This window comes from Streptacidiphilus anmyonensis, assembly GCF_000787855.1.
Classification (GTDB): Bacteria; Actinomycetota; Actinomycetes; order Streptomycetales; family Streptomycetaceae; genus Streptacidiphilus; species Streptacidiphilus anmyonensis.
In genome coordinates, this window is sequence record NZ_BBPQ01000037.1 from 1 (window position 1) to 53596 (window position 53596).

50 protein-coding genes, 1 other RNA gene and 1 pseudogene are annotated in these 53596 nt (G+C 72.5%); 22 read left to right on the forward strand and 30 right to left on the reverse strand.

The genetic code is table 11. From position 1 onward, the window contains the following. Window positions 1-410: 410 nt before the first annotated feature. Window positions 411-1673: a tyrosine--tRNA ligase gene (gene tyrS, locus TR50_RS26435; protein ID WP_042427072.1), complete on the reverse strand. Its 1263-nt coding sequence runs from the start codon at window positions 1671-1673 to the stop codon at window positions 411-413. A 330-nt stretch (window positions 1674-2003) separates the two neighbouring features. On the opposite strand from tyrS, the gene TR50_RS26440 reads away from it, so the two are divergent. Next, a complete protein-coding gene (locus TR50_RS26440; RefSeq protein ID WP_152648650.1) occupies window positions 2004-2810 on the forward strand; it encodes an SHOCT domain-containing protein in 807 nt (268 codons plus the stop codon). A gap of 26 nt (window positions 2811-2836) precedes the next feature. On the opposite strand, the gene TR50_RS26445 is transcribed toward TR50_RS26440, so the two are convergent. After that, window positions 2837-3514 (reverse strand): DNA-3-methyladenine glycosylase, encoded by a 678-nt coding sequence (locus TR50_RS26445; RefSeq protein WP_042427078.1) that lies wholly within the window; start codon window positions 3512-3514, stop codon window positions 2837-2839. 56 nt (window positions 3515-3570) lie between these two features. Here TR50_RS26445 and TR50_RS26450 point away from each other — a divergent pair, with 56 nt between their 5' ends. Both TR50_RS26450 and TR50_RS26455 read left to right on the forward strand, forming a co-directional pair. Then, complete coding sequence (locus tag TR50_RS26450; protein WP_042427081.1) at window positions 3571-4101, forward strand: YbhB/YbcL family Raf kinase inhibitor-like protein; 531 nt, start codon at window positions 3571-3573, stop codon at window positions 4099-4101. A 201-nt stretch (window positions 4102-4302) separates the two neighbouring features. Beyond that, window positions 4303-4857, forward strand: a complete 555-nt coding sequence (locus tag TR50_RS26455; RefSeq protein WP_042427084.1) for an HNH endonuclease — start codon at window positions 4303-4305, stop codon at window positions 4855-4857. A gap of 65 nt (window positions 4858-4922) precedes the next feature. On the opposite strand, the gene TR50_RS26460 is transcribed toward TR50_RS26455, so the two are convergent. The 5 genes from TR50_RS26460 to TR50_RS26480 form a co-directional block, all read right to left on the reverse strand. Then, entirely contained in the window at window positions 4923-6944 is a 2022-nt protein-coding gene (locus tag TR50_RS26460; RefSeq protein ID WP_042427087.1) for an outer membrane protein assembly factor BamB family protein, read from the reverse strand. A 44-nt stretch (window positions 6945-6988) separates the two neighbouring features. After that, on the reverse strand, window positions 6989-7288 hold the full coding sequence (locus TR50_RS26465) for a 4a-hydroxytetrahydrobiopterin dehydratase (RefSeq protein WP_042427090.1): 300 nt from the start codon (window positions 7286-7288) through the stop codon (window positions 6989-6991). A gap of 36 nt (window positions 7289-7324) precedes the next feature. After that, window positions 7325-8302, reverse strand: a complete 978-nt coding sequence (locus tag TR50_RS26470; protein ID WP_152648651.1) for an SPFH domain-containing protein — start codon at window positions 8300-8302, stop codon at window positions 7325-7327. Between the two features lie 112 nt (window positions 8303-8414). Beyond that, entirely contained in the window at window positions 8415-8846 is a 432-nt protein-coding gene (locus TR50_RS26475; protein WP_084701009.1) for an NfeD family protein, read from the reverse strand. Window positions 8847-8922: 76 nt separating this feature from the next. Continuing rightward, window positions 8923-9717, reverse strand: a complete 795-nt coding sequence (locus TR50_RS26480; protein WP_042427095.1) for an ABC transporter ATP-binding protein — start codon at window positions 9715-9717, stop codon at window positions 8923-8925. A gap of 107 nt (window positions 9718-9824) precedes the next feature. Between TR50_RS26480 and TR50_RS26485 the strand changes: the two genes are divergently transcribed. Beyond that, window positions 9825-10625 carry an Rv1486c family protein gene (locus TR50_RS26485; protein ID WP_042427098.1) on the forward strand — a complete coding sequence of 267 codons (801 nt, stop codon included), beginning with the start codon at window positions 9825-9827 and terminating at the stop codon, window positions 10623-10625. 12 nt (window positions 10626-10637) lie between these two features. On the opposite strand, the gene TR50_RS26490 is transcribed toward TR50_RS26485, so the two are convergent. Then, window positions 10638-11285 (reverse strand): response regulator, encoded by a 648-nt coding sequence (locus tag TR50_RS26490; RefSeq protein ID WP_042427101.1) that lies wholly within the window; start codon window positions 11283-11285, stop codon window positions 10638-10640. After that, on the reverse strand, window positions 11278-12480 hold the full coding sequence (locus TR50_RS26495; protein WP_042427104.1) for a GAF domain-containing sensor histidine kinase: 1203 nt from the start codon (window positions 12478-12480) through the stop codon (window positions 11278-11280). Before TR50_RS26495 ends, TR50_RS26490 begins: the two co-directional genes overlap by 8 nt. 205 nt (window positions 12481-12685) lie before the next feature. Here TR50_RS26495 and TR50_RS26500 point away from each other — a divergent pair, with 205 nt between their 5' ends. Then, entirely contained in the window at window positions 12686-13471 is a 786-nt protein-coding gene (locus TR50_RS26500) for an SDR family oxidoreductase (RefSeq protein ID WP_042427107.1), read from the forward strand. Window positions 13472-13557: 86 nt separating this feature from the next. Further along, window positions 13558-14667 carry an S-adenosylmethionine:tRNA ribosyltransferase-isomerase gene (locus TR50_RS26505; RefSeq protein WP_174514862.1) on the forward strand — a complete coding sequence of 370 codons (1110 nt, stop codon included), beginning with the start codon at window positions 13558-13560 and terminating at the stop codon, window positions 14665-14667. 62 nt (window positions 14668-14729) lie between these two features. On the opposite strand, the gene TR50_RS26510 is transcribed toward TR50_RS26505, so the two are convergent. Continuing rightward, window positions 14730-17390 (reverse strand): FHA domain-containing protein, encoded by a 2661-nt coding sequence (locus TR50_RS26510; protein ID WP_042427110.1) that lies wholly within the window; start codon window positions 17388-17390, stop codon window positions 14730-14732. A gap of 215 nt (window positions 17391-17605) precedes the next feature. Between TR50_RS26510 and TR50_RS26515 the strand changes: the two genes are divergently transcribed. From TR50_RS26515 to TR50_RS26530, 5 genes are all read left to right on the forward strand, one after another. After that, window positions 17606-19417 (forward strand): streptophobe family protein, encoded by a 1812-nt coding sequence (locus TR50_RS26515; RefSeq protein ID WP_152648652.1) that lies wholly within the window; start codon window positions 17606-17608, stop codon window positions 19415-19417. A gap of 78 nt (window positions 19418-19495) precedes the next feature. Continuing rightward, the gene (locus TR50_RS26520) at window positions 19496-20947 is read left to right on the forward strand and encodes an RNB domain-containing ribonuclease (protein WP_042427113.1); all 1452 of its coding nucleotides are present in this window, start codon (window positions 19496-19498) and stop codon (window positions 20945-20947) included. Between the two features lie 61 nt (window positions 20948-21008). Continuing rightward, window positions 21009-21412, forward strand: an RNA gene (gene rnpB / locus TR50_RS42980) — RNase P RNA component class A. A 238-nt stretch (window positions 21413-21650) separates the two neighbouring features. Further along, window positions 21651-22238, forward strand: a complete 588-nt coding sequence (thpR, locus tag TR50_RS26525) for an RNA 2',3'-cyclic phosphodiesterase (RefSeq protein ID WP_042427116.1) — start codon at window positions 21651-21653, stop codon at window positions 22236-22238. 283 nt (window positions 22239-22521) lie between these two features. Next, window positions 22522-23121: a hypothetical protein gene (locus TR50_RS26530; RefSeq protein WP_042427118.1), complete on the forward strand. Its 600-nt coding sequence runs from the start codon at window positions 22522-22524 to the stop codon at window positions 23119-23121. 146 nt (window positions 23122-23267) lie between these two features. Here the strand turns inward: TR50_RS26530 and TR50_RS26535 are convergent, their stop codons facing one another. Both TR50_RS26535 and TR50_RS26540 read right to left on the reverse strand, forming a co-directional pair. Beyond that, on the reverse strand, window positions 23268-23930 hold the full coding sequence (locus TR50_RS26535; RefSeq protein ID WP_201776880.1) for a formylglycine-generating enzyme family protein: 663 nt from the start codon (window positions 23928-23930) through the stop codon (window positions 23268-23270). Between the two features lie 172 nt (window positions 23931-24102). Then, entirely contained in the window at window positions 24103-24798 is a 696-nt protein-coding gene (locus TR50_RS26540; protein ID WP_160311190.1) for an SUKH-4 family immunity protein, read from the reverse strand. A 164-nt stretch (window positions 24799-24962) separates the two neighbouring features. Here TR50_RS26540 and TR50_RS26545 point away from each other — a divergent pair, with 164 nt between their 5' ends. The 3 genes from TR50_RS26545 (at window position 24963) to TR50_RS44635 (ending at window position 26004) form a co-directional block, all read left to right on the forward strand. Continuing rightward, window positions 24963-25361 (forward strand): hypothetical protein, encoded by a 399-nt coding sequence (locus TR50_RS26545; protein WP_042427272.1) that lies wholly within the window; start codon window positions 24963-24965, stop codon window positions 25359-25361. Further along, entirely contained in the window at window positions 25361-25576 is a 216-nt protein-coding gene (locus TR50_RS26550) for a hypothetical protein (protein WP_042427126.1), read from the forward strand. The genes TR50_RS26545 and TR50_RS26550 overlap by 1 nt, the downstream gene beginning before the upstream one ends. A 122-nt stretch (window positions 25577-25698) precedes the next feature. Next, window positions 25699-26004, forward strand: coding sequence for a hypothetical protein (locus TR50_RS44635; RefSeq protein ID WP_084701023.1), 306 nt, complete (start codon window positions 25699-25701; stop codon window positions 26002-26004). A 276-nt stretch (window positions 26005-26280) separates the two neighbouring features. Here the strand turns inward: TR50_RS44635 and TR50_RS26555 are convergent, their stop codons facing one another. From TR50_RS26555 to TR50_RS26585, 7 genes are all read right to left on the reverse strand, one after another. Continuing rightward, window positions 26281-26919 carry a DedA family protein gene (locus tag TR50_RS26555; protein ID WP_042427129.1) on the reverse strand — a complete coding sequence of 213 codons (639 nt, stop codon included), beginning with the start codon at window positions 26917-26919 and terminating at the stop codon, window positions 26281-26283. Between the two features lie 157 nt (window positions 26920-27076). Next, entirely contained in the window at window positions 27077-28066 is a 990-nt protein-coding gene (locus TR50_RS26560) for a hypothetical protein (protein WP_042427132.1), read from the reverse strand. Continuing rightward, window positions 28063-28494, reverse strand: coding sequence for a hypothetical protein (locus TR50_RS26565; protein WP_042427134.1), 432 nt, complete (start codon window positions 28492-28494; stop codon window positions 28063-28065). The genes TR50_RS26560 and TR50_RS26565 overlap by 4 nt, the downstream gene beginning before the upstream one ends. Next, window positions 28487-29572: a hypothetical protein gene (locus tag TR50_RS26570; RefSeq protein WP_042427137.1), complete on the reverse strand. Its 1086-nt coding sequence runs from the start codon at window positions 29570-29572 to the stop codon at window positions 28487-28489. The genes TR50_RS26565 and TR50_RS26570 overlap by 8 nt, the downstream gene beginning before the upstream one ends. Then, window positions 29572-30273, reverse strand: a complete 702-nt coding sequence (locus tag TR50_RS26575) for a WXG100-like domain-containing protein (protein ID WP_052441339.1) — start codon at window positions 30271-30273, stop codon at window positions 29572-29574. Before TR50_RS26575 ends, TR50_RS26570 begins: the two co-directional genes overlap by 1 nt. A 183-nt stretch (window positions 30274-30456) precedes the next feature. Further along, entirely contained in the window at window positions 30457-30954 is a 498-nt protein-coding gene (locus TR50_RS26580) for a hypothetical protein (RefSeq protein ID WP_042427142.1), read from the reverse strand. Window positions 30955-31074: 120 nt separating this feature from the next. Beyond that, window positions 31075-31662, reverse strand: coding sequence for a GNAT family N-acetyltransferase (locus tag TR50_RS26585; RefSeq protein ID WP_042427145.1), 588 nt, complete (start codon window positions 31660-31662; stop codon window positions 31075-31077). Window positions 31663-31794: 132 nt separating this feature from the next. Between TR50_RS26585 and TR50_RS26590 the strand changes: the two genes are divergently transcribed. Beyond that, window positions 31795-32655 (forward strand): SCO6745 family protein, encoded by an 861-nt coding sequence (locus tag TR50_RS26590; protein ID WP_042427148.1) that lies wholly within the window; start codon window positions 31795-31797, stop codon window positions 32653-32655. Between the two features lie 257 nt (window positions 32656-32912). Continuing rightward, complete coding sequence (locus TR50_RS26595) at window positions 32913-34502, forward strand: GMC oxidoreductase (RefSeq protein WP_201776881.1); 1590 nt, start codon at window positions 32913-32915, stop codon at window positions 34500-34502. A 13-nt stretch (window positions 34503-34515) separates the two neighbouring features. On the opposite strand, the gene TR50_RS26600 is transcribed toward TR50_RS26595, so the two are convergent. Both TR50_RS26600 and serB read right to left on the reverse strand, forming a co-directional pair. Beyond that, window positions 34516-35217, reverse strand: a complete 702-nt coding sequence (locus tag TR50_RS26600) for a hypothetical protein (RefSeq protein ID WP_042427153.1) — start codon at window positions 35215-35217, stop codon at window positions 34516-34518. A gap of 35 nt (window positions 35218-35252) precedes the next feature. Then, a complete protein-coding gene (serB, locus tag TR50_RS26605; protein WP_084701015.1) occupies window positions 35253-36548 on the reverse strand; it encodes a phosphoserine phosphatase SerB in 1296 nt (431 codons plus the stop codon). 340 nt (window positions 36549-36888) lie between these two features. Here serB and yaaA point away from each other — a divergent pair, with 340 nt between their 5' ends. Next, complete coding sequence (gene yaaA, locus TR50_RS26610; protein WP_042427156.1) at window positions 36889-37683, forward strand: peroxide stress protein YaaA; 795 nt, start codon at window positions 36889-36891, stop codon at window positions 37681-37683. A 39-nt stretch (window positions 37684-37722) separates the two neighbouring features. On the opposite strand, the gene TR50_RS26615 is transcribed toward yaaA, so the two are convergent. The 4 genes from TR50_RS26615 to TR50_RS26630 all read right to left on the reverse strand — a co-directional run bounded on the left by TR50_RS26615 (window position 37723) and on the right by TR50_RS26630 (window position 41736). After that, window positions 37723-38709: a phospholipase D-like domain-containing protein gene (locus TR50_RS26615; protein WP_042427159.1), complete on the reverse strand. Its 987-nt coding sequence runs from the start codon at window positions 38707-38709 to the stop codon at window positions 37723-37725. 192 nt (window positions 38710-38901) lie between these two features. Then, a complete protein-coding gene (locus tag TR50_RS26620) occupies window positions 38902-40140 on the reverse strand; it encodes a bifunctional RNase H/acid phosphatase (protein ID WP_042427163.1) in 1239 nt (412 codons plus the stop codon). Continuing rightward, window positions 40137-40880, reverse strand: a complete 744-nt coding sequence (locus tag TR50_RS48210) for a zinc ribbon domain-containing protein (RefSeq protein WP_201776882.1) — start codon at window positions 40878-40880, stop codon at window positions 40137-40139. Before TR50_RS48210 ends, TR50_RS26620 begins: the two co-directional genes overlap by 4 nt. A 10-nt stretch (window positions 40881-40890) precedes the next feature. Continuing rightward, window positions 40891-41736, reverse strand: a complete 846-nt coding sequence (locus TR50_RS26630) for a Nif3-like dinuclear metal center hexameric protein (RefSeq protein WP_042427170.1) — start codon at window positions 41734-41736, stop codon at window positions 40891-40893. 368 nt (window positions 41737-42104) lie between these two features. On the opposite strand from TR50_RS26630, the gene TR50_RS42960 reads away from it, so the two are divergent. Together TR50_RS42960 and TR50_RS49830 are read left to right on the forward strand one after the other, a co-directional pair. Further along, window positions 42105-44102: an alpha/beta hydrolase family protein gene (locus TR50_RS42960; protein WP_052441340.1), complete on the forward strand. Its 1998-nt coding sequence runs from the start codon at window positions 42105-42107 to the stop codon at window positions 44100-44102. Between the two features lie 89 nt (window positions 44103-44191). Next, on the forward strand, window positions 44192-44326 hold the full coding sequence (locus TR50_RS49830) for a hypothetical protein (protein WP_269084814.1): 135 nt from the start codon (window positions 44192-44194) through the stop codon (window positions 44324-44326). A gap of 36 nt (window positions 44327-44362) precedes the next feature. On the opposite strand, the gene TR50_RS26640 is transcribed toward TR50_RS49830, so the two are convergent. The 5 genes from TR50_RS26640 to TR50_RS26660 form a co-directional block, all read right to left on the reverse strand. Continuing rightward, the gene (locus TR50_RS26640) at window positions 44363-45310 is read right to left on the reverse strand and encodes a 3-oxoacyl-ACP reductase (RefSeq protein WP_042427173.1); all 948 of its coding nucleotides are present in this window, start codon (window positions 45308-45310) and stop codon (window positions 44363-44365) included. Then, window positions 45307-46395 carry a Zn-dependent alcohol dehydrogenase gene (locus tag TR50_RS26645; RefSeq protein WP_042427176.1) on the reverse strand — a complete coding sequence of 363 codons (1089 nt, stop codon included), beginning with the start codon at window positions 46393-46395 and terminating at the stop codon, window positions 45307-45309. The genes TR50_RS26640 and TR50_RS26645 overlap by 4 nt, the downstream gene beginning before the upstream one ends. Window positions 46396-46516: 121 nt before the next feature. Beyond that, window positions 46517-47383, reverse strand: coding sequence for an enoyl-CoA hydratase ChsH3 (gene chsH3, locus TR50_RS26650; protein WP_042427179.1), 867 nt, complete (start codon window positions 47381-47383; stop codon window positions 46517-46519). Window positions 47384-47623: 240 nt separating this feature from the next. After that, a complete protein-coding gene (locus TR50_RS26655; protein WP_042427182.1) occupies window positions 47624-48817 on the reverse strand; it encodes a lipid-transfer protein in 1194 nt (397 codons plus the stop codon). 10 nt (window positions 48818-48827) lie between these two features. After that, on the reverse strand, window positions 48828-51035 hold the full coding sequence (locus TR50_RS26660) for an acyl-CoA dehydrogenase family protein (RefSeq protein WP_042427185.1): 2208 nt from the start codon (window positions 51033-51035) through the stop codon (window positions 48828-48830). Window positions 51036-51160: 125 nt separating this feature from the next. On the opposite strand from TR50_RS26660, the gene TR50_RS26665 reads away from it, so the two are divergent. From TR50_RS26665 to TR50_RS47045, 3 genes and pseudogenes are all read left to right on the forward strand, one after another. Next, a complete protein-coding gene (locus TR50_RS26665) occupies window positions 51161-52513 on the forward strand; it encodes a M48 family metallopeptidase (protein ID WP_052441341.1) in 1353 nt (450 codons plus the stop codon). A 46-nt stretch (window positions 52514-52559) separates the two neighbouring features. Further along, entirely contained in the window at window positions 52560-53216 is a 657-nt protein-coding gene (locus TR50_RS26670) for a class I SAM-dependent methyltransferase (RefSeq protein WP_042427188.1), read from the forward strand. Window positions 53217-53333: 117 nt separating this feature from the next. Further along, a pseudogene (locus TR50_RS47045) lies at window positions 53334-53596 on the forward strand (serine/threonine-protein kinase); the annotation flags it as partial.

Genomic DNA, 53596 nt, shown 5'->3' on the forward strand with positions numbered 1-53596 from the left:
ATCCAGCTTAGCAGATCCGCCGGGCGGCTTTTCCGCTTCCCCGCTGGATAGTGGGGAGTCGCTTGTTCGCGACCTCCGTTACGTTAGCGCATTTCCCGGAAACCGGGAAATCCGCCTCCGCTCGTCAATTCGCACGCCAAATAGAGCTCGCCTGGCTTCGGCAGACACCGATGCCTACGAGATCGATCAAGTGAGTGAATCAACTACGGGTGGTCACGTGTGGACTGGTGCGGCGGAGCGACGCTCCGTACGACGCATCTGTCCGATTCAGGCGACTCGACCAACATTAGCCCCTGCTTCGGTGCTCGTCAAACGCGAATGGGGGAGATGCGGGTCACATCTCCCCCATTCAGGCGAATCTGCAGGTCAGGCCCGGCTCTCCGCCGATGTCTGACCGTGTCGGCCTGGTGTCAGCCGACCAGCTCGATCGCGGCCAGGTTGCGCTTGCCGCGACGCAGGACGAGCCAGCGGCCGTGCAGCAGGTCGGCCGGCGAAGCCGTCGCGGCCTCGTCCTCGACCTTCGTGTTGTTGACGTAGGCGCCGCCCTCGTTGATCGTGCGGCGGGCGGCCGAGCGACTGGCCGAAAGTCCGGTGGCGACGAACAGGTCGACCAGTTCGCCGAGTTCACCCACTTGGGCGCTCGGAAGCTCGGCGACGGCCGCCGCGAGGGTCGGCGCGTCGAGCTCGCCGAGGTCGCCCTGGCCGAAGAGGGCCTTGGACGCGGCCACCGCGCGATCGAGCTGGTCCTGGCCGTGAACGAGGACGGTCAGCTCCTCGGCGAGCGCGCGCTGGGCGGCGCGCTTGAAGGGCGCCTCCTCCGTCATGCGCTCCAGTTCCTCGATCTCTTCGTGGGACTTGAAGCTGAAGATCCGCAGGAACTTGGAGATGTCGCGGTCGTCGGCATTCAGCCAGAACTGGTAGAACGCGTACGGCGTGGTCAGCTCGGGGTCGAGCCAGACGGTGCCGGACTCGGTCTTGCCGAACTTGGTGCCGTCGGCCTTGGTGATCAGCGGCGTGGCCAGCGCGTGGGCGGACACGCCCTCGGCCTTGCGGATCAGGTCGGTGCCGGCGGTGAGGTTGCCCCACTGGTCGCTGCCGCCCGTCTGCAGCATGCAGCCGTACCGGCGGTGGAGCTCCAGGAAGTCCATGCCCTGGAGGACCTGGTAGCTGAACTCGGTGTAGCTGATGCCGGCCTCGGAGTTGAGGCGTCGGGCGACGGCCTCCTTGGCGATCATGTTGTTGACGCGGAAGTACTTGCCCACGTCACGCAGCAGGTTGATCGCCGACATGCCCGAGGTCCAGTCGAGGTTGTTGACCATCTGGGCGGCGTTCGGACCGTTGAAGTCGAGGAAGCGCTCGATCTGGCCACGCAGCCGGCCCACCCACTCGGCGACCGTCTCGGGGTCGTTGAGGACGCGCTCGGCGGTCGGCTTGGGGTCGCCGATCAGGCCGGTGGCGCCGCCGACGAGACCGAGGGGCTTGTTCCCGGCGAGCTGGATGCGCCGCATGGTGAGGATCTGCACCAGGTTGCCGAGGTGCAGGCTGACCGCAGTCGGGTCGAAGCCGCAATAGAAGGTGACCGGACCGTCCGCGAATGCCTTGCGCAGTGCGTCCTCGTCGGTGGACAGGGCCAGCAGGCCGCGCCACTTCAGTTCGTCGACGATGTCGGTCACGGTCTCGTCTCTTCCTCGGGTCGTGCCGTCGGTCACCCGAAGGCCTGGTCGGCTACAGCCTCCCCGACCGGGCCCCTTCTTGGCCAATCCGGTCCAGATGCGGGACGGCCGCATGGGAGGGGGACGAATGGTTCAAACACGAACCAATGTGATGGACCACATGAAGTGCACCGAAGCTGTCACAATGCCGGACTTCCGCTGGTGAGAGGCTTCGCGCTTCGGTACACCGGTCTCGCCGCACGAGCGGTCCGTCGACGCGAGAGACGAGAAAGGCCTCCTCACGTGACTCTAGGCAAGTTGAACCTGTTGGTCTGGATCTGGTTCGGACTGATGAGTGCGGCATTCATGCCCCTGTGCCTGCTGGCGAGCCAGGTGCCAGGTCCGAACGCCGTGCACATCGTGCTCTATGTGTTCATCATCGGCGTTCTGTGGTGGGGCTCCTTCGGTTACGGGATGTACCTGTCGATGGCCGGGATGGGCAATGGCGACAAGCGACTGCTGAAGCGTGGCGTCCGCGGGACGGCCCGGATCCTCGCCGTGAAGGGGACCAACACCTACATCAACGGGCAGTCGGACTTCGGCTACAGCGGCCGTCGGGTCTACCGCTACACGCTCCAGGTGGAGCTGCCGGGTCGGCAGCCGTACGAGACGTACGTCAGCGTCGCGAGCCACCAGTTCCAGGAGGGTCAGACCGTCCAGGTGGCGGCCGCACCGCGCAACCACAAGCGGGTGGCGATCGACGCGGCCGCGAGTGCCCAGCAGCGGTCGGGCACCGGGTGGCAGGCGGGCGCGCCGCACACGGCTTCGGAGCTCAAGGCCCATCAGCTCAAGGCCCAGGAGCTCAAGGCTGCGCGGATCAAGGCCCAGCAGCGCAAGGCCGCGCAGCGGTCGGCTCCAGAGCGCACGCTCCCACAGCCCTTCGTCCCGGAGGACGCGGTCCCCCAGGACGCGGTCCCGCGCCAGAGTCGGCGCGGGGGTTCCGGTCACGGGAACGCGGGGCACCGTGACCAGGGGCACGGGGACGAGGGCGAGCGCCTGCGGCAGCTGTCCGAGCTGGGTCGGCTGCACAAGGAGGGCGTGCTGAGCGACGAGGAGTTCGCCACCGAGAAGGCGCGGATCCTGGGCTTCAGCTCCTGATCCCGGTTCTCATTCGCCCATGGTCCTCATCCGCCGGCGCCGGACCGCCCCGCGCCGCCGTCCGTCCGGCTTCGGCGCGGGACGTGGCGACGGTAGGGGCTGACCGTCGGGTCGCCGTCGAGCCAGAAGCGGTACGGGGTGTCCGCGCCCTGGGCGACGCCGGTGCGCGGGCCCTCGCGGATCAGCTCGGGGGCGGCGGGGGCGCCGGGCAGCAGGCGGAAGACGGAGCCCGGAAGGGGCTCGCCGTTCTGCTCGCGGGCGATGCCGAGGGCCTGGGTGAGCCGGGCCGGGCCCTGGGCGAGTTCGGTGTCGCGGCGGGCGGAGGGGCGCCGGTGGCGGGCCAGTTCGATGCCCTCGACGACCTCCCCGGCGCGCAGCAGAACGGCTCCGGCGGTGGTGCCGGGGCCGGTGACCAGGTTCATGCAGTAGTGCATGCCGTAGGTGAAGTAGACGTAGACGAAGCCGGGCGGCCCGAACATCACGGCGTTGCGCGCGGTGCGGCCCCGGTACGCGTGCGAGGCCGGGTCCTCCAGGCCCGTGTAGGCCTCGACCTCGGTGATCCGTACGGCGACGCGGCCGTCGGGCCGCTCGCTGACCAGGATCCGGCCGAGCAGGTCGGGCGCGACGGCAGGCGAGGGCCGGTCGAGGAAGCGCGGGTCGGCGGGGTCGAGCGGTTCCTGTGTGGCGGGGTGCGGCTGGGTCACACGGCGAGATTAGGCTGATCGCCAGAGTTCTGCAGCGTCCCAAGGAGAGTGACGACATGTCGGAGCCCAAACGGCGCCCGCTCCCCCACGACTTCCACCCGCCCGTGGCCGAGTTCACGGTGACCAGTGACGACCTGACCGACGGAGGCGTGCTGCCCGACGCGCACGTGTTCGCCGCCGGGAACACGTCCCCGCAACTGCGCTGGTCCGGCTTTCCGGCCGGGACCAAGAGCTTCGCGGTGAGCTGCTACGACCCGGACGCGCCGACCGGCAGCGGCTTCTGGCACTGGTCGGTCTTCGACATCCCGGCCGACGTCACCGAGCTGCCGGCCGGTGCGGGCACGGGTTCCTTCAAGGGGCTGCCCGCGGGCGCCATCCAGGTGCGCAACGACTACGGCACCCGCGACTTCGGCGGCGCCGCCCCGCCGCCCGGGGACGGGGAGCACCGCTACGTGTTCACCGTCTACGCCGTGGACCAGGAGAAGCTGGGCCCGGACGCGGACGCCACGCCCGCCGTGGTCGGCTTCAACCTGCGCTTCCACGCGCTCGGCCGGGCGCAGCTGATCGCGACCTACGAGCACCCGTAGGACCGGTGGGGCCCCGTTCGGTTCCGCGGCCGTACGCCCCGCCGCCGTACGCCCCGGCGCCCTTCACGTCGCCCCCGTAACGGCTGGCCAGGCTTAACCCCGAAGCCACCGAAATTACGTTGTCCCGGCATCCGGCCGCCCCGCACAGTGGACCCACCGTCCAGCTGGGGCGGGCCGGGAGTCGGAGGCAGGTGGCTGAGGATGCGTAAGACGCTGGTGCTCAACGCGACGTACGAGCCGCTGGCGGCGGTGACGCTGCAGCGCGCCGTGGTGCTGGTACTCCAGGACAAGGCCGTGGTCGAGCGGTCCCATCCCCAACGCAGGGTGCGCGGCAGCTCGGTGGAGATACCGCTGCCACGGGTGGTGCGGCTGAAACGCTACGTCCGGGTGCCGTTCCGACAACGGGCGACCTGGTCGCGGCGCGGGGTGCTGGCGCGGGACGGCTTCCGTTGCGCGTACTGCGGCAAGCGTGCGACGACCGTCGACCACGTGGTGCCGCGCTCGCACGGCGGCCAGGACACGTGGCTGAACACGGTCGCGGCCTGTGCGGCGGACAACCACCGCAAGGCGAACCGGACGCCGGAGCAGGCCGGGATGCGGCTGCTGCGCCGCCCGTTCGAGCCGACGCCGGACGCGGCCCTGGTGGCCGCCCTGGGCCTGGACAGCTCGGACCTGAACGCCGGCTACCTGAGCGGCGGAGGCGTCGGGGCGCGGGGCGTCGACCCGGGCTTCTACGACCTGGCCGCGGCGGGCTGAGCGGCGCCGACCGGCCTGGACCGGGCTGAACCGGGCGTCCTGCTGCGCGCGTGCTGGGCGCTGACTCAGTGGGCCGCGGTCCAGGCGGTCGCGGAGGTGTTGTAGCTGCCGGTGAACTCCGGCAGCGCCACCACCAGACTGCCGCGCAGCAGGACGCGCCCGGAGCCGAGCAGTGAGCCGGTGCCCTGGGGGAAGGTCCCGCCGACGGTCTCGGTGCCGGAGGTGAGGTCGAAGTTGCTGAGCCGGGCCGGTTGACCGATGCGCTCGTCGGTGGCGACCACCGCTGCGGAGCCGTCGACGCCGACCGGCACGGCGACGCCCTTCTCGTGGGCGGTGGTGCGCCACAGCTCCTTGCCGCTGACAAGGCTGTAGGCGGCGACGATGGTGGGCCCGGAGGCGGCGTTCGCCGACTGCGGCGGGGGGTTGACGGCGGCGACCATGGTGGTGCCGGAGAAGAAGAGCGCCGGGTCGGGGTCGAAGCTGCCGTGCGTGGAGTCGAGGGTTCCGCCGGTCTGGGAGACGGGGATCGTCGCCTGGCTGTCGCCCTTGTCCGAGAAGGACAGGATGGTGTCCTGGGTGGGGTCGGTCATGTGGACGCTGACCACGGCGGGCTCGGCCGAGAGCACCGTGTAGGAGGAGGCGGTCTGCGGCAGCCCGCGCCACCAGCGCAGTTTGCCCGCGGCCGGGTCGAGCGAGATGACCTGCTGCTTGGGGCTGGTGTCGGCGCAGGTGCTCTGGAGCAGTAGTGAGGTGCCGTCGCCGTTGCCGGCGAGGGCGCAGTACTTGCCGGGCCCCGCGTAGGTCCACTGCTGTTTGCCCGCGGCCGTGTCGTAGCCGACGGCGGCGCTGTCGGAGACGGCGACGACGCGGGTGTCGGTCACCATGACCGAGGCGCCGAAGCCGCTGCCGCCGCTGGAGGGCAGCTGCGCCTTCCACTTGGTCTGGCCGGTGGAGGTGTCGACGGCGGAGAGCAGGTCGCAGGCCTGACCGGTGCCGGGCTTGGACTGGAAGACCACCGCGCCGACGCCCGCGGAGTTGACGTCCGGCGACATGGCGCACGGCACGGCGCCCGAGCTGGGCGCGCTGACGGCCCACAGCTTGTGCCCGTCCGTGGCGGAGTAGGCGGTGACTCCTTCGCCGTCGCCGCGCACGACGGCGGCGCTGGTGACCCAGGCGCCGAGCAGTCCGTCGTTGCCGGTTCCGCTGCCGCCGCCGCTGCTGCTCGCGGTGGTGGCGCCCGGGGCGGCGGGTGCGGCCCACGCCTTGCTGTGGTTGACGCCGATGTCGGCCTGGTTCTGCGTGGCGGCGCCGTTGCCCGAGCGCGCGCCGCCCGAGCCTCCGCCCGCGAGGACGTAGCCGCCGCCGGCGAGGATCAGCAGCGCGCCGCCGCCGACGGCGAGGCGGGTGAGGTAGCTCTTGCGGTTCACGCCCGGTCCGCGGCCGAGCGCCGCGTCGACGAAGCGGTCCTTCAGCCCGCCCGCGGGCGGTTCCTCCGCGCGCCCGACGGCGGTGGACCCGGCCGGGAGGGGTTCCTCGTCCGGGATCGACTCCTGCTCGGGCGCTGACGCCTGCGCGGGGACGATCGGGTCGGCGGCCGAGGGGTCCGCGTAGTACGCCTGCTCGGACGACGGGTCGTACGCCTGCTGGAACTGAGGGTCGGCGTACTGCTGCACGTACTGCGGGTCGTAGTAACCCTGCGGGGCCGGCTGTCCGGTCTGGTCGTAGCCGTACGCCTGCTGCTCGTAGCCGGTCTGCTGCTCGTAGCCGGTCTGCTGCTGGTACGGCTGCGCGTAGACCTGCTGCCCGTAGCCGGAGGACGGGTCGTACGGCTGCTGGTACTGCTGCGGGTAGCCGTAGCCGGACGGGTCGTAGCCCTGGGCGCCGTAGTTCTGGCCGTCGGTGCTCTGGCCGGAGTAGTTCTGGCCGTCGTAGCTCTGGCTCTCGTAGCTCTGGCTGGAATAGTCGCCGTAGGAGTTGTAGTCGTACGACTGCTCACCGTGCTGACCGTAGGACTCGTACGGCTGTTGCTGCGGCTGCTGCCAGTACTGCTGCTCCTGACCGTTACCGGCCTCGTCTGCTCGTTCCATGGCTGTCGAACCACTCCCGCCTGCCCGATGCGCGAGTCAGCATCTCATGCCTCTGCCGCCGCGGCGGCATCGATGAACGCGGCGAGCGTGAGATCGAGCGCGGTGAGACCGCCCGCGGAGTGGGTCGACAGGGTGAAGTGGAGGGTGCGCCAGCGGATGTCGATGTCCGGGTGGTGGTCCATCGCCTCGGCCTTCTCGGCGACGGCGTCGACGATGCGGATCGCCGCCGGGAAGTCCTTGGCCTTGACGGTTCGCCGGATCGAGTCCCCCTCGCGCTGCCACTCGGGCAGGGCGAGGAGGCCGGTCGTGATCTGCTCGTCGCTGAGAAGGTCGCGGGTGCCCATGGGCAGCACGCTACTCCGGGACGCGACGCGAACCCGTCATTCCGGGTCGAGTTCGGGGCGCTCGGTGCGTCGGTCCACGCCGGGGCTGCCGTTGGCGGCCTTGACGCCCGCGTCGGCCGGGCCCGGGGAGCCGGGGATCTTGGGGGCCAGGCCCTGGAACGCGCCGCCGACGCCCTTGATCGCGTCGCTGACCTCGCTCGGGATGATCCAGAGCTTGTTGGCGTCGCCCTGGGCCATCTGCGGCAGGGTCTCCAGGTACTTGTAGGCGAGCACCTTCTGGTCGGCGTCGCCGGAGTGGATCGCCTCGAAGACGGTGCGGATGGCGGCCGCCTCACCGTCGGCGCGCAGGACCGCGGCCTGCGCCTCACCCTCGGCCTTGAGCACGTCGGCCTGCTTCTGGCCCTCGGCCTTGAGGATCGCGGACTGCCGCTCACCCTCGGCCTGGAGGATCGCGGCGCGCTTGTCACGGTCGGCGCGCATCTGCTTCTCCATCGAGTCCTGGATGGAGGTCGGCGGCTCGATCGCCTTCAGCTCGACGCGGTTGACCCGGATGCCCCACTTGCCGGTGGCCTCGTCGAGCACGCCGCGCAGGCCGGCGTTGATGGTCTCGCGGGAGGTGAGGGTGGACTCCAGGTCCATGGAGCCGATGATGTTGCGCAGCGTGGTGATGGTCAGCTGCTCGATGGCCTGGAGGTAGCTCTGCACCTCGTAGGTGGCCGCGCGCGGGTCGGTGACCTGGAAGTAGATGACAGTGTCGATGTTGACCACCAGGTTGTCCTGGGTGATCACCGGCTGCGGTGGGAAGGGCTGGACCTGCTCGCGCAGGTCGAGCCGGTTGCGGATGGTGTCGATGAACGGCACCACGATGTTGAGCCCCGCGTTCAGGGTGCGCGTGTAGCGGCCGAAGCGCTCCACGATCGCCGCCTGCGCCTGCGGGATCACCTGGATCGTCCGCAGCAGCATGACGAAGACGAGCACCGCCACCAGGACGAGGACGATGATGACGGTACCCACGGGGACTCCCTCGACAGACCCAGACGTTTTTGATGCTGTGTTGACTTGCCTACCCAGGGCTCGAGCCGACGACTCGAAGCGCCTCGGAGAACCCTTCGCAGAACACGGTGCGTCAGAGGACCACGGCGGTCGCGCCGTCGATCTCGGCGACGCTGACCTTCTCCCCCGGTTCGAAGACCTGTCCGGCCGCGAGCGCGCGGGCCGACCAGATCTCTCCCTTGAGCTTGATCCGGCCGTCGTTCTCGTCGACGCGTTCCAGGACCACGGCCTCCACGCCCTTCAGCGCCTCGATCCCGTGCCGGACCGACGCGGCCTCGCGTCGTTGGCGTCTGGTGATCGGACGGACCAGCACCAGGAGCGCGAGCGTCGTGGCGAGGAACACGACGAACTGCAGCACGATCCCGCCGCCCAGCCCGGCCGTCAGCGCCGCGGCACTGGCGCCGATCCCGAACATGACGAACTCGAGCAGCGCCGTGTGCACCACAGGGGCGCACAGCAGCACCGCGACCAGTAGCCACCATGCCCAACTCTCCACAGAGGCCATGGTAGTTGCGCAGGTGGCTCCCCGTCAGTGAACAGCGGCAAAGATCATTACAAGCAGATCAACACTCGAGCGTCGCTCACTTGCCCAGCGGCAGGCCGCGGGCGGCCCAACGGCCGTCCTGGTGCTCGAGGGTGAGCGGGAGGCCGAAGCAGAGCGAGAGGTTGCGCGGCGTCAGCGTCTCCTGGATCGGGCCGGCGGCCAGCACCCTTCCCTGACGGATCATCAGCACGTGGGTGAAGCCGGGCGCGATCTCCTCGACATGGTGGGTCACCATGATCATGGCCGGGGCGACCGGGTCCTGGGCGAGCGCACCGAGGCGGCGCACCAGGTCCTCGCGGCCGCCGAGGTCGAGACCGGCGGCGGGCTCGTCGAGCAGCAGCAGCTCCGGGTCGGTCATCAGCGCGCGGGCGATCAGGGTGCGCTTGCGCTCGCCCTCGGAGAGGGTGCCGAACCTGCGGTCGACGTAGTCGGCCATGCCGAGCAGGTCGAGCAGCAGGCGGGCGCGGGACTCGTCGGCCTGCTCGTAGGTCTCGCGCCAGTGCGCGGTCATGCCGTAGGCGGCGGTGAGCACGGTCTCCAGCACGGTCTGGCGCTTCGGCAGCTTGTCCGCCATCGCCGCGCCGGCCAGGCCGATGCGGGGGCGCAGCTCGAAGACGTCGACGCTGCCGAGCTTGTCGCCGAGGATCGAGGCGGTGCCGGTGCTGGGGAAGAGGTAGCTCGACGCCACCTGCAGCAGCGTGGTCTTGCCGGCGCCGTTCGGTCCGAGCACGATCCAGCGCTCGCCCTCGGCGACGGACCACGACACCTGCTCCACCAGCGGGCGGCCGTCCCGGATCACGGATACGTCCACCAGCTCCAGCACGTCGCTCATTGCGTACGCCTTCCCCAAGGAAAAGAAGTCTTTCTCACGGCCGCAGCTTCGTGAGCCGGTCCAAACCTACGCCACCGAGGTGGCCGCACGCTCCGTAGGCTTGGCCCATGCCGCAGACGGAAGCGCACGAAGCGTACGAAGAGCCCCGGTCCGCCCGACTTGTCGCCTGGGGCAACGCCTGGTTCGCAGGTCACGCCTCCCCCGACGACACCGCGGACGCGGTGCGCGGCGACGACGAGTCCCACGTGGTCCGCGGCCTGCCGGGCGCGGACGGCGTCGGTCTGACGCTGGCGCTGGGACGTCTGCGGACCCTGGGCGCGACGGGCCTGCGGCTGGCCCTGCCCGCTCCCGGCCACCCGCTGGGCCTGACCGGGCCCGCGGAGTTCAACGCCCGCGCCCTGGAGACCGGCGAGGCGGTCCTGGCGGTCGGCGCCCCCTGGGGCCTCGTGCCCGAGGCCCTGTGGCACGGCGCGGACCACGCCGACGACGGGGTGCTCGCCGTGACCTGGCACGTGCTGCCGGCCAACCCCGGCTTCCCGGCGGACGTTCCCACGCTGCGCGACGCCGAGCGGGAACTGGCGGAGGGTATGCGGGAAGCGACGGAGGCACTCGTGCGCCTGGACGTCGCGGGCGCCGGCCCCGAGGTCCAGCAGGCGCTGGGTCGCCTGCGCTCACGTGACGCGGAGGCGGACGAGTTGCTGGCCCCGGGGTACCCGCCGCGGGCGGTGCGGGTCCTGCAGAGCGCGCGGCGCGTCTCCGCGCTGGTCGCGCTGGCGTCGGTGACGGAGGGCGCGGCGGTCAGCGCGAGCGAGATGTCCCAGCGGGCGGGCGCGCTGCGGCCGTTGGAGCGGGCGGCCCGGAAGGCGAGAGTCGCCGCGTACAACGCGGCGGTGGACGAGCCCCGTTAGGGGCGCGTGCGACTACCTCTTGATCCCGTTGCGAACCGCCCACAGCGCCGCCTGGGTGCGGTCCTGGAGGTCCAGCTTCATCAGGATGTTGGACACGTGCGTCTTGACCGTCTTCTCCGAGAGCGTCAGCGCCCGGGCGATCTCGCGGTTGGAGCGGCCGTCCGCGATGAGGCCGAGGACCTCCTGCTCGCGCTCGGTCAGCGTGCCGCCCCGTCCCTGGGGGGCGCGGCCCGTGCCGTCCTCGGCCAGCAGCGCCTCGGCCAGCTCCGGCTGGAGCAGCACGTGTCCCGCGTGGACGCTGCGGATCGCGCCGGCGAGGGCCTCCGGGTCGACGTCCTTGTAGACGTAGCCCGCCGCGCCGGCCCTCAGCGCCGGGACCACCGTGCGGTGCTCGGTGAAGCTGGTGACCACCAGCACCTTCGCGGGGTTGCCCCGCTCCTTCAGCATCCGCAGGGCCTCAATGCCGTCCGTGCCGGGCATCTTCACGTCCATCAGGACCACGTCGGGCCGCAGCGACTCGGCGAGCTCGACGCCGTCCGCGCCGTCGCCCGCCTCGCCGACCACCTCGATGTCCGGCTGGATCTCCAGGAACGTGCGCAGGCCGCGGCGGACGACCTGGTGGTCGTCGACGAGCAGCACCTTGATGGTCGCGTCACCCACCGGGGACCTCCAGTTCCACCACGGTCCCCGCTCCCGGGGACGATTCGATGTCGAGCGAGCCGCCGACGCTCGCGGCCCGGTCGCGCATGGAGACCAGGCCCAGGTGGCGGCCCGCGCGGCGGGTGCCCTCGGGGTCGAAGCCCCTGCCGTCGTCCGTGACGCGCAGCCGCGCGCCGCGGCCGGAGCCCTGCGGGCCGGGGACGCTGCGCAGTTCGACGGAGACGGACGACGCGCCCGAGTGGCGCAGGGCGTTGTGCAGGGCCTCCTGGGCGACGCGCAGCACGGCCTCCTCCTGCGCGGCGGGCAGCGCGGCGACGCGGTCGTGGGCGAAGACGACGCGCGCGGTGTGGGCGCGGTTCAGCACCTCGACCTGGGAGGCGAGGGTGGGCAACAGGCCGTCCTCGTCGAGCGCGGCGGGGCGCAGTTCGACGACGACGCTGCGCAGTTCCTCCGCCGCCTCGGCGGCGAGACGGGAGACCTCCGCGAGCTCGGCGCGGGCGCGGGCCGGGTCGCGGTCGACGAGCGCGGCCGCGGCCTGCGCGGTCAGGCGCAGCGAGAACAGCTTCTGGGAGACGGCGTCGTGCAGCTCGTGCGCGATCCGGGCGCGCTCCCCGACCAGGGTGAGCTCGCGACTGCGCTCGTACAGGCGGGCGTTGACCAGCGCGAGCGCGGCGTGCGCGGCGAGGATGCGCAGCAGTTCCTCGTCGTGCGCGGTGAAGCGGTCGCGGCCCACGGGGTTGGCCAGGAAAAGGGCCCCGAGGATCCCGTCGGCGTCCTGGATCGGGACGCCGAGGAAGGCGTGCATGTCCGGGTGGGCGCCGGGCCAGCCGCCGAAGCGCTCGTCGGCGCGGACGTCGTCGAGGCGGGTGGGCTCCTGCTCGTGCAGCATCGCGAAGAGGATGCCGTGCTGCCGGGGCAGCGGACCGATGGCACGCCACTGCGCCTCGCTGACGCCGTCGACGACGAACTGGGCGAAGCCGCCGTGGTCGTCCGGGACGCCGAGGGCGGCGTACTCGGCGCCGACGAGGGTGCGCGCGGAGGTGACGATGCGCTGAAGCACCTCGCGGACCTCCAGATGGCGGCTCATCGCGAGGACGGCGGCGCTGATCGCCTCGATCCCGCCGAGGCAGGGATCGCCTGGCGCGCCCCTGTCGGCATCGGCCCCGCCCGGCGGCGGACACGCGTTCGTCGACATGCCGTCACCGTACCGCCCGGTGATCGCGAAGGCATCGGACGTGGGGTGGTGAGGACCAGGGCCCGGGTCCTAGGTCCAAGGGACCCGGCCTGCGGCGGCTTGTGGCCGAGGTGGGCAGGACCGCGGGCGGCCTAGCTTCGGCGGTGTCGGCAGGTGCACGGAGGCCGGCTGTGGAACACACGGTGAGCGCACGGGAGGAAAGGCCATGGCAGTCGCCATTGTGACGGGGGCGTCGCGCGGACTGGGCCGGGCACTGGCGCTGGCGCTGGCCGAGCGCGGCTGGGAGGTCGTCGTCGACGGGCGCGGCGCGGAGGCGCTGGACGGGCTCGCAGCCGGTCGGCCGCGGATCCACGCGGTCGCGGGCGACGTCACGGACACCTGGCACCGCACCGCGCTGGTCACCACCGCGGCCGACCTGGGCGGGGTGGACCTGCTGGTCAACAACGCGGGAGTGCTGGGCGGCCGGGGGCTCGCCGCGGTGGCGGACCTGTCGTTGGCGGAGCTGCGCCGGGCGTTCGAGGTCAACGTGCTGGCGCCGCTGGGGCTGCTCCAGGAGACGCTGCCGCTGCTGCGGGCCTCCGGCGGGGCGGTGCTCAACATCAGCTCGGACGCGGCCGTCGAGGCGTATCCGACGTGGGGCGGCTACGGCGCGACGAAGGCAGCGTTGGAGGCGCTGTCGGGCTCGCTCGCCGCCGAGCTCGCCGCCGAGCCCGCTGAGGAGGCCGCGCACGAGACCGCGGACGGGCAGCGGGCGGTGCGGGTGTGGTGGGTGGACCCGGGCGAGATGGACACCGCGATGTACCGGGCGGCGGACGCTGCCGCGGCCGCCGAGGCGCCGCGTCCGGAGGAGGGCGCGGTGCCGGGCCTGCTGGCGCTGCTCGACGCCCGCCCGCCGAGCGGCCGCTACACGGCGGCGGGCCTCGTCGCCGAGCACGGCACGGCGGCAGAACCGACGGTCTCGAACGTGGTGGGGACGGAGGCGGCACGGTGACGGGGACGGTGGCGGGAACAGGAGCAGCGCCGGGGACGGGGACTTGGACGAGGACGGGGACTTGGACGAGGACGAGGACGGCCGAGGTGGCGACGGCGGACGACGCCGGGTTCGTGGACGGGCTGGGCGACTGGGAGCTGCCGGCCGAGCTGGAGGCCGCCGCGCCGCCGGAGGAGCGCGGCGCGAGCGGACGCGACGACGTACGGCTGCTGGTCGCCGAGGGTCCGCGCGACGCGGCCCCGCGGATCGGGCACCACGCCTTCCGTGAGCTTCCGTCCCTGCTGCGGCCGGGCGACGTGCTGGTGGTCAACACCTCCGCGACGCTGCCGGCGGCGGTGGACGGCCGGATCACCGAGACCGGCGAGCCGGTGGTGGTGCATTTCTCGACGCGGCGCAGCGAGAGCGAGTGGGTGGTCGAGCTGCGGTCGCCCGACGGTCACGGCACCACCCGTCAGCGCGCGCACGACGGCGCGCTGGTGACGGTCCGGCTGACCGGAGGAGCCCGAGTGGGCCTCCTCTCGCGGCTGGGGGACCGGGCCGGGGGTTCGAGCCGGCTGTGGCGGGCGTGCTTCGGCGCGTCGGAGCCGCTGGCGTACCTGGCCCGGTACGGGCGGCCGATCCGGTACTCCTACACCAGTGCCGACCGATCGCTGGCCGCGTACCAGACCGTGTTCGCCGAACCGGTGGCCTCCGCGGGGGCGGGGAGCGCGGAGATGCCGAGCGCGGCGCGGCCGTTCACGGCGGAGCTGGTGACCCGGCTGGTGAGCCGGGGCGTGCTGGTCGTTCCGATCACCCTGCACACGGGCGTCGCCTCGGTGGAGTCGCACGAGCCGCCGTGCGCGGAGTGGTTCGAGGTGCCGGAGGCGACGGCCCGGGTGGTCAACGCCGCGCGGGCGGCGGGATCGCGGGTGGTGGCGGTCGGCACGACCGCGGTGCGGGCGTTGGAGTCGGCGACGGACGACGACGGCACGGTCCGGGCCCGCTCGGGCTGGACCGAGCTGGTGATCACCCCGGAGCGCGGGGTGCGCGCGGTGGACGGGCTGCTGACCGGCTTTCACGAGCCGCGCGCCTCGCACCTGATGATGCTGGAGGCCGTGGGCGGCCGTCCGCTGCTGGACCGCAGCTACGCGGAGGCCCTGCGTGAGGGCTACCTCTGGCACGAGTTCGGGGATCTGCATCTGATCTTGTCCCGGTAGAGACGGCGAGGGCGGGGACCGTCGGTCCCCGCCCTCGCCGTGTCTACCGCGCCGTCGCCGGATCAGCGGCTGCGCATGACCTCAGGCTCGTGGCGGCGCAGCAGGCGGGCGACCAGGACGCTGCAGATCACGCCGAGCAGCACCAGCACGCCCACGTCGATGCCCCACTGGGTGACCGTGTGCGTCCACAGCGAGTCCGTGGTGGGCTTGCCGTCCGAGCCGAGGCCCTGGATCTGCAGCAGGTTGATGGACGCCGCCTGGGCCGCGACCGCCCAACGGGACGGGACCAGCCAGGCGAGCTGCTCCATGCCGGGCTGGCCGGCGACCTGGATCAGCGAACCGCAGAAGACGACCTGGATGATCGCGATGAGCACCAGCAGCGGCATGGTCTTCTCGGCCGTCTTCACCAGCGCGGAGATGACCAGGCCGAGCGTCATCGAGGTGATGCCGAGCAGCATCACGACCAGGACCAGCTCGGGCAGCGCCGTACCGGAGATCAGCAGACCGGAGCTGGGCAGCTTGCGCGGCAGCAGACCGATCATGGCGACCATGACCGACTGCACCGCGGTGATCGCGCCCAGCACGATGATCTTCGAGGCGACGTACGCGGAGCGGGAGAGGCCGACGGCGCGTTCGCGCTCGTAGATCACCCGTTCCTTGATCAGCTCGCGGACCGCGTTCGCAGCGCCGGTGAGGGAGGCGCTGACGGCGAGGAGCAGCAGGACGGTCGCCGCGTCGTGGTTGCCCGCCTGCGGCGGATCGGAGGGGCCGAGGCCGAACTTGGCCGGGATCGCGGCGCTCATCGCACCCATGATCAGCGGCAGCGCGAACAGCAGCGCGACATAGCCGCGGTCGGCGGCGATGACCGAGATGTAGCGGCGGACCAGGGTGGACAGCTGCGAGCCCCAGCTCTGCTGCTTGGGCGGCTGCGTCTGGTGCTGCTGTATCCCCGCGGACTGGGCCTGCACGGCGTCGACGTCCGCCGCGTACATCTGGAAGTGCACCGAGCCGCGGAAGCGGCCGCCCCAGTCGTGCTCGGCGTGGTTCTCGAAGGCCTGGAAGACGTCCGCCCAGGTCTCGCACTGGAAGAAGTGCAGGGCCTCCTTCGGCGGGCCGAAGTACGCCACCGAGCCGCCCGGCGCCATCACCAGCAGGCGGTCGCAGAGGGCGAGTTCGGCCACCGAGTGGGTGACGACCAGGACGGTGCGGCCCTCGTCGGCCAGGTCGCGCAGCATCTTCATGACGTCGCGGTCCATGCCCGGGTCCAGACCCGAGGTCGGCTCGTCCAGGAAGATCAGCGACGGCTTGGTCAGCAGCTCCAGCGCGACGGAGACGCGCTTGCGCTGACCGCCGGAGAGCGCGGTGATGCGGTTGTCGGCGCGCTTCTCCAGGTGCAGCTCGACGAGCACCTCGTCGACGCGGCGCTGGCGCTCGGCCTTCTCGGTGTCGCCGGGGAAGCGCAGCTCGGCCGCGTACTCCAGAGCGGTGCGGACGGTCAGCTGCGAGTGCAGGATGTCGTCCTGCGGCACCAGGCCGATGCGCTGGCGCAGCTCGGCGAACTGCTTGTAGAGGTTGCGGCCGTCGTAGAGGACGTCGCCGCGGTCGGCGGGGCGGTAGCCGGTCAGCGCGCGCAGCAGCGTCGACTTGCCGGAACCGGAGGGGCCGATCACCCCGATGAGGGACTTCTCCGGCACCGCGAAGCTGACGTCGTTGAGCAGGATCTTCTTCTGACCCTTGTGCTCGACCTCGACGGTCAGGTGGCGGGCGGAGAAGGAGACCTCACCGGTGTCGACGAACTCCTCGAGCCGGTCGCCCACCAGACGGAAGGTGGAGTGGCCGACGCCGACGATGTCCTGGGCGGTGAGCACCTGACGGGCGATCGGCTGGCCGTTGAGGTAGGTGCCGTTGTGGCTCTCGAGGTCGACGATCTCGTAGCGGCCGTCGGTGAGCTGGCGCAGCTCGGCGTGGTGGCGGGAGACCTGGAGGTCGGAGACGACCAGGTCGTTGTCGAGACCGCGGCCGATGCGGATGGTCTTCAGACCGGCCGTCAGGTTGCGCACCATGGTGGGGTTGCGCGCGCCGTAGAGGGGGTCGACGACGCCCTGCTGGCCCGATCCGGAGCCCGAGCCTGGGACCTGGGACGGCGTCTGGTAGCCCTGGCCGGCGGCCGGGTAGCCGGAGGCCGCGCTCTGCTGCTGCGGGAACCCCTGCTGCTGGGCGGGCTGCTGGTACGGCTGGGGCTGTTGGGGCTGCTGCTGGGCGTACCCACCCTGCTGCTGGTACGACTGGGGCTGCTGGGGCTGCTGCTGGTAGCCGGCCTGCTGGGGCGTCCCCTGCTGCGGCACCTGTCCGGGCTGGACGCGTGCGGTCCGCTGGTCGTGCCAGTCGGTGCCCGGCGCCTGCCCCGGCTGGGCGGCCGGCACCTGGCTGGGCACGCCCGCGAAGCTGAGCCGCGGTCCGTTCTCAGCGTTGCCGAGGGTGATCACCGCGCCGTCGCCCAGGTAGGCCTGGTTGGTGCGACGGCCGTCCTGGAACGTGCCGTTGGTGCTGCCCAGGTCCTGGAAGAGCCAGGCGTTGCCCGCGAACGAGATGGTCGCGTGCTGCCACGACACCCGTGCGTCGTTGATCGTGAAATCACACTGCGGGTTGCGACCCACACTGTACGTACGCCCCGGCTCCAGCGTGGACCGCTGTCCGTTGAGTTCAAGTACCAGCTGCGGCACTGTTGCCTGCCCCACGATGTAGTTCCCCCGAGGTTGCCCCGCCCTTGCCAGGGCAGTGTAGGGATGCCGAACGACTGGGGGAATCATTCCAGCTCGGTCACCGAACGCAGAACCGGAACCGTGTTGCTGACGCCGGACCGTGACCGTGTGGCAACCTGACGCCTGGGGGCGGACGTTGCCGGTCGTTCGCGTGACGCACTGGGATGGTGGACGAGATGACGGTGTACCAGAGCGGACGCCCGGCGGCGGGTGGTCCGCGGGCGGGCGGCGCGAGCCTCCTCGGAGGCGTCGTCTCCGCTGCCATGTCGGCGAGTTGGGCCTTCGTCGCGATGGCCGCCGTCGGCGCCCTCGGGGTGCACCTGCTCGGCCTCGACGCGCACGCGAAGCTGGGCCCGGTGACGGCCGCCCTGGTCGCGATGGCCGTCGGCGGAAGGATCAGCCCCACCGGTGACGTGTCGGTGTTCGGAATTGACGCCGCGTCGGCTCAGGGGTCGATCGACATCATCCCGCTGGGCCTGACGCTGGTCGGCGCGGTGGTGCTCGGCTGGCTGTTCACCCGATCGCTCCGGCGGGTGACCATGCTGACCGTCGCCGACCTGTGCGTGCGGGCCGCCGGGGCGGTCGTCGCGTTCCTGGTGCTGCTGGCGATCGTGGCCTGGTCCGGGAACGGGACGGTCTCCATCGACCTCTCCTCGGTGACCGGCTCCGGCGGCAGCGGGGGCGGCGGCTCCGGCGGTTCCGGCGGCGACAACCCCCTCGGCGGGCTGAGCGGCCTGATCGGCGGCGTGGTCGGGGGCGGCACCAAACCGACGGTCGGCTTCAAGGTGGACGTCGCACCGACGCTCGGCATCGGGCTGCTGTGGGTCGTGGTCGTGCTCGCCTTCTCCGTGGTCGCGGCCCGCCGCGCGCCGCTCCCTGTCGGCTGGGGCGGGCTCGCCCGCACGGTGCGCCCCGTGGCGTCGGCGATCACCACCGTGTACGTGGGCGCGTGCGTCGTCGGCGCCATCGCCGGCCTCGTGGTGGGCCTGACCGGCAACGGCGGCGCGCGAACCGTCGGCGGCGTGCTGCTCGGCACGCCGAACGGCGTCTTCCTGGCGATCCCGCTCGGCATGGGCGTCAGCCTCGCCGGCCAGGCGTCCGGCCCGCTCACCCACTTCCTGCCCGCCCCGATCAACACCTTCCTGGCAGGCGGGCAGGGCAAGACGATCACCGTCTCGTCGCTGGCGGCGCAGGACGGGAGGGTCTGGCTACTGCCGGTCGCGGTGGTGCTGATGCTGCTCGCGACGGGCGTGCTCGCGGCGGTCCGCACACCGCGCAGGAGCGCGGCCGCCGAGTCGCTCGCCACGGAGGTCGGCGGCGCGGCGGCCCGGCTGGGCGTCGCCCTGATGGTCGTCACGCCGGTGCTGCTCGCGCTCGCGGACGTGACGGTGAACGCGAACCTGTCGGTGTTCGGGTTCGACGCGGTGGGCGCGGGGCTGAGCGTCACCGGGAACGTGGCGCTGGCGCTGGTCCTCGGCCTGGTCGAGGGCGCGGCCCTGGGCGCTCTGGGCGCGCTGCTGGTGCGACGCTTCGCGGAGACGAAGCGCGTCGGCCCGGCGGACGCGGGTCCGGGCGCACGGCCCGGCGGACTGGGCGACGGACTGGGCGGCGGACTGCCGGGCGGCCCGTACGGGCCCGGTGGCGGCGTGGGCGGGAGGCCGCAAGGCCCGACGCCGGGACCGCAGGGCCCAGGGGCGTACCCGCCGCCCCCCGGTCGCCCGGCCGGACCGTCCGGACCGTCCGGACCGTCCGGACCGTCCGGTCCGTACGGGCAGCCGCCTGCCGGGCCGCCGTCGACGCCTCCCGCTCCGGGCGGCTGGCCGGGGCAGCCGCCCGCCTCCGACGCCAACCCCTACGGCGGCCCGCCCGCTCCCCCGCAGCAGCACCCGCATCCTCACCCTCAGCCGCAGCAGAACCCGTACGGCGGGTTGCCGCAGTCCCCGCCGGCGAACCCCGACGGGCGCCCGGACGACAACCCGTACCGCTGACCGCTGATCGCCCGTCCCCGGTGGACTGGGGACGACTCCCCGGCGGGTCCGGTCGCGTCGCTCGTTAGGCTGGGGCGCGTGCCACGTCGACTTGTGAGCGTCAGGACCACCGGGGCCGCCCGGATCGACTCCGAGCTGGCCGCGCTCCGCGCCCGGCTGGGGCTGCCGGACGGGTTCTCCCCGGCCGTCCTGGCCGAGGTCGAGGCTGTCTCGGCCACCCCGCTCGCCACGCCCGGCGAGCGGGTGGACGCGACCGACCTGCCGTTGTTCACCATCGACCCGCCGGACTCGCGCGATCTCGACCAGGCCATGCACCTGGAGCGCCTCCCGGGAGGCGGCTACCGCGTCCACTACGCCATCGCCGACGTGGCCGCCTGGGTGCGCCCCGGCGGCGCGATCGACGCCGAGGCGCGGCGGCGCGTCGAGACGTTGTACTTCCCCGACATCCGCGTCCCGCTCCACCCGCACCAGCTGTCCGAGGGCGCGGCGAGCCTGCTGCCGGGCCAGGACGTCCCGGTACTGCTGTGGCAGCTCGACCTCGACTCCGACGGCGAACTGCGCACCACCCGGCTCCGGCGCGCCCTGGTCCGCAGCCGCGCCAAGCTCGACTACGCGGGCGTCCAGCGTGCGCTCGACACCGGTACGGCCGAGGATGCGCTGGCGCTGCTCGGCGTCATCGGCCCGCTGCGCGAGGAGCGGGAGGCAGCCCGGGGCGGTATCAGCCTGCCGATCCCGGAGCAGGAGGTCGAGGAGGTCCCCGGCGACGGGTACACCCTCGCCTACCGGGCGCCGCTGCCGGCGGACAGCTGGAACGCCCAGATCTCGCTGCTGACGGGCATAGCGGCGGCGCAACTGATGATCGCGGGCGGGGTGGGCGTCCTGCGCACCCTTCCGGGCGCCCCGCCGTCCGCCGTGGCAAAGCTGCGCCGCGTGGCACTGGCGCTGCGCGTGGACTGGCCGGAGGACCTGCCCTACGCCCAGCTGATCCGCTCCCTCGACCCGAAGCTGCCGACGCACGCCGCGTTCCTGAACGAGTGCACGGGCCTGCTGCGCGGCGCCGCCTACACCGCCTTCGACGGCGTCGTCCCGCCCAGCCCGGGCCACGCGGCCGTCGCCGCCCCGTACGCGCACTGCACCGCGCCGCTGCGCCGCCTGGTCGACCGTTTCGCGGGCGAGGTCTGCCTGGCCCTGACGGCGGGAGCCGAGGTCCCGGCCTGGGCCCGCGACGCGCTGCCCACCCTCCCGGCCCTGATGGCCGGTGGCGACCGTCGTGCCCACGAGGTCGAGCACGCCTGCGTCGACCTGGTCGAGGCGGCCCTGCTGACAGGGCGTGAGGGCGAGCTCTTCGAGGGCATCGTCATCGACGTGGACGAGCGCCACCCGGCTCGCGGCACCGTCCAACTCCACGCCCCGGCGGTCCGCGCCCCGCTCACCAACGGCGGCGGCCCACTGCCCCTCGGCGAGGAGATCCGGGTGCGCCTGACCGAGGTCGACCTCTCCCTCCCGGCCGTCCGCTTCGCCACGGCGTAGCCGCGGGACAACCGCGGCCGAACCGCGTCCCGGCTGCCGGTACCATGGTCACCACGGCGGACGAGCCGGCCGGGCGGTCGCGTCGGATCCCTCACGGGATCCGCCGAGGAACGTCCGGGCTCCACAAGGCAGGGTGGTGGCTAACGGCCACCCGGGGTGACCCGCGGGACAGTGCCACAGAAAGCAGACCGCCGGGCGCTTCGGCGCCCGGTAAGGGTGAAACGGTGGTGTAAGAGACCACCAGCGTCCAGGGTGACCTGGACGGCTCGGTAAACCCCACCTGGAGCAAGGTCAAGATGGGCATCGGCTTCGATGCCCTGCGCTGACGCCTGAGGGCTGCCAGCCCGAGTCAGCGGGTAGACCGCTTGAGGCGGCCGGCAACGGCCGCCCTAGATGGATGACCGCCTCCCGCGGCCCGGCAACGGACCGTGGAGACAGAACCCGGCGTACAGGCCGACTCGTCCGCCGCCTGGCCGCTGATCTGTGCTTTTGCGAAGCGGACCAGTCGGACTTCACCCGCGGGCTCTCGGTGTCGGCCGTGGTCCCGCGGCCCCTGCACAGGGCCGACCGACCCTGCATGGCATCCGCTCCGCCAGGCGGCGACGCGCGGACACCGGGCGAAGAGCCGGGTCTGTCGTCCCGCAGCCCGGACCGACCCACAGGCACCGGCGGGGCAGGAACAGAAGGATGCTAGAAAGCCCTGGTGACCGATCATCCCCACCAGTCCTCGACGCTGCGCCTGTTCGTCGCGCTGGCCCCGCCCGACGACGCCAAGGACGAGCTGACGGCCGCCCTGCAGCCCGCCTACGAGAAGTACTCCCACCTGCGGTGGAACCGGGTTGAGGACTGGCACATCACCCTGGCGTTCCTCGGCGAGCTCTCAGTCACGACCGTCCCGCTCCTGCGGCCGGCTCTCGCTCAGCTGGCCGCCGATCGCCCCTCCCTGGGCCTGCGTCTGAACGGCGGCGGCCACTTCGACGAACGGCTGTTGTGGAGCGGGATCGAGGGGGAGCTCGACGGCCTCCACAGCCTCGCTGCCGAGGTTCGCGACTCGGTGCGAGCCTGCGGCATCTCCTTCCAGGAGCGCCCGCTGCGCCCGCACCTGACGTTGGCCCGGGCCAAGCGCGGCCAGGAGGCCGACATCCTGTCCGCATCCGCGGGCCTCGCCGACTTCACCGGCCGCAGGTGGCAGGCCGAACGCCTCCACCTGGTCGGCAGCAACATCGGCCGCGGCCCCGGTGTGATCCGCTACCGCGACATCGAGGCTTGGCGGTTCGCCGGCGAATCCTGACCATGCCTGGCCGCCCACGGCCCGCGCGGCCCTGGACGTGCCGCTGACGGGGCGCGGACCTGCCCGACACCCGATGAGCTTGGCGGCGCCGCCTCCGGCGTCCGTGACCTCCGCATCGCCTTCAGCAGCGGCAGCACCAGCGACTCCGTCACTCTCGGAAGTGAGCCGACGTCAGTGCGGTCGCCGCCCGCGCCCGGTCCCACATCGGCCGCCCCGGAAAATCACCGGGGCGACCAGCACAGACGTGAAACGATGCCCGACCAGGACAGAGGAGGCGGGCGACGTGGGGCTTGACTACAGCTACGAGATCTTCATGCCTCCACGGAACGTCGGGAGGGCGCTGACCCGGCTGGCCGAGCTGGCCCCCCGACACGGCGTCAATCCTCCGCTTGCGGTGACTCTGCCGGGCGGAGAGCAGTTGACCGTGCCGTTCACCTCGCGGTTCAAGAGCGAACCGGTGGACTGTTCAGCAGGCGGCACCCTCGAACTGGACACCTCGATCGCAGTCGGGGTCGACGACGCGGTCCGCGCGTTCTTCCTCCGCGACAGCGACGTGGTCGACGAGCGAGGACGAGTGTCGGTCGGCTACATCTACCTGAGTGTCAGGTTCTCACCCGCCTGGCACCCGGACTTCGCGTCGCTGCAGTTCACAGCGGCCACCTCGGGCATGAGCCGGATGTTCGCGCGGTCCGCGAGCGTCAGGAAGGTCTTCACGGACCTCACCGCGGCCACGGGCGGCGTGTGCTGTCTACTGGACACCGAGACCGACGTCTTCGACATCTGCTGGCTCAACGGCGAGACGATCAGTGACGAAACAGTCCCTGGCGCCCGCTTCTCGCGCTTTCACGACCTCGTCGCCGCCTGGCGCCAGCCGGCAAGGTAGGCCGGCGACCGCGCCCGTCGGCACCAGCCACTGCCGGGGGTGCGACTCACCGCCGGTCTGGCGGAAACAACAGCGGATGCCTCGGTCATGCCGGTGCCGGTGGCGAGCCACAGGTAGCCCGCCATTCTCCGGGTGTGACCTGATGATCAGCGACGCGGCAGCGCCGCGGCCGGGCGGACAGCGGTGAACCCGGCATGCGCGTATCGGGTGGCGGACAGCAGCAGCACCCACTCGTCGCAGCCTTGCCACGGGTAGACGTCGGACGCCCCACCGCGTACCACCCGGGGCCCGTCGCCCGTGCGCGGGCGGCCGTCAGCAGGAGCGTCCACGAAACCGGGGATCCAGGCGTCGGCACAGATCTCGTTCGCCGAACCCATCGCCGCCAGCCCATAGGCGTTCTCCGCTGCGGCCGTCGACGCCGGGTCGCCGAAGTCGTCGAGGAGCTGCTCCTTGCCGGGCTTGTGGTCACCGCGGAAGGTCAGCGTCGTGGTGCCGGCCCGGGCCGCGTACTCCCACTCGGCCTCGCTGGGAAGCCGGAACGGCAGCGCCTCCAGCAGGCCCTCCAGGGCGTCCTCGAGTCGGGCCGTGCCGGTGTCGTCACCGGTGTAGTCGTCCTCGTAATCCGGCAGCCAGTGTCGGACCTGGGCGACGGTCAACGGATGGCGGGCGATCAGGAACGGCTCGACTCGCACCTGTCGTACAGGGCGGGCGTTCCCCGCGCAGGCGAAGAAAGGTTCAAGGCTGTCTTCGACCCCGCCGCTGCTCTCGATGGCACGCACCGCGTCCAGTTCGGTATCCGAGAGTCCCATGAGGAACGTCCCTCCCGGCACCTCCCTGAACTCCACACCTGACGCCACGTGCCGCCATGCGGGACGGCCCGCCACGATCACTTCGCTCCACATGGCAGCGGACACTAACAGCTCAACAACATGGCGGACGCGGATCCACCCAGCTGTGAGTCGGTCGGTTGGAACGGCCAGGTCAGACGGAGTTCGCGCGAATCAGCTCGACCCAAACCGACTCAGGGGCGTCGACCCTGACCCCGCCTACAGGGTCAAGGCGTCGTGCGGCATCCACGATGAGCTCAACGCACCCGTACAGACGGTCGTAGTGGTGGACAACTGCTTCCTCCGGCGCTGTTGGGGCGGGTTCCCCGGCCCTGCGGATGATCCTGATCGCGCTGTACCAGCGCCAGGCCGTTTCGACGTACTGGGCAACCGACGAGCTGAAGAAGGAGACTGCTGGTTTGTGCAGGCCCGCGTGGTAGGGCCGGAGAACCTTGGGAATGTCCTCTGCGGTGACAGGTGCGGGGAGAAGGCAGAGAACACGACCATCGCCGGGAACCACGCCGACCACGAAGCTGTCCGCACGCGGCCCCCAGAATCCCAGGTCATAGAGCCGCTGACCGTCGTTGACGAGGCGGCGCTCCTGCGGGCCCGCACGGTTCGGCACCAGAGCCGGGTCTGCGCCGAATTGCGGCCTCGCCGTGAAGAGCGGCAGGCGTGGCAGACCCCGCTCGCTCAGGGCCCTCCGGTCACTATCGGGGATGCCCCAACCCTCAGCCTCCGGGATGAGCAGTTGGTCTTCCACGACGATCAACCGCTCCACCGGCTGAGACAGCACACGCCGCAGTTCTTCCTGAACTGCCGTCCACTCGACACCCTGGTCGCTCTTCACAGATGCAGCATCTCCCGGCGTCGCAGAGCAGCTCAAGATCGGTCACGCAACCGCGGTTGCGGTTGACGGGGACTCATAGAACGTGCCCCCACGGAGCATCGGCGGCACGATTGCCACGTGCGCAGGGCCATAGCGCGGAGATCCTGGGCACTAGGTTGTCCCACGTGCGCTTCCTGGAGGAGTCCTTCGTTCTCGGGGCCTTGGCCCGTGGCCGGGCCGTCGAACAGTTCCTCGGCCCCGCGGGCGATGCCGAGATCCGCGGTGTCCGCTGGGTTGAGGTCGTTCCGAATCACGCTGGGTTCGGGGTCGTTCTTCATACGTCGGCCGACGTGGGGAGTGAGCAGTTCTGTGACCTCGTAGAGTTCCCTCCGCTCGCTCTCGGCGATGAGGAGTTCGGGCGGGAGATCGCGGAGGTCAGGGCAGCTGTAGACGCCCTCGCCATCGCGGAGGCTCGAACCGGAGCCGTTCGGGATCGCTGGGTCAACGGAGGCATTGCCCGGGACGAATACCGTGACTTCGTGCGAGCCGGCCGTCCGGATCACTGGCCCGCGGACGCAACCTGATGGATCGCGAGGCAGCCATCGCGCTGGTGCAGAAGATCATGAATGGTTGCGGCGTCAACGAGGCTGCGTGCCAGGTTCTTCTTGAGCAGCTCGACCGGGCACTGAAGTGCCCAACCGGCTACGTCGGCGGCTTGATCTTCTGGCCGGCGGGACCGGAGCCGACCGCAGCGGAAGTGGTCGATCAAGCCATGGCTTATCAACCGTTCGCGCTGTAGCACTTCCGTGGCCAACCCCGACCGTGAGCACTGACCACACCGTCCCATCGCCAGGTGTCACTGAGCCCCCAGTGCCCGTTTCATCCTTGGAGGAAGCAGTGGAAGATCCCGGGTTCCGCGTCGTGCTCGGCGAGGACGGACCCCAGGGGCTGGACGCGGTTCAAGCGGTCCGGGCGGTGACCGGCTTGAGCGCATGGCGGAGCAAGGAGCTCCTTGGCTCTGCGCCGACCACGATCCTGGAGGTGACCTGGTTCGAGCGGGCAGCGGCCGCCGCAAGGCGCCTCAACGCTGTCGGTGTGCGAGCCGAACTCTCCTGCGACTGGTGCAAGCGCGTGATGTCCCCTGAGGCCTGCCCCGTCGATCCGGGGCCGTGCTCATCGCCGTACTGGCCGAGGAGAAGCTGCCAAGCGAGCCAACCCCGACCTTGAGCGGAGATCCGGTCGAGCAATCCGGGAGTCGCCCACTACGCGTCGGCGGTGGCGGGGATCATGCCAGCCACGACCGACAACCGAGGACCCCGGTGCTGCGGCACCGGACGTGGTTCGCGCGAACGTAAGCGTTCTCGCCCTCGTGCATCAGTCGTGCGCCGCGCCTGCCAGCCGAACATTCGCGCAGGTCAGGCGGGCATGCCGATGTGCGCTGCGAAGTCCCCGACGTACAGGCCGACTCGTCCGGCTGAACCTGGCCGCCGGCGCCCGGGGACGTCACGCTCCCTCGCGTGCGCGCTTGCGGGCGCGCCACCAGGCGCGGAGGACGAGGCACACGATGGCCAGCAGCACGGCGGCGAGCAGGAAGAACTGGTAGCGGAGCGCCTGGCGGTAGAGCGGGCCGATGTTCGTGCCGGCGGTGTAGCCGAGCGTCGTCCAGGCCGCGACCCACGCTGCGGCGCCGACGGCGTTCCACAGCGTGAAACGGCGGTGCGGCATCTCGTTCGAGCCGGCCAGCAGGCCGTTGGTCTGGCGCAGGACGTCGACGAACCTGGCGAACACGACGACCCTGGCTCCACGGCGCTGGTAGAAAGCCTCGGCCTTGGCGTAGCGCTCCGGGGTGAGCCGCACGTAGCGTCCGAAGCGGGTGATCAGCCGCGTTCCCTCGCGGCGGCCGAGCACGTACGCGATCTCGGCCCCGGCGAGCGCGGCGATCCACCCGACGACGGCAACCGCGAGGACGTTCATGCGTCCGGTTCCGGCGTAGACCGCCGCGACGATCAGCAGTGTCTGCCCCGGAACCGGGATCAGCATGTTGTCGAGTGCGACGAGCAGCGCGAGTGAGGCATAGCCGTAGTGGTCCAACAGCGGCTGAAGCGAGGCCAGTGGACCCGGCAGTCCGCTGCTGTCAGTCATGCCGCTCACGTCCCGTCCCGGTGGTCCCCGTCATGGGCTGTTGTGCGCTCAGACTCGCTCGGTTGCTCCCTCACGTCCCAGGGTGCGCGCCCGACGGGTAAGGAGGCGAGCCCCGTAGGCCGCGCGGACGCCTCTGTCTCCCGTTGTCTCCCGTGGTTCAGCCGAGGTGGGGTTGGACTCCGATCCGCCGGGTCTCCTCCGTCACCTCGCCCAGCTCCGACTTCGGGACCCGGGCTCGCCACGCGTGGCGGCCTACGGGGGTGAGGCCGAGGTGAGCGGCCTGTTCCGCGTTGCCGGTGGTGAGGGCGAGGGTGGCGGTGCAGGCGGCGGTGGCGGTGGCGGAGTCAGCGGGGCTGTCCGCGTCGAGGGCGAGGATCTCGAAGGGGGCGTCGCGCCAGGTGGTCAGCAGGCGGCGGTAGAGGACGTCGTCGCACTGGCCGTCGGCGACACGGCGGGCCATGACCGTGCCGTCGTCCGCGGTGCGGTAGGCGGTGAGTTCGCCGGCGTCGGGCCCGAAGTCGGCGGGGTACGCGGCGCCCTGGTAGACCGCGGTCAGGCCGCGGTCCACGCTGCCGGCGGGTGCCGGGGAGGCGCCGCCGGGGGTCAGGCCCCGCTGCTCGGCGGCGGGAAAGGAGCGCCAGCCCGCGTGGCGGCCCGCGTAGGCGGCGAGCCCGACCTCGTAGCCCTCGCCGCCGTCCTCGGCGAGATGCCAGATCTCGGCGCCGACCGGCGCGTCGGCGAGTTCCATCCAGTACTCGGGGACGGCCGCCGGGGCGTACCTGGTGTAGCCCGTGCCGAGGAACGGCTCGGGCAGGACCAGGGTGGAGCCCAGCCGGGCCGCGCCCTCGGTCGTCCGGCCGCCGAAGGAGGCCCGGAAGAGGCCGGGCCAGCCGGCCAGGAAGCGGATCACGAACAGCCCGTCGCCCGTCGGGAAGTCCTCACCGGCCTCGGCCAGGCCGTGGACCGCGCGTGCCTGCGCCCCGGAGTCGACCCGCGCCACGTCCACCATGCGCGAGCAGAGCCCCCACATCCGGGTGGGCTCGAACAGGCCCGGCACGACCTCGTTGCCGACGTAGCGCTGCGCGAGGGCGCGGGTGATGGGCAGCTGGATGATCGTCCGCGGCGACAGGCCCGGGGTGGTGGTCATCGCTGGTGGTCTTCCTTCCACTGCGCCAGCAGGTCCGTCCGGTGCTCGGTGAGGTCGGTGACCTCGTCGAGGGGGAAGGTGCCGAGGTACGCGCTGGCTTCGATGCGGCGCAGGTGGTCCGCGATCAGCCACAGTTCCTTGCCGGCGTACCAGCCGGTGATCTGCCCCTCTCCCGAGCCGACGGCGTCGAAAGGCTGGCCCCGCCACAGGAAGGTCCATCGGGTCCGGTACCAGGCTTCGAGCTGGTCGGGCGTGGCGTAGAAGACCCTGGCAGGGGCGTTCGGGTCCGGCCGGAGGCCCGCCGGGACGGGGTCGTCCGGCTCAAGGGTGAGCGAGACCTCCAAGGAGCCGCCGTCGCCGAAGACGCCGTAGACACTCCCCTGGTAGATCGCGAAGTCCCCGGCCCGGTAGCGATTTGTCTCAGCCATCAACCCTGGTCCAGACGTTCTTGTAGTAGTACCCCACCATGACCTCCCCGCCGTCCGGCGTGATCCTCCACATCTCGGCGCGCCCGGCGAACCGCGTTCCCCTCGGGGCCAGCCATTCGGGGATGCCGCCCCCGGTGTACCCGGTCCCGGTGAAGGGATCCTCCATCACCGACCCGGTGGCCTGGTGCCCGGAGGCGATCGTGGCGACCGAGTCCGCCCGCGCCTGCGCCGAGGGGTCGGCCTTGGCGTCGCCGACCGAGCCGTAGCTGGGGACGGCGCGGTCGCCCAGGCCCTTGGGGGCCGGGAACCGCAGTTGGTAGGCCTCGGCGGCGTTCTCCGGGACCGGCGTCCAGCCCTGGCCCTTGTCGTCCAGGGCGAGGCCGTCGCGAAGTCGGGCCGGCGTGGTCAGGTCGGCGGTGTCGGTGCCGCGGGCGACGGAGTTCCCGAAGGACGTCGGATCGAACGTGTCGGGACCGAACAGGTCGCGGTCGTTGTCCAGGAAGCCGTCGGCCACCTTCTTGCCGACGACCTTGGTGACGATCTGCCCGTCCCCGATGCGGATCTGGTTGCGGACCTCGCCCACCTGACGGATCTGTTCCGGTGTCAGGTCGTCCGTGGGGCTCAGGCGCAGTCGGTCGTACTCCTCGCGGCTGAGACCGGTGCCCTCCAGCGCCTTGTCGATCTCGTCGTCGAAGTTCGGCGAGTCGCGCAGGGCGTCGCTGCCGAACCGGGGTCGGGCGAGGTCGGCGGCGGCGATGCCGTCGTCCTGGACGAGGGCCTGGGAGATCCGGGTGCCGTGGACCGGGGACTCCGGAGCCTCGCGGGCGCGGGACGGAGCGTCCGCCGCGGCCCTCGGGGACGGCAGTGGCGCGTCCCGGGGCGTCGTCGCGGGCATCGTGGAGCGGAAGTGCTCCGCGGTCCTGGCCTCGTTCTCCGCGTGGTCGGCGAGGTTCTTCGAAGCCTTCTCGACGGCGGAGTCGACGACGTGCGCGTTCCGCTCGGCGATCTTCGGCAGCGCCTCCTGGGCGTCCCGCCTGAGCGCGGCGAAGACGGCCTTCTCCTCCCCGCCGCCGGCCATCAGAAGGCGAGCCCTTCGAGGCCGGCGTGCAGGCTCTGCGCGTGGCCGCGGAAGGTCTCCGCATGGCCGCGCAGGACGTCGAGGTGGGCGCTCGCGGCCTCGTGGTCGAGCGAGAAACCGTCAACGGCGCCGCCACCCGCGGACGTCTGCGACCAGTCGAGGCCGGACACGGCCGCCTCGATCCTGGCGAACAGGGGCTTGGCCGCGGCCTCGATGATCTCGCCGGTGACGTACTGGATGATCTGCTGCTTGAGGGTCTCCAGCAGCTTCCTGCCCGCCTCGACGATCACCGGCACCGCCGCCTCGGCCAGCCCCGCGGTCGCCACCGCCGCCGCCTGGTCGGCGACGAACGCGGCGGCCATGGCCGCCAACTCCGCGAGGGCCTCCAGCTTCTGCGCGACGATCACCTCCGCGCCGAGGTCCAGCGCGTCGGCGAGGACGTGACAGCCCTCGACCAGCTCCTGGACGTGCCGTTCGGAGAGCTGCGCCCATCCCGACTGCATCCGCTGGGTGGCCGCGCCCTGGTAGGCCTGGGCGACGTGGGCGAGGGTCGCGGTCGCGTCCTGGTGCGTCTGCTGCACCGCCCGCCCGAACTCACGGACCGTCGCCGCGAACTGACGGACGTCGTCCTCGTTCAGGTACGGCCAGGGGACGCCGATCACGTTGAGGAAGGTCACGACGGGACCCGGCAGGTCGTCCACCGCCAAGGCAATCCCCCATGCTGATCACGGAACGTGGCGACACGCATCCTATCGAGGGAGGCCACGGACGGCGGACCACGGAGCGCGGCCGGCGGAGCGCGGACGGCGGAATCCCGGGTGGGGCGCGGCCGGTGTCCGGCCACGCCCCACCCGGGATCTTCGATCAGCGCCCGCCGGTCCGGCTCACGCCGCGCGGTGCGGGTCGGCGTAGGGGTTGCGGGTCGGGTCGTCGAGGGTGGGGAGGCGGCCCTCCTTGCGGGCGCGGCGGGCGTCGTCGAGCCACTCGCGGGTGAAGATCGCGGTGACGGCGGCGACGCCGGCCCGCAGGACGCGGATCTCGCTGTTGTCCGCGGCGCCGACGAGGCGGACCCGGCGGGTGGCGGGGAGCGTGGTGCCCTTCTCGGCGTCCTTGACCTTGCCGCGTCCGGTCCACTGCACGTCCCAGTGGTCGACCTCGGTCTCCTCGGGCAGCAGCAGCTTGACCGAGGCGCGGCGCAGGTCGACGTGGATCTCGAGGTCCGCGGGCAGCTCGGGCGAGCGGAGGTCGAGGACCACGGCGCCGCCGCGGGCGCGGATCTCGAAGGAGTCGGCGGTGGTCCAGTGGCCCAGCCGCTTGACGACCGTGTGGTCGACGTTGAAGCGCTCGACGTGCTTGGTCGGGGTGATCGTGTACTCGGCCATTTCGGTGGACCCTTCCGTGCGTGCGAGGACTGTGTGGTCTTTCGGTGCTTCCGTGCCGTTCCTTTCGATGGCTCTATAGTTGCAGTGAGACTAGTCCTTTGTCAACTAGTGTCGGTGGGTCTATTCCGTCGACCGCCCCTGGGCGCGGAACCCCGGGTAGCCGAGGATGCGCAGGCGCTCGGCCGGGTCGAGCGGGTACGGGACCTCCAGGCCGGTCGGGACGAACCCCAGGCGGTGGTAGAAGGACTGGGCGCGGGCGTTGGCCTCGTGGACGCCCAGCGTCAGGTGACCGACGTCGATACGGGCGCGGGCGAACCCGACGGCAGCCGTCACCAGGTCGGCCGCCGGACCGGAGCGACCCCGGTGGGCGGGGGTGACGTAGACGCTGTAGACGTGCGCGTGGTCGGGGACGTCCGGAACGGGGGCGGCCCCGGCCATGCCGAGCCACGAGCCGTCCCGGCCGACCGCGACGAACAGGGCCGTCGACGCGCCGGTCGCGGCCGCGGCGGCCTGGGCCTGCCAGGCGCCGTCCGGCAAGGCCTCGTCGGCGGCGCGGCTGGTGCTGAACGCCGTCGGCGTGTCCGTGAGCGCCTCCAGCCGCAGGGCGCGCAGCTCGCGCCACTCGCCCGCTTCGATGCGGCGGACCCGGTAGTCCGGTCGATCGGCAGGTGGTTCGGCGGGTCGACGGGCAGGTGTCGGCTCGGTCATGAGTCGATCTTCGCCCACGCGTCGCGGGCCCGGCCGGGCCGACCGGGCAGCGCCGGGACGGCCCGGGCCGGGAGCGTCGGGGCGGGCCGACCAGGCCGTGCCTTGCCGGGCCGACGGGGTAGCGTCGGACGCATGACGTCCTCTCTCGCCCGCGCGCTGTGGCTGCGGACCGAACCCCTGCACGCCGTCGTCTACTTCGACCCCGAGTGCCGGGCCCTCGGCCGGGCGATGGGTCTCAAGGGCTTCTGGATGGGCTACTTCGCCATGCGGGTCGGCCCGCTGGGCGCGGTCGGCCCGGCGGTCGCCGGATCGGTGCTCGGGGCGTTCGCGCCGCGCACCGTCGAACGGTCGCTGCCGGCGGCGTGGGAGGTGGTGACCCCGGAGCGGGCGCTGGACGAGCGGGCGCGGGGCGCAGCCGCCGCGCTGCGGCGTGCGGTTCCCGGGATCGACCTGCTGGCAGAGGAGTTGACGGCGCCGATGGCGCTCATGGTCGCGGACGCGCCCACCCTGGCCCGGCCGCTGTTCGCCGCCAACCAGCCGCTGGCCGAGCGGATCGCCGACCCGGTGCAGCGCCTGTGGCAACTGACCACCGGCCTCCGGGAGTTCCGCGGCGACGCGCACCTCGCCGCGCTCGCCGACCGCGAGCTGGACGGCGTGGAGTCGCTGGTGCTCGCCGCCGCGACGGGCCGGGTGCCGGCGGAGACGATGCGCACGGACCGGGGCTGGACCGAGGACGAGTGGGCCGCGGCCGCCGAACGACTGCGCGGACGCGGGCTGGTGGACGGCGAAGCCCAGGCCACGGCCCGGGGAAGGGAGTTGCGGCAGGCCGTCGAGGACGCGACGGACCGGCTGGCCGCGCGCCTGATCCGTCCGGTCGGGGCGGAGGCGACGCAACGGCTGCTCGACCGGCTCGCCGAGCCGGTGGCCCTGCTGCGCGCCGCCGGGATCCCGCCGCAGGCGAACCCGATCGGCCTGCCGCCCAGGCAGGGCTGACCCGCACACCCCGAAGACGCCGGGCCTCGTTCGCTCTTGACTTCTCCACCTCCCGGGGCGAGATTCCAGTTCCCGCCGCCGCGTGACCGGGCCGAGCACACCTCCGTTGATCCGGGCGGCGCGTCCGCGCCATGGGTCAGCTCAGCCGGGTTCCGTCGACGATCGGTGGTGGTCGAGTCATGCCTGAAAGGGTTCGTACCGGAAGCAGCAGAGGCACCGTCAGAAGCACCGCAAGGGGCCTGTCGAGGCGTCAGTTCATGTCGCGGGCGGCGGTGACGGCCGGTGCGCTGGCCGCGCCGACGCTGCTCACTGCGGCTGCGGCGACGCCCGCGAGAGCGCTGAGCAGCGGCGACCACATGCCGGTGCTGGTGATCGGAACGGGATACGGCGGCGCCGTCACCGCGCTGCGGCTGACGCAGGCCGGGATCCCGGTCGCGATGGTGGAGATGGGCCGGAGCTGGACCACGCCCGGCAGCGACGGGAAGATCTTCTGCAACATGCTGAACCCGGACGGGCGCGCCTACTGGCTGCGCACCCAGACGGACCAGCCGGTCAGCTACTTCCTCGGGGCGCCGTACAACAAGTCCATCCCCAGCTACACCGGCGTGCTGGACTCCGAGCACTTCGCCAACACCCGTGTGTACCAGGGGCGCGGGGTGGGCGGTGGCTCGCTCGTCAACGGCGGCATGGCGGTGGTGCCCAAGCGCTGGTACTTCGAGGAGATCCTGCCGCAGGTCGACGCGGACGCGATGTACGACGTCTACTACCCGCGCGCGAACGCGGGGCTCGGGGCCAACAGCGTCGACCCGGGCTGGTACAACTCGGCGAGCTGCTACCAGTACGCGCGCGTCGGCTCCAGCCAGGCGGGCGACGCCGGCTTCAGCACGGTGTTCGTCCCCAACGTCTACAGCTTCCCCTACATGCAGCAGGAGTTGGCCGGGACCGTGCCGCGATCGGCGCTGGCGAGCGAGGTCATCTACGGCAACAACGACGGCAAGCAGTCCCTGGACAAGACCTACCTCGCCGCGGCCGCCGCGACCGGGCGGCTGTCGATCAGCCCGCTGCACAAGGTCACCTCCGTCTCCCCCGCCGCCGCGGGCTCCGGCTACACCGTGTCGATGGAGCAACTGGACACGGGCGGCAACGTGGTGGCGGTCAAGACGGTCACCGCGGACAAGGTCTTCTTCGGCGCCGGGAGCGTGGGCACCAGCAAGCTGCTGGTCACCATGCGCGACACCGGTCAGCTGCCGGACCTGCCCGCGGCGGTCGGCCAGGGCTGGGGCAACAACGGCAACGTGATGGTGGGCCGCGCCAACTACCTTTGGGCGCCGACCGGTTCGCTCCAGGCGTGCATGCCGGTGCGCGGCATCGACAACTGGGACGACCCGACCTACCCGTGCTTCGCGGAGATCTCCCCGTTCCCGGCCGGGACCGAGCTGTGGATCAGCCTCTATCTGGCGATCACCAAGAACCCCAACCGGGCCACGTTCACCTACAACCCCGGCACCGGCGGCGTGGATCTGAGCTGGCAGGCGTCGTGGACGCAGCCGTCGATCACGGCCGCCGCGAACGTGTTCGACCGGATCAACAAGGCCGAGGGCACGATCTACCGCACCGACCTCTTCGGGGTCTACAAGACCTGGGGCGACGACTTCGTCTACCACCCGCTCGGCGGCTGCGTGCTGGGCCAGGCCACCGACCTGTACGGGAGGCTGCACGGCTACCCCGGCCTCTACGTCACCGACGGCTCGCTGATCCCCGGCAGCACCGGGGTGAACCCCTTCGTGACGATCACCGCGCTGGCGGAGCGGAACATCGAGAACGTGATCGGAAACGACTTCGGCTGATCCTGGATGCGCCTCAGCGACGTTCGGGGAGGCCGCTGAGCAGCGCCTTGAAGCGCTCCGAGAGCCGCCGCCGGGAGGCGCGGCGCTCGGCGCGCGCCCGCTTGGCGCCGCCCTCGCGGTAGAAGCGCCTGCCCCACGGCGAGCCCGGAAAGCCGAGCCGCAGCGCGCCCCACAGCGCGAGGAACGGGAACAGCACACCGGCGACGCCCAGGAAGAACCGCCCCTTGAGGACGGAGATCACCGACAGGGCGCAGTTGATCAGGATGAAGATGACGAAGAACCAGGTCCCTTCCCCCGGCTGCCGCGAGAAGGGGTTGGAGACCAGTAGCCCCATCCCGCCGAGGGCGGCGACGCCGACGACGGTGTCGACGGACTTGCGGCCCTCGTCCGCCCAGTAGACGTCGGACAGGTGCAGCCACAGCGCGTACTCGTCCAGGGTCAGCGCCGCGCCGACGCCGAAGGCCGCGGCCACGCAGTCGCGGAAGAGGCCGTGCGGCACGGCGAGGAACACCACCACCCCGGAGATCAGCAGCAGGAAGATCCCCGGCACCAGATGGTGGACGTGGACCTCGCCGACCGCCACGTTCCCGAAGGGCCCGCGCCCGGACCGGATCAGGCGCACGATCAGGCGGGTGAGCGTGAAGGTGACCACGAAGGCCACCAGCATGAAGAGCAGGGCGGTGCGTCCGGTTCCGAAATGCAGCGGCAGTTGCATCCCTCGATCGTGACCGGACGCCCCGGCCGGGTCCGCTACGGCGCGCCGACCCCGGCGTCCTCGTCGAACCCGCCGTCCTCGTCGAACCCGCCGTCCTCGCCCTCCTCGCCGTCCTCGGCGTTCTCCGCGACCTCCTCGACCTCCTCGCGGGAGATGCCGAGCAGGTAGAGCACGGTGTCGAGGAACGGGACGTTCACCGCCGTGTGCGCGGCCTCGCGGACGACCGGCTTGGCGTTGAAGGCCACGCCGAGGCCGGCCGTGTTCAGCATGTCCAGGTCGTTGGCCCCGTCGCCGATCGCCACGGTCTGCTCCAGCGGCACGCCCGCCTCGGCGGCGAAGCGGCGGAGCATGGCGGCCTTGCCGGCCCGGTCCACGATGTCGCCGACGACGCGGCCGGTGAAGTGGCCGTCCTCGACCTCGAGGGTGTTGGCGGCGGCGAAGTCCAGGCCGAGCCGCTCGGCCAGGTCGTCGGTGACCTGGGTGAAGCCGCCGGACACGATGCCGACCTGGTAGCCGAGCCGCTTCAGCGTGCGGATCAGGGTGCGCGCGCCCGGGGTCAGCCGGACCTCGGAGCGGACCTTGTCCACGACGTTCGCGTCCAGACCGGCGAGCAGGGCGACGCGGGCTCGCAGCGACTCGGCGAAGTCCAGCTCACCGCGCATCGCGGCGGCGGTGACCTCGGCGACCTTCTCCTCGCAGCCGGCGTGGGCGGCGAAGAGCTCGATCACCTCGTCCTGGATCAGCGTCGAGTCGACGTCCATGACGACCAGCCGCTTGGCCTTGCGCTGCAGCCCGGACGCCACCACGGCCACGTCCACGCGCCGTGCGGCCGCCTCCGGCGCGAGCGCCGCCCGCAGGACCTCCGTCGGCACGCCGGACACCGCGAGCTCGACGGCGATCACCGGGTACTTCGCGAGACGGAAGACACGGTCGATGTTGCCGCCCGTCTCGGTGATGTGCGTACTGAGCGCCGCGATGGCGCCGGCGGGCAGCGGGTTGCCGAGGATCGTGACGTGGGACCGGCCCTCCCCTCGGGGGCGGTTGTCGCCCAGACCGGAGATCACCTCGGCGTCCAGGTGGCTGCTCTCGGCCCACTGGTGGACCTGGGCCCGCAGCTCGCCGTCGTTGGGCGGTGCGGTCACGAGCGCGCAGAGGACTATCCGCCCCCGGGTGACGACCTGCTCGAAGTCGACGACGTCGACGCCGTAGTCGGCGAGCGTGGCGAACAGCCCGGACGTCAGCCCGGGGCGGTCCTTGCCGAAGACCTTGACCAGAAGGGTCGGCGTGTCCGGAGCGAGGCTGGCTGCGATGGCGGCAGTCTTAGCGTTCATGGTGCTCACCAGGCTACCGAGTGCGCGCCCGCACCCGAACGCGTGTCCCGCCACCCGGACAGGTGACTGCACCGTCGCTCGACGCACTCTCCAGGGGCGCGAGGCGCGGCAGGACGGCTGCTTCGCCTCGTACGCCCCACAGGCCACGGCTCACAGGCCACGGACCACGGATCCCACCGGGGGTTCGGGCGCGCGCGGACCGGTTTCGGGCGAGGCACGGTCCGGGCACAGCCGCTCACGGCCCGGCCGGAACGGTCGGCCGGAAGGCGCGGCCGCCGGGGGGCCGGGCGGGACCCCCTAGAGTGGTCGGCGGGAAGACCGTGTCTTGAGGAGTCACTCAGTGCTGGTGCTGTTGCCGCCGTCGGAGGGCAAGGCCGCGACCGGGGAGGGAGCGCCGCTCGATCTCGGGTCGCTCGTGCTGCCGGGTCTGACCGGGGCGCGGGAGGCCGTGCTGGACGCACTGGTCGCGCTGTGCCGGGAGGACGAGGGGACCGCGCTGGAGGTGCTCGGGATCGGCGAGGGCCTGCGGGGCGAGCTCGCGCGGAACGCGGAGCTGCGGACGGCGGCCGCGCTGCCCGCGGGCGGCCTGTACACGGGCGTGCTGTACGACAACCTCGGGCTGGCCGAGCTCGCGCCGTCGGCGCGTGCCCGCGCCGAGGAGAGCATCGTGGTGTTCTCGGGCCTGTGGGGCGTCGTGCGGATCACCGACCGGATCCCGCCCTACCGCTGCTCCGGCGGGACGAAGCTGCCGAGGCTCGGCGGCCTGGCCGCGCACTGGCGCAAGCCGATGGCGGCCGCGATGCCGGAGCTCGCCGGGGACGGTCTGGTGCTGGACCTGCGTTCGTCCGCGTACGCGGCGCTGTGGAAGCCGACCGGCGAGGTGGCGTCGCGCACGGCCACCGTGCGCGTGCTGCACGAGCGGGTGGTGAACGGCGTGACCAAGCGGTCCGTGGTGAGCCACTTCAACAAGGCGACCAAGGGCCGCCTGCTGCGGCAGCTGCTGGAGTCCGGCGCGGAGCCGGGCTCGCCCGCCGAGCTGGTGGACGCGCTGCGCGACGCGAAGTTCACCGTGGAGACGCAGGCGCCCACGGCCGGGAAGCCGTGGGCGCTGGACGTGGTCGTCGCCGAGCTGTGAGGCCCGGATCACCGGGATCGCCGGGATCACCGGAGGGGACTACGCGGGGGTGCCGCCCGCGTAGTCGCTGTTGAACGCGGTCTCGATGGTGCCCGCGACGCCGCTGTCGGTCAGGATGATGCCCAGCTCGCGGTTGTTGCCCAGGGAGTTGGACGTGATGTTCATCGACCCGGCCTCGACCTTCTGGGTCGACAGGCCGTAGTCGGCGACGATCGCCTTGGCGTGGATGTAGAAGCCGGTGCTGGAGGAGTAGCCCACCACCGTGCCGCCCGCGCTCTTGATCTGGGAGACCTCGCTGGAGTAGCTGCCCGGGGTCTCCAGCACCACGCGCACCTTCACGCCCGCCTTGGCGCGGGCGGCGATGGCGTTCACGACGGCCGAGTCGCTGAACTCCTCCTCCTCGACGTCGAGGGTCTTGGTCGCGCCGTTGATGACGCTGAGCAGCCGGGTCTGCGCGTCGGTGGGCGACCAGAGCAGGTTGTCGCCGTCGCCGGGGGTGACCGAAGTGTGCGCGTAGTCCGCGTTGAAGACCTTCTCGATCGCGGCGACGTCGTTGGCGTCGTTGTCGAGGACGCCGTAGTCGCGGCTGGTCGAGTAGTACTTCGAGGTGAGGTTGCCGGTGAGGACCAGCGAGGTGGCGCCGTCGACCGTGATGGTCTTCTGGTGCGTGTAGACGTACGAGGTGGACGAGTACACGACGCCGACGCCGGCGCTCTTGAGCGCGCTGTAGGCCGAGCTGTTGGTCGAGGTCTCCTTCTCGTCGAGGATGACCCGGACGGTGACGCCGGCCTTCTTGCGGGCGATCAGGTCATTGACGGCCGTAGTGTCGCTGAGCTCGTACATCGTCATGTCGAGCGTCTTGGTGGCCGAGTTGATGAAGTTGTAGATCGTCGGCTCGCTGCTGCCGAGGTTGAAGACGAACGCCGAGTAGCTCGCGGCGTGTGCGGGGAGGGCGGTGGCGAACAGTGCGGCGCCGGCGGCGAGCGCGACGGTGGCGGTGGCGCGGCTTCTGCCCTTGCGGGACATGCGTTCTCCTAGGGAGTTGACGGAGAGCCAGTGACCTTGCCAGGAGTGGTCGGCCGACCGTCCACCAGAACACCACGCGCGTAGACAGCACGGGAAGCTGTCGGCGGTTAAATGTGCATGACCACTACACAACGCACACAGGGAGGCCCTGTGCAGGGCCTCCCTGTACGAACTCTCCAGCAACCCCGCTGGTCAGCGCAGATGTGAGGTGTCGTTGAAAAGCCTGAGCGACGCGTTGCCGTCCGCATAGAACTGGACAGCGGACACAGCCGCCGCACTCAGCTCCATCCGGTACAGCGCCTCCGTCGGCGCGCCCAGGGCGAGTCGGACGAGCGACTTGATCGGCGTCACGTGCGAGACCACCAGGACCGTGCGTCCGGCGTAGCGGGCCAGCAGCCGGTCGCGCGCGGCGGCCACGCGACGGCCGACGGCGACGAAGCTCTCCCCGTCCGGCGGGGCCGTCCGCGGGGAGGCCAACCAGGCGTCCAGGGCCTCGGGCTGACGCTCCTTCACCTCGGCGAAGGTGAGCCCCTCGAACGAGCCGAAGTCGGCCTCGCGCAGCGCCTCCTCGACGCGGACCTCGAGGCCCAGCACGTCGGCGACCGCCTGCGCGGTCTCCCGGCAGCGGCGCAGCGGCGAGCTGACGATCGCCTCGACGGTGCCGTGCGCGGCGAGGGCCGCGGCGGCGCGCTCGGCCTGCCAGCGCCCGCGCTCGGAGAGCGCCGGGTCGCCGCCGCCGCTGCCGGAGAAGCGCTTCTCCGGCGTCAGCGCGGTCTCGCCGTGGCGCAGCAGTACGAAGGTGGTGGGCTTGCCCATGTCCGCGGGCGCGGCCCAGCCCGCGGGAGCGGTGACCGTCGGCTGCGGCAGCGGCAGGGGCTCGGCGACCGGCTGTCCCGGGACCGGCTCGGCGGAAGGGCCGGAGACCGGTGCGACGGAGACCATTGCGGCGGTGACCGGCGACGCCTGCGGGGGCAGCTTCGGCTCCCAGGCACGGCCCGCCTGGCCCGCGTCCATCGCCTCGTTGGCGAGCCGGTCCGCGTGCTTGTTCTCCTTGCGCGGCACCCAGCGGTACTGCACCTGCCCCTCCAGGAAAGCCGTACGGGCCTCGGCCGCGAGCGGCTTCATGTCCGGATGCCTGACCTGCCAGCGGCCGGACATCTGCTCCACGACGAGCTTGGAGTCCATCCGCACCTCGACCGCGGCGGCCGGGTCGATCGCGGCGGCCGCGCGCAGGCCGGCGATCAGGCCGCGGTACTCGGCCACGTTGTTGGTGACGCGGCCGAGGTACTCGGCCGCCTCCGCCAGCACCTCGCCGGTGTCGCCGTCGCGCACGACCGCGCCGTAGCCGGCGGGGCCGGGGTTGCCCCGCGACCCGCCGTCGGCCTCGACGACGAACCGGCGACCCCCCGGAGCGCTCCCGCCGGTCGTCACAGACCGGACTCCGAGGTGCGGATCAGGATGCGTCCGCAGTTCTCGCAGCGCACGACCTCGTCCGCGGCGGCGGAGCGCACGGCGCCGAGGTCGGTGATGGACAGCTCCACCCGGCAGCCCTCGCAACGGCGCTGGAAAAGGCGCGCCGCGCCGACGCCGGCGTTCTGCGTGCGCAGGCGGGTGTAGAGCTTCATCAGGTCGGCCGGAATGGCGGCGGCCAGGGTCTCGCGGTCGCGGGTGACCTTCTCCACCTCGGCGTCGATCGAGCCGTAGGAGGTGGCGCGGCGCTCCTCGGCCTCCTTGACGGAGCGCTCGGCCTCGTCGCGGCGGGCCGTCATCTCGCTGACGCGGGTCTGCCCCGACTCGAGCCGCTCCATGATCTCCAGGACCACGTCCTCCAGGTCGCTCTGGCGCTTGGCCAGCGAGCCGACCTCGTGCTGGAGGTTGGTGAGGTCCTTGGCGGAGCCGACCGAGCCGGAGTCGAGCAGCTTCTGGTTGCGGGCGGCACGCTGGCGCACCTGGTCGACGTCCTGCTCGGCCTTGGTGAGCTCGCGCTGGGTGTCGCTCAGCTGGGTCTCCGCGGCGACGGTGAGCGAGCGCAGCTGGGCGAGGTCGGTGGAACGCTGCTCGATCTCGGCGTGCTCGGGCAGCGTCCGCCGACGGTGGGCGAGCTGGTCGAGGCGGGAGTCGAGTGCCTGCAGGTCCAGCAGGCGGATCTGGTCGGCGGGCGCGGCGTTCAGGGGGAGCTCCTCAGACGGTGGTCGGTGCGAAAGACATGGGGGCGTGCGCGGTCCACGGGTCGGTGACGTGGGTGGACACCCGCGTCGAAAGGCCCCAGCCGTGCTTCTCGGAGACGGCCAGCAGCGCGCTCTCGGCGCTGCGCAGCCAGGGCCACTCGGTGGCCCAGTGGGCGGCGTCGACCAGGGCGATGTCCGCGTGCTCGCGGGCCTCGGAGGCCGGGTGGTGGCGCAGGTCGGCAGTGACGTAGGCGTCGACGCCGGCGGCGCGGACCTGGGCGAAGAAGCTGTCGCCGGAGCCGCCGCAGACCGCGACGCGGCGCACGGGGCGGTCCGGGTCCCCTGCGGCGCGCACGCCCTGGGCGGTGGCGGGCAGACCGGCCGCGACGCGGGCGGCGAAGGCGGCGAGCGGCTCGGGGGCGGGCAGCTCGCCGATCCGGCCGGTGCCGCGGCGTCCCGCCGGGTCGGTCGGGTCCGGGATCAGCGGGCCCGTCACGCGCAGGCCGACGGCCTCGGCGAGGGCGTCGGAGACGCCCGGGTCGGCGACGTCGGCGTTGGTGTGCGCGACCATCAGCGCGATGCCCTGGCGGACCAGGGTGTGCACGACCTTGCCCTTGAAGGTGTCGGCCGCCACGGTCGTGGTGCCGCGCAGGTAGAGCGGGTGGTGCGTGACGACGAGCTGGGCGCCGAAGGCGACGGCCTCGTCGACGACGGCCTGCACCGGATCGACGGCGAACAGGACGCGGCTGACCTCGTCCTCCGGGTCACCGCAGACCAGACCGACGGCGTCCCAGGACTCGGCCCAGGCGGGCGGGTAGAGCTCGTCGAGGGCTCGGCGGACGTCGGAGAGTTTCGGCACGTGTCCGAGGGTATCGCGGCGCGGTGGCCGCATCGGACAGCGCGCAAGGTTACGGGCCGAGAAGGAGCTCCACCCGTACGAGTGATGTATCCGCGATCCCGTGCGAGCGGCGCACGCCCGTCAGTAGCTTCGGTGGTGCGGACGGGCCCCACCGAGGAGGCCCACCGAGGAGGGCCCGGCCAAGCCCTGAACAAGCGAGCCAGAACAAGCGAGCCTGAACAGCGAACGCGAACAAGCGAGCCCGAACGACGCGAGCGGCTCCCGTGAGCTCTTCCGGACGCTGCGCGCCTGCCCTTCTCCTGCCCTTCTCCTGATCCTTCCGTTTCCGGCGACGTGCATCGTCCCGACCGAGCTGCGGTGGTGCATCCATGACCGCGATCCCCCTCACCGTCCCTCCCCGCGTCGGCGCCGCCACCGGGTCGGCGGCGCCGGCCGCCGCCGCGCTGCGGCGCGTCAGCTTCACCTTCGCCGCCGACGGCTCGCACGCCGCATGCCTGGCGGCCGAGGCCGACGGCCGGTGGTTCGTGGAGAGCTGGCGGCTGGGCGGGGCCCCGGGCGAGGTCTGCGCGCCGCAACCGCTGCGCCCGGGCGCCGGCGGGCGGCGCTCGGAGGACGTCCACTCGCAGCTCGTCGCGCTGACCGACGGCCGGGTGCTGATCTGCCGTCACGAGGGCGCGCAGCAGCAGCTGGTCGTGCGCGGCACGGACGGCCAGGCGGACCTGTCGGCGGGCCGCCTCCACCAGGCGGGCGTACGGCTGCTGCCGCTGCCCGCTCCGGGGGCGGGCGCGCCGGTCGCCCTCGCGCTGGGCACGGACGGGGAGAGGTCCACCATGGTCTGGCTGGTCAGCGCGGACGGGGTCTCCGCGCCGCAGCCGGTCGCCGAGCTGCCCGGTCTCTACGGCGGCGGCGTCTGGCTGGACCGGGGCGGCCGGCTGCTCGGCCTGGACCGCCTGGAGCGTCGGGCCGACGGCACGGGCCGGGTCAAGACGGTCGTGCTGGACCTCGTCTCGGGCGGGCTCTCGCCGCTGCTCGAGCTCACCGAGCACAGCAACGACCGCCTCGCCGCCTGCGATCCGGCCGGTGGTCTGATCCTGGTCCGCAGCGACGCGCCGGGTGAGGACCGTCTCGGTTGGGGCCGCCTCGGCTCGGACGAGCCGCTGCGCTTCCCCGAGTGCCTGCGCGGCGGGCAGCACTTCCTCCGCCCCGTCGCGATCGAGCCGGGCCGCAACCGGGTGGCGGTCCAGGCGGACTGGGGCGCCGGTTCGACGCTGGCGCTGTGGGAGCCGGGCGGCACGCGGCTCGAACCGCTGCCGATCCCGCCCGGTCGCTTCGGCGGCGTGGCGCACTGGTCGGCGGCGGGCCTGCGGATGCCCTACTCGGCGCCGGACCAGCCGGCGGCGATGGCCTCGATCGACGTCGACCTGCTGCTGAGCGGCGAGACGCGGCCGCTGCCGCAGCCGGAGAGGCCCCGGCTGGCGCCGGTGCAGGGCGGTCGGGCCGGGTTGGCCAGCGTGGTCCAGGTCATACCGCAGCCCGTGGAGACCGGCTGGCGACTGGACGGCAGCACCCGGCGCGGCGACGGCCGCCCCTGGGAGAGCGCGCGGACGGTCACCCTGCCGGGAGCCGCGGGCCCGGTAGAGGGCGTCGTCTACGGCGGCGAGGAGTGGCTGACCGCAGAGCACCTGGTCATGGCCCTGCACGGCGGCCCCGCCGACGCCTGGCACCTGGAGTTCGAGCCGACCTTGCAGCGGTTGGCGGCGGAGGGCATGGCCGTGGTCGCCCCCAACCAGCGCGGCAGCACGGGTTACGGCGTCGAGCACGCCCAGGCCGTCCAGCACGCCTGGGGCGGGCCGGATCTGGAGGACGTGCTGACACTGCTGCAGAGCATCGGCGGCCAGCGCGAGTCGCTGGGCCTCGGCCGGGTGGCCCTGTTCGGCGTCAGTTACGGCGCGTTCCTCGCGCTGCTGGCGGCCGGCACCGCCCCGGATCTGGTCACGCGGGTGGCGGCGGTCTCCCCGTTCCTCTCCGGCGCGCGCCTGGCCGCCGACGCGGGCCCCGCGGTGCGCGGTCTCACCGAGCGGATGGGCGCGGCGACGGATCTGCCCGACGGTCCACGCGACGTCCTGCTGCTGTGCCACCGGCTGACGGCGGAGGTGCTGGTCGTCCACGGAGACCGGGACGAGGTCGTGCCCGTCACGCAATCACGGTTGCTGCGCCAGGAGTTGCTGCGGATCGGCCGGGTGGAGGGGGTCGACTTCCAGTACGTGGAGGCGGCACGTGCGGGCCACGAGGTGCTCGCCGAGGAGGGTGCGCCACTGTTGCAGGAGTTGTTGGCGAGTTTTTTGAGGAGCGTGCGAACGGTGTGAACCGGTGGGAACGGCGTGCACGGGGCTACTAGGGTGGGTCACCAGCACGAATGCCGGAAGACAGAACAAACACGGAGAAGACGACTCTCATGTCTGATGCCCTCACCGACATCACCACTGAGAACGCCGCGGAGGAGGACCCGCACGGTCGCCACCGCGGCCACATCGCCGAAGACGAGGGGCAGGAGGCGAACCCCCACGGTCGCCACCGTCGCGCCGAGTAGCACCCCGGGGCGCGGGCCGAGCCCGCGCCCCACAGGTCATCCCGTGTGCCGCAGCCCCAGGACCTCCGTGTTGGCGAAGCCGTCGCCCGGCCTCCGTTCGGCGTAGAACGGGGTCATCAGCTCGTCCAGCTCGCCGGGCGTGAAGACCTCCTTGGCCGTGTCGAACTTCGCCAGGACCGGCGGGGCGCCGAGGACCGCGACCATGCCGCCGTGGACCACGAAGCACTGGCCGTTCACCGAGGCCGCCGCCGGGGAGGCCAGATAGGCGACCAGCGGGGAGACGTGCTCGGGGGCGAGCGGGTCGACGCCCGTCTCGGGTGCGCCCATGGATCCGACGAACACGTCCTCGGTCATGCGCGTCCGGGCCCGCGGGCAGATGACGTTGGCGGTGACGCCGTACCGCGCCAGCGCGTTCGCGCTGCTGGTGGTGAGGCCGACGATGCCGCCCTTCGCCGCCGCGTAGTTGGGCTGGCCCGCCGAGCCCGCGACGAACGCCTCGGAGGAGGTGTTGACGATCCGCCCGTACACCGGCTGACCGGTCGCCTTGCTGCGGTCGCGCCAGTGCGCCGCCGCCGCGCGAGTCGTGGCGAAGTGACCGCGCAGGTGGACGCGGATGACGGAGTCCCACTCCTCCTGCGTCATGGAGAAGACCATGCGGTCGCGCAGGATGCCCGCGTTGTTGACCAGGATGTCCAGCCGCCCGTAGGTGGCGACCGCCAGGTCGACCAGCGCCTGGGCGGTGTCGGTCTCGGCGATGTCGCCGTAGTGCGCGACGGCCCTGCCGCCCGCGGCGACGATCTCCGCGACCGTCTCGTCGGCGGGTGCGGCCGACGCGCCGCCGCTGCCGTCGCGGCCGGGCGCGCCGAAGTCGTTGACGACGACGTTCGCGCCCGCGCGGGCCAGCTCCAGCGCCTCGGCCCGGCCGAGGCCGCGACCGGCGCCGGTGACGACGGCGGTGAGACCGTCGAGCGAAGTGGTGGTCACGCGTCCGCCCCCATGGTGATGACGGTCCGCAGCGCCTCTCCGGTCCGCATCTGCTCGATGGCGTCGTTGACCTGGCCGAGCGGGACGTGGTGGGTGACCATGCCCTCGAGGTCGAGGCGGCCGGACCGCCACAGCTCGATGACCTTGCGGTAGGTGGCCGGCACGTCCGCGCCGCCGTAGAGCGAGGGCAGGACCCGCTTCTCGTTGAAGAACAGCTCGAACATGTTGAACTGCGCGTTGTCGTCCATCGCGCCCGCGCCGACCACGACGAGAGCGCCGCCGCGCCGGACCGCGTCGTAGGCGGCCCGCACGGTCGCCGAGCGGCCCACGACCTCGAAGGCGTAGTCGAAGCCCTCGCCGCCGGTGATCCGGGTCTTGGCGTCGCTCAGCTCGTCGGGGTGGACGGCCTCGGTCGCGCCGAAGCGCAGCGCCCACGCGCGGCGGGCGGGGACGGGGTCGACGGCGAGGATCTGGGCGGCGCCGCAGACCTTCGCGCCCTGGATCGCGGCGATGCCGACGCCGCCGCAGCCGATCACGGCGACCTTCGAACCGGGCAGAACCTTGGCGGTGTTGACCGCGGCGCCGACGCCGGTGGTGACGCCGCAGCCGATCAGCGCCGCGACCTCGTAGGGGACGTCGTCGGGGATCTTCACGGCGCAGCCCGCCGCGACGACGCTCTCCTCGGCGAAGGTGCCGGTGGCGGAGAAGCCGAAGAGGTCCTTGCCGTCGTGCCGGTAGTTGGGCGTGCCCATGTTGGCGAAGGCGGCCAGGCACAGGTTGCCCTCGCCGCGCAGGCAGGAGGGACAGGCGCCGCACGGCGGCATCCAGCAGACGATGACCCGGTCGCCGACGGCCAGGCCGGTCACGCCGGCGCCGACCTCGACGACCTCGCCGGCGCCCTCGTGGCCGGGGACGAACGGGGCGGGCTGCGGCAGCACGCCGCTCATCGCGGACAGGTCGGAGTGGCAGAGGCTGGCGGCCTTCATCTTGATCCGGACCTGGCCGGGGCCGGTCGCCGGGGTCTCGACGCCGTCGTGGACCTCCAGTTTCTCCTGGCCGGTCTCGTGCAGAACCGCTGCGCGCATGTTCTTCGCTCCTCGGTCGGGCGGTGCGGATGGAGAGACGGTGGTGCGGGTTCGGCGCCGGCCGGCCCGGGCCGCGGCGGGCCAGGGTTGGTCAGCGCTGGTCAGGGCTGGTCAGGGCTGGTCAGGGCTGGTGGGTGACGACGGTGTCGGCGAGGACAGGCGCGTCGTCGCGCTCCACGCTCGTCGCCGTGACGAGCAGCCGCTCCGCGCCGTCGCGCCAGATCCGGACGCGCAGCGTCTCGCCGGGGAAGAAGATCCCGGCGAAGCGGGTCCGGTACTCGCGCACCCGGGAGGCGTCGCCGCCGAGGACGGCGTCGACGACGGCCTTGAGGGTGACGCCGTAGGAGCACAGTCCGTGCAGGATCGGGCGGTCGAAGCCGGCCAGCTTGGCGAAGTCGGGATCGGCGTGGAGCGGGTTCCAGTCCCCCGAGAGGCGGTAGAGCAGCGCCTGGTCGTGGCGGACGGGGATCTCGCGCACCGCGTCCGGCTCGCGGTCCGGCAGTTCGACGCGGACGGTCTCGCCGCGCTCGCCGCCGAAGCCGCCCTCGCCGCGGACGAAGATCTCGGTGTCGCAGGTGTAGAGGGGGCCGTCGGCGTCGGCGGCCTCGCTGCGCATGACGAGGACGGCGGCCTTGCCCTTGTCGTAGACGGCGGCCAGCGAGCTGGTCAGCTGGGCGCGGCCGGTGGCGGGGATCGGGCGGTGCAGCTCGATGCGCTGGCCGCCGTGGAGCACCTGGGCGAGGTTGATCTGCAGGCCTGGCAGGTTGAACGCGCCCGCCTTGGCCAGGCCGCCGCCGGCGACGGTGACGAAGCTGGGCAGCACCTGGAGGTCCTTCTCGTAGGTCCAGCGCAGCTCGTCGGGGTCGGTGGCCGGTCGCTGCGCGCCCGCGCCGATGCCCAGGTGGTAGAGGATCACGTCCTTGTGGTCCCAGGCGAGTTCGGTGACACGGGCGGGGGCGGCGAGGGCTTCGGCGGGGTTGATGGGCATGGAGAGCCTTTCGGAACCTGAGGGCATTGGTGGACCCCGACGCGGCCGTCCGCACCGTCGGCCGCGCCGGGGTCGCTTCGACGCGGGCTCCGACTGCTGCTGGTCCGGCCGGTCCCGCGGGCTGTGGGCTGTACTGGAGGAGCGTGAGCTAGAACAAGTTCTAGCGCAAAGCGCTCGAGTTGAGAACGCCCTGACACGGGTCAGTCACACAGAGCCGCCTCCGGTGGTCGTCCGGGGCGGTCACCTGCGCAGCAGAGTCACGACAGCTGCGCCGCCGAGGCCGATGTTGTGGGCGAGACCCACATGTGCGTTCGGGACCTGGCGGCCCTCCGCCTCGCCTCGCAGCTGCCAGACGAGTTCGGCGCACTGCGCGAGGCCGGTGGCGCCCAGAGGGTGCCCCTTGGAGATCAGGCCGCCCGAGGGGTTGACCACCCAGCGGCCGCCGTAGGTGGTCGCGCCCTCGGCGACGAGCTTGCCGCCCGCGCCGTCCGGACACATCCCGAGCGCCTCGTAGGTGAGCAGCTCGTTGACGGAGAAGCAGTCGTGCAGCTCGATGACGTCGACGTCCTCGATCCCGAGGCCGGACTGCTCGAAGACGGCCCGCCCCGCCTCGCGCGACATCGGTTTGCCGACGACGTCGATGCAGGAGCCGGAGGCGAAACTCTCCTCCGTGTCGGTCGTCATCGCCTGGGCCGCGATCTCCACCGCGCGATCCTCCAGGCCGTGCTCGCGCACGAAGCGCCCGCTCGCCACGATCGCGGCCGCCGCCCCGTCGGAGGTGGGCGAGCACTGGAGCTTGGTGAGCGGCGCGTGGATGGTCCGCGCGGCCAGCACCTCCTCCAGGGTGTACTCGTCGCGGAACTGGGCGCGGGGATTGGCCGCCGAGTGCCGGTGGTTCTTCACGCCGACGAGGGCGAGCTGCTCGGCGGTGGTGCCGTGGCGCTCCATGTGCTCGCGGGCGGCGTTGCCGAAGATCTGCGCGGTCGGCGGGGTGGCCTCGAAGCCGTGCCGGGCGGCCATGACGCCGTAGTGGCGGGCGACGGGGCTGGCCGCGAAACCGCCCGCGCCCGCGCCGCCGCCGAGCGCGCCCTTGCTCATCTGCTCGAAGCCCAGCGCGAGCACGCAGTCGTTGATTCCACCCGCCACGAACTGACGCGCCATCATCAGGGCGGTCGAGCCGGTGGCGCAGTTGTTGTTGACGTTGTAGACCGGGACGCCGCTCAGGCCGATGGTGTAGACGGCGCGCTGCCCGGCGGTGGACTGCTGGTGGCAGTAGCCGACGGCGGCCTGCTCGACGAGGTCGTAGCCGATCCCGGCGTCGGCGAGGGCGGCCTCGCCGGCCTCCTTGGCCATGTCCCAGTAGTGCCAGTCACGTGATTCGGGTTTCTCGAACTTCGTCATGCCGACGCCGACGAGGAACACCTTCTCGGTCATCTCTCCTCCGTTAGGGCTGCGGGTCGCGTGGGAGGCCGAGGATGCGCTCGGCGACGACGTTGAGCTGGACCTGGGTGGTGCCGCCGGCGATGGTCAGGCAGCGCGACATCAGCGCCGCGTGCCCGGCCACGCGCCCGACGTCCTCGTACACCGCGCCCGCCTCCCCGCACAGCTCCAGCGCGTATGCGGCGACGCGCTGCGCGTGCGGGGCGGAGACGAGCTTGCGCACGCTCCCGCCCGCCCCGGGGTCCAGGCCGTCGAGCGCGCTGAGCGTGGTGCGCAGGTCGATGCAGGCGAGGACGTGCTCGTCGGCGACGAGGCGGCCGACCACGGCCGGGTCGCCGCCCGTCGCGCGCAGCAGGCGCTGGACGGCGGGGCCGGTGGGGCTGGCGTCGGCCATGTGGACGCGCTCGTTGCCGAGCGTGTGCCGGGCCACCCGCCACCCGTCGTCGACGGCGCCGACCACGGCGTCGGCGGGCAGCCGCACGTCGTCGAGGAAGACCTCGTTGAAGACGGCGTCGCCGGTCAGTTCGCGCAGCGGGCGGATGCTGATGCCCGGCGTGCCGCGCATGTCGACGACGAAGTAGGTGAGGCCCTGGTGCTTGGGCTTCTCCGGTGAGGTGCGGGCGAGCAGGATGCCGAAGTCGGCGGTCCGGGCGCTGGAGGTCCACACCTTCTGGCCGTCGACACGCCAACTGCCGTCCTCCTGCCGGACCGCGCGGGTGCGCAGCGAGGCGAGGTCGGAGCCGGCCTCCGGCTCGGAGAAGAGCTGGCACCAGGTCAGCTCGCCGCGCAGGGTCGGCATCAGCAGCCGCTCGCGCTGGGCGTCGGTGCCGTGGGCGACGAGGGAGGGCACGACCCAGTTGCCGATGGTCAGGTCCGGCAGCCGCACCCCGGCGGCGCGCAGCTCCTGCTCGACGACGAGTTGGCGCAGCGGTCCGGCTCCCAGCCCGTAGGGGGGCGGGAGGTGCGGCGCGGCCCAGCCGTCGGGCGCGAGGCGGCGGCGCTGCCCGGCCGGATCGAGCCCGGCGACGGCGACCGCGGCGGCTCGGGCGTCGGCGCGGAACTCCTCCGCCTCGGGCGGCAGTTCCAGCTGCGGACGCCACTCCCCGGTGTGCGCGGCCGCGTCGGCGACCGCACGCCACAGCGCCCCTTCTCCGCCGAGGAGTTGGCGCAGCGAGAGAGCCCGGCGCAGGCGCAGGTGGGCGTCGTGCTCCCAGGTGAAGCCGATGCCGCCGAGGATCTGGACGCAGTCCTCGGCGTTGGCGCAGGCCGCGTCGACAGCGAGGGCCGCGGCGACGGCGGCGGTCAACGGCGTGGTCTCCCGCGCGGCGGCCCAGGTCGCTGCGGCGGCCTTCTCGGCGCGGACCAGCAGCCCGGCGCAGAGGTGCTTGACAGCCTGGAACTGGCCGATGGGCCGACCGAACTGCTCGCGGACCTTGGCGTGGGCGGTGGCGGTCTCCAGCGCCCAGCGAGCGAGGCCACAGGCCTCGGCGGCGAGCAGCGTCCGCACGACCGCGTCCGCGGCGGCGTCACCGCGCTCAGCCGCGCCAGCGGCGTCGGCGGCGTCGGCGGCGTTGTCAGTATCACCACTGGTGTCGATGTCGGCGAGGCCGTCGAGGCGCTCGGCCGGGACGTCGTCGAACGCGACGCGGGCGAGCCCGCGGGTCGGGTCGAGCGGCGTCAGCGGGGTGATCCGCGCGGCGGAGGCGGGGACCGCGTACCAGACCGGACCGCTCTCACCGACGGCCCGGACCACCAGCAGCTCCGCCTCCGCCGCACCGGGCACGACGCCGGCCGCCTCGTCCAGGCGTCCGTCCGGCGTCGCCGTCACCGCTCCGCGCCAGGCCACGGCGGCGGTCAGTCCGCCCTCGGCGAGAGCGGCGAGGCGCGGGTCGCCGCGATCCGCGCGGGCGAGCAGCGCGGCGGCGAGAACCGTCGGCAGGTAGCCGCCGGGCAGCAGCGCCCGGCCGGTCTCCTCGACGACCACGGCGAGATCGAGCAGTCCGCCGCCGCCACCGCCCGCCGCCTCGGGCAGGTGCGGGCCGAGCAGTCCCTGCTCGGCCAGCCCCTTCCACCACGAGGGCCGGGCGGTCCCCACCGCACCCGGCTCCTCCGCCAGCGCCGCCCTGACCACCGGCCCGGGAACCTCCCGCTCCAGCAGGCGCCGCACCGAGCCCCGCAACTCCCGGTGCTCCTCGCTGATGCCGACGGCCATGGACGCCCCTTTCCTGAGCTGACGTGGCGTCAGATTAGAACGTGTTCCAGAAATTGGGAAGCCCGGCGTCGGGCTCCTTGGACTCCCCTTCCTCGGCGGGTGCCGATCGGGCATGATCTCCCGTCATGACCACGCCCGTGACCAGCGAAAAGACCGTCTGCCCGAAATGCTCAGGCTCGCTCACGACTGACCCGCGATTCACCAAGTGGTGCCCTTCGTGCCATTGGAACGCCCTGCCGCAGGGCGCACCGAGCACCGACGGAGCGGGCAAGACGCGTGGTCGACTCGCCCAGCTCGACGAGGCCCTGGAACAGCGCCTCTACCAGCAGGTCACCACGCAGGGGGCGGAGTTGCGCCCGCGTCGCGGCGGCGCGCACCTGGCCGTCGCCCTCCTCGCCCTGCCCGTCCACCTGCTCACGCTGGCCGCGCTCGCCGGTGCCGTGGTGCTGCTGCGGATCAACGTGTGGACGGCCGACATCGCCGCGGTGCTGCTGCTCGGGGCCGCCTGGCTGGGCCGTCCCCGGCTCGGCAGTCTCTCCCGGCTCGCGGCCAAGCGGCACCGGGTCACCCGCGAGGAGGCGCCGCGGCTGTGGGCGCTGGCTGACGGCGTCGCGGACGAGCTGGGCACCCGCCGCGCCGACGTCATCCTGGTCGACGGCCGGTTCAACGCCTCCTACGCACGCGTCGGCTGGCGCCGCCGGACGGTGCTGATCCTGGGACTGCCGCTGTGGGTGTCCCTCACCGAACAGGAGCGGGTCGCCCTGCTGGCCCACGAGTTCGGCCACGGTGCCAACGGCGACAGCCGTCGCGGTGTCTGGCTCGGTGCGGCTCTCGGCAGCCTGTCCGAGTGGGTGCAGCTGCTGAGACCGTCGCGGATCCGGACGCGCGCCGGCGTCGAGGCGCTCGCAGCCATGCTCGCGTACGCGCTCCAGACGGTCCTGAACGCCGTCGCCGAGCTCTACCTGCGTCTGCTGCTGCGGGTCACCCGCCTGGACAGCCGCCGGGCCGAGTACCTGGCGGACTCCTTCACGGTCCGGCTGGCGGGCACGGCAGGCGCCGCCGGCCTCATGGAGGCACTGCGCCTGGAGACCGCCTACGAGACCATGATCGCGCAGCGGAGCATGGCGGCCCAGCGAATCCCCGCGCAGCGCCGACGCGCTGCGCGCGGGACGGCCGTACAGGGGGCCGACCAGGAGGAGAAGCGGCCGACCGAGGAGCAGCCGGACCTGTGGACCAGCCTCGCCGCCTACGTCCGCTCGATCCCGCCGGAGGAGCGCACCCGCCGCGTGATAGCGGCGCAGCTCGGCCGCGAGTCGTTCGACACGACCCACCCGCCGACCCACCTGCGGCTCGCCTTCGTGCGCGGCCTGCCCGCCGGCGAGCCCGCCGTCACGCTCGACGAGCCGAGCTCGGTCGCGATCGACCGGGAGCTGGCGCCTGTGGGCCGCCGCATCGAGGCCGCGGTGACCGACCGCTGAAGGACGGCCGCGCCGACGAAGTGACCGGCCGGTAGGGTGACCCGCTATGGACGCGACGCGAGAGATCAGCCCCGCCCGGCCGCAGGCGCGGGTGCTGGCCGCCTTCGAGGCGGCGACGGGGTTCATGCCGGTGGACGAGGGCCTCGCCCTCTACGCGGCGGCCGCCGAGGCGACCGCCGCCACCGGCCTGCCGGTACTGGAGATCGGCACGTACTGCGGCCGCTCCACCCTCCTGCTCGCCGAGGCGGCCCGACTGGCCGGGACCGTCGCGATCACCGTCGACCACCACCGGGGCTCGGAGGAGCAGCAGCCCGGCTGGGAGTACCACGACACCAGCCTGGTCGACCCCGAGGTCGGCCTGATGGACACCCTCCCCCGCTTCCGCCGCACCCTCCACGCGGCCGGGCTGGAGCCGTACGTCGTCGCGCTCGTCGGACGCTCTCCGCAGCTCGCGGCGCTGTGGGGCACGCAGGTCGGCCTGGTCTTCATCGACGGCGGCCACACCGACGAGCACGCGACCGGCGACTACGAGGGCTGGGTCCCGCATCTCGCGCCGCAGGGCCTGCTGGTCGTGCACGACGTCTTCCCCGACCCGCAGGACGGCGGCCAGGCGCCGTACCGCGTCTACCTGCGTGCGCTCGACGAGGGCTTCCGCGAGGTCTCGGTCACCGGCTCGCTGCGGGTTCTGCGCCGCGAGGGCTGAGCGGGCAGCGCCGAAAGCGGAGTTCTTGATCGCACAAAGCCGCCTGCGCGCTGCGGGGGTTCGATACGGTGGCGCCCATCGGTTTCGGGGTACCTGCGGTACGCGGCGAGGTGGGCGATGAGCGATCGGGACGGCACGAGCCCCGCAGTGTGGGATCCGACCGCGAACGGCGGCGCGGGCGGTTGGGTCCGCGGGGGCGCGCCGCGCGCCACACCCCCTCAGGATCCGCGCGCGAGCGCGGGTACGGGCGCGGGCGCCGCGCCCGCGCCGAGTGACGCGGAGGAGACGGCGGTCCTGCCGCCGATCCCCGCTGCGCCCCCGTCCGGCGGCGGCTACCACGCATCCCTCGGCGGCCCCGCCCCCTTCACCCCGCCGAACAC

What these genes read in the sequence shown, in the direction of transcription:
- TR50_RS26500 (WP_042427107.1), top strand. Translation starts at nt 12,686, where the DNA reads ATGGCAGTCGCCATTGTGACGGGGGCGTCGCGCGGACTGGGCCGGGCA.
- TR50_RS26670 (WP_042427188.1), top strand. Translation starts at nt 52,560, where the DNA reads ATGGACGCGACGCGAGAGATCAGCCCCGCCCGGCCGCAGGCGCGGGTG.
- TR50_RS26480 (WP_042427095.1), bottom strand. Translation starts at nt 9,717, where the DNA reads ATGAGCGACGTGCTGGAGCTGGTGGACGTATCCGTGATCCGGGACGGC.
- serB (WP_084701015.1), bottom strand. Translation starts at nt 36,548, where the DNA reads ATGAACGCTAAGACTGCCGCCATCGCAGCCAGCCTCGCTCCGGACACG.
- TR50_RS26475 (WP_084701009.1), bottom strand. Translation starts at nt 8,846, where the DNA reads ATGGCCTCTGTGGAGAGTTGGGCATGGTGGCTACTGGTCGCGGTGCTG.
- TR50_RS26660 (WP_042427185.1), bottom strand. Translation starts at nt 51,035, where the DNA reads ATGGCCGTCGGCATCAGCGAGGAGCACCGGGAGTTGCGGGGCTCGGTG.
- TR50_RS26460 (WP_042427087.1), bottom strand. Translation starts at nt 6,944, where the DNA reads ATGGAACGAGCAGACGAGGCCGGTAACGGTCAGGAGCAGCAGTACTGG.
- TR50_RS26645 (WP_042427176.1), bottom strand. Translation starts at nt 46,395, where the DNA reads ATGCGCGCAGCGGTTCTGCACGAGACCGGCCAGGAGAAACTGGAGGTC.
- TR50_RS26455 (WP_042427084.1), top strand. Translation starts at nt 4,303, where the DNA reads ATGCGTAAGACGCTGGTGCTCAACGCGACGTACGAGCCGCTGGCGGCG.
- TR50_RS26550 (WP_042427126.1), top strand. Translation starts at nt 25,361, where the DNA reads ATGGATCGCGAGGCAGCCATCGCGCTGGTGCAGAAGATCATGAATGGT.
- TR50_RS26515 (WP_152648652.1), top strand. Translation starts at nt 17,606, where the DNA reads ATGACGGTGTACCAGAGCGGACGCCCGGCGGCGGGTGGTCCGCGGGCG.
- TR50_RS26570 (WP_042427137.1), bottom strand. Translation starts at nt 29,572, where the DNA reads ATGGCCGGCGGCGGGGAGGAGAAGGCCGTCTTCGCCGCGCTCAGGCGG.
- TR50_RS26585 (WP_042427145.1), bottom strand. Translation starts at nt 31,662, where the DNA reads ATGACCGAGCCGACACCTGCCCGTCGACCCGCCGAACCACCTGCCGAT.
- TR50_RS26485 (WP_042427098.1), top strand. Translation starts at nt 9,825, where the DNA reads ATGCCGCAGACGGAAGCGCACGAAGCGTACGAAGAGCCCCGGTCCGCC.
- TR50_RS26565 (WP_042427134.1), bottom strand. Translation starts at nt 28,494, where the DNA reads ATGGCTGAGACAAATCGCTACCGGGCCGGGGACTTCGCGATCTACCAG.
- TR50_RS26450 (WP_042427081.1), top strand. Translation starts at nt 3,571, where the DNA reads ATGTCGGAGCCCAAACGGCGCCCGCTCCCCCACGACTTCCACCCGCCC.
- TR50_RS26665 (WP_052441341.1), top strand. Translation starts at nt 51,161, where the DNA reads ATGACCACGCCCGTGACCAGCGAAAAGACCGTCTGCCCGAAATGCTCA.
- TR50_RS26535 (WP_201776880.1), bottom strand. Translation starts at nt 23,930, where the DNA reads ATGGGACTCTCGGATACCGAACTGGACGCGGTGCGTGCCATCGAGAGC.
- TR50_RS26560 (WP_042427132.1), bottom strand. Translation starts at nt 28,066, where the DNA reads ATGACCACCACCCCGGGCCTGTCGCCGCGGACGATCATCCAGCTGCCC.
- TR50_RS26590 (WP_042427148.1), top strand. Translation starts at nt 31,795, where the DNA reads ATGACGTCCTCTCTCGCCCGCGCGCTGTGGCTGCGGACCGAACCCCTG.
- TR50_RS26495 (WP_042427104.1), bottom strand. Translation starts at nt 12,480, where the DNA reads ATGTCGACGAACGCGTGTCCGCCGCCGGGCGGGGCCGATGCCGACAGG.
- TR50_RS26595 (WP_201776881.1), top strand. Translation starts at nt 32,913, where the DNA reads ATGTCGCGGGCGGCGGTGACGGCCGGTGCGCTGGCCGCGCCGACGCTG.
- TR50_RS42960 (WP_052441340.1), top strand. Translation starts at nt 42,105, where the DNA reads ATGACCGCGATCCCCCTCACCGTCCCTCCCCGCGTCGGCGCCGCCACC.
- TR50_RS26580 (WP_042427142.1), bottom strand. Translation starts at nt 30,954, where the DNA reads ATGGCCGAGTACACGATCACCCCGACCAAGCACGTCGAGCGCTTCAAC.
- TR50_RS26615 (WP_042427159.1), bottom strand. Translation starts at nt 38,709, where the DNA reads ATGTCCCGCAAGGGCAGAAGCCGCGCCACCGCCACCGTCGCGCTCGCC.
- TR50_RS26600 (WP_042427153.1), bottom strand. Translation starts at nt 35,217, where the DNA reads ATGCAACTGCCGCTGCATTTCGGAACCGGACGCACCGCCCTGCTCTTC.
- TR50_RS26555 (WP_042427129.1), bottom strand. Translation starts at nt 26,919, where the DNA reads ATGACTGACAGCAGCGGACTGCCGGGTCCACTGGCCTCGCTTCAGCCG.
- TR50_RS49830 (WP_269084814.1), top strand. Translation starts at nt 44,192, where the DNA reads ATGTCTGATGCCCTCACCGACATCACCACTGAGAACGCCGCGGAGGAG.
- TR50_RS26655 (WP_042427182.1), bottom strand. Translation starts at nt 48,817, where the DNA reads ATGACCGAGAAGGTGTTCCTCGTCGGCGTCGGCATGACGAAGTTCGAG.
- TR50_RS26465 (WP_042427090.1), bottom strand. Translation starts at nt 7,288, where the DNA reads ATGGGCACCCGCGACCTTCTCAGCGACGAGCAGATCACGACCGGCCTC.
- chsH3 (WP_042427179.1), bottom strand. Translation starts at nt 47,383, where the DNA reads ATGCCCATCAACCCCGCCGAAGCCCTCGCCGCCCCCGCCCGTGTCACC.
- TR50_RS26440 (WP_152648650.1), top strand. Translation starts at nt 2,004, where the DNA reads ATGAGTGCGGCATTCATGCCCCTGTGCCTGCTGGCGAGCCAGGTGCCA.